Origin of the sequence: Gracilibacillus halotolerans, from assembly GCF_014206945.1 — a bacterium.
GTDB lineage: Bacteria > Bacillota > Bacilli > Bacillales > Amphibacillaceae > Gracilibacillus > Gracilibacillus halotolerans.
The window spans coordinates 1-56,399 of record NZ_JACHON010000017.1 but is presented as its reverse complement, the minus strand read 5'-3'; the positions used below and the strand labels follow the sequence as shown (position 1 = coordinate 56,399).

Annotated in this window: 68 protein-coding genes and 1 pseudogene (1 of these 69 running past the window's edge); 20 read left to right on the top strand and 49 right to left on the bottom strand. The window is 35.8% G+C overall.

The features are described 5' to 3' along the window. Positions 1-351, bottom strand: the 5' portion of a protein-coding gene (locus GGQ92_RS13180; protein WP_184249775.1) for an ABC transporter substrate-binding protein. The gene continues 939 nt to the left of window position 1, outside the view; only the first 351 of its 1,290 coding nucleotides appear in the window; its start codon is at positions 349-351; its stop codon lies beyond the left edge, outside the window. Positions 352-784: 433 nt separating this feature from the next. Between GGQ92_RS13180 and GGQ92_RS13175 the strand changes: the two genes are divergently transcribed. From GGQ92_RS13175 to GGQ92_RS13155, 5 genes are all read left to right on the top strand, one after another. Continuing rightward, positions 785-1,507, top strand: coding sequence for a GntR family transcriptional regulator (locus tag GGQ92_RS13175; protein WP_184249772.1), 723 nt, complete (start codon positions 785-787; stop codon positions 1,505-1,507). A 109-nt stretch (positions 1,508-1,616) separates the two neighbouring features. After that, the gene (murQ, locus tag GGQ92_RS13170) at positions 1,617-2,510 is read left to right on the top strand and encodes an N-acetylmuramic acid 6-phosphate etherase (protein WP_184249769.1); all 894 of its coding nucleotides are present in this window, start codon (positions 1,617-1,619) and stop codon (positions 2,508-2,510) included. A 202-nt stretch (positions 2,511-2,712) separates the two neighbouring features. Further along, positions 2,713-3,450, top strand: coding sequence for a GntR family transcriptional regulator (locus tag GGQ92_RS13165; RefSeq protein WP_184249766.1), 738 nt, complete (start codon positions 2,713-2,715; stop codon positions 3,448-3,450). Between the two features lie 144 nt (positions 3,451-3,594). Continuing rightward, the gene (locus tag GGQ92_RS13160; protein WP_184249763.1) at positions 3,595-3,912 is read left to right on the top strand and encodes a four-helix bundle copper-binding protein; all 318 of its coding nucleotides are present in this window, start codon (positions 3,595-3,597) and stop codon (positions 3,910-3,912) included. 28 nt (positions 3,913-3,940) lie between these two features. Next, the gene (locus GGQ92_RS13155) at positions 3,941-4,357 is read left to right on the top strand and encodes a DUF2188 domain-containing protein (protein WP_343068831.1); all 417 of its coding nucleotides are present in this window, start codon (positions 3,941-3,943) and stop codon (positions 4,355-4,357) included. A gap of 42 nt (positions 4,358-4,399) precedes the next feature. Here GGQ92_RS13155 and crcB (GGQ92_RS13150) read toward each other — a convergent pair whose 3' ends face one another. From crcB (GGQ92_RS13150) to GGQ92_RS13140, 3 genes are all read right to left on the bottom strand, one after another. After that, the gene (gene crcB, locus GGQ92_RS13150; RefSeq protein ID WP_184249757.1) at positions 4,400-4,747 is read right to left on the bottom strand and encodes a fluoride efflux transporter CrcB; all 348 of its coding nucleotides are present in this window, start codon (positions 4,745-4,747) and stop codon (positions 4,400-4,402) included. Between the two features lie 2 nt (positions 4,748-4,749). Continuing rightward, positions 4,750-5,130, bottom strand: coding sequence for a fluoride efflux transporter CrcB (crcB, locus tag GGQ92_RS13145; protein ID WP_184249754.1), 381 nt, complete (start codon positions 5,128-5,130; stop codon positions 4,750-4,752). A gap of 113 nt (positions 5,131-5,243) precedes the next feature. Further along, positions 5,244-5,798: a hypothetical protein gene (locus GGQ92_RS13140; protein WP_184249751.1), complete on the bottom strand. Its 555-nt coding sequence runs from the start codon at positions 5,796-5,798 to the stop codon at positions 5,244-5,246. Between the two features lie 97 nt (positions 5,799-5,895). Here GGQ92_RS13140 and GGQ92_RS13135 point away from each other — a divergent pair, with 97 nt between their 5' ends. Next, positions 5,896-7,233, top strand: a complete 1,338-nt coding sequence (locus GGQ92_RS13135) for a helix-turn-helix transcriptional regulator (RefSeq protein WP_184249748.1) — start codon at positions 5,896-5,898, stop codon at positions 7,231-7,233. Then, positions 7,214-8,029, top strand: coding sequence for a WYL domain-containing protein (locus GGQ92_RS13130; RefSeq protein ID WP_184249746.1), 816 nt, complete (start codon positions 7,214-7,216; stop codon positions 8,027-8,029). Before GGQ92_RS13135 ends, GGQ92_RS13130 begins: the two co-directional genes overlap by 20 nt. An 85-nt stretch (positions 8,030-8,114) precedes the next feature. Here GGQ92_RS13130 and GGQ92_RS13125 read toward each other — a convergent pair whose 3' ends face one another. The 12 genes from GGQ92_RS13125 to GGQ92_RS13070 all read right to left on the bottom strand — a co-directional run bounded on the left by GGQ92_RS13125 (position 8,115) and on the right by GGQ92_RS13070 (position 18,485). Continuing rightward, a complete protein-coding gene (locus tag GGQ92_RS13125; RefSeq protein WP_184249743.1) occupies positions 8,115-8,501 on the bottom strand; it encodes a hypothetical protein in 387 nt (128 codons plus the stop codon). Between the two features lie 29 nt (positions 8,502-8,530). Beyond that, entirely contained in the window at positions 8,531-8,731 is a 201-nt protein-coding gene (locus GGQ92_RS13120) for a helix-turn-helix transcriptional regulator (RefSeq protein WP_184249740.1), read from the bottom strand. Between the two features lie 138 nt (positions 8,732-8,869). Continuing rightward, a complete protein-coding gene (gene wrbA / locus GGQ92_RS13115; protein WP_184249737.1) occupies positions 8,870-9,481 on the bottom strand; it encodes an NAD(P)H:quinone oxidoreductase in 612 nt (203 codons plus the stop codon). Between the two features lie 124 nt (positions 9,482-9,605). Further along, a complete protein-coding gene (locus GGQ92_RS13110) occupies positions 9,606-10,226 on the bottom strand; it encodes an alpha/beta hydrolase (RefSeq protein ID WP_184249734.1) in 621 nt (206 codons plus the stop codon). A gap of 18 nt (positions 10,227-10,244) precedes the next feature. After that, complete coding sequence (locus GGQ92_RS13105; protein ID WP_184249731.1) at positions 10,245-11,231, bottom strand: ring-cleaving dioxygenase; 987 nt, start codon at positions 11,229-11,231, stop codon at positions 10,245-10,247. 17 nt (positions 11,232-11,248) lie between these two features. Then, positions 11,249-12,169: a VOC family protein gene (locus GGQ92_RS13100; RefSeq protein ID WP_184249728.1), complete on the bottom strand. Its 921-nt coding sequence runs from the start codon at positions 12,167-12,169 to the stop codon at positions 11,249-11,251. Positions 12,170-12,197: 28 nt separating this feature from the next. Beyond that, positions 12,198-13,136: a ring-cleaving dioxygenase gene (locus GGQ92_RS13095; protein ID WP_184249725.1), complete on the bottom strand. Its 939-nt coding sequence runs from the start codon at positions 13,134-13,136 to the stop codon at positions 12,198-12,200. A 131-nt stretch (positions 13,137-13,267) separates the two neighbouring features. Further along, positions 13,268-13,717 (bottom strand): MarR family winged helix-turn-helix transcriptional regulator, encoded by a 450-nt coding sequence (locus GGQ92_RS13090; protein WP_184249722.1) that lies wholly within the window; start codon positions 13,715-13,717, stop codon positions 13,268-13,270. A gap of 196 nt (positions 13,718-13,913) precedes the next feature. Then, positions 13,914-15,887: a tetratricopeptide repeat protein gene (locus GGQ92_RS13085; protein ID WP_184249719.1), complete on the bottom strand. Its 1,974-nt coding sequence runs from the start codon at positions 15,885-15,887 to the stop codon at positions 13,914-13,916. A gap of 39 nt (positions 15,888-15,926) precedes the next feature. Further along, positions 15,927-16,973, bottom strand: a complete 1,047-nt coding sequence (locus GGQ92_RS13080) for a PIN domain-containing protein (protein WP_184249716.1) — start codon at positions 16,971-16,973, stop codon at positions 15,927-15,929. After that, the gene (locus tag GGQ92_RS13075; protein ID WP_184249713.1) at positions 16,973-17,329 is read right to left on the bottom strand and encodes a hypothetical protein; all 357 of its coding nucleotides are present in this window, start codon (positions 17,327-17,329) and stop codon (positions 16,973-16,975) included. Before GGQ92_RS13075 ends, GGQ92_RS13080 begins: the two co-directional genes overlap by 1 nt. Position 17,330: 1 nt before the next feature. After that, complete coding sequence (locus tag GGQ92_RS13070) at positions 17,331-18,485, bottom strand: hypothetical protein (RefSeq protein WP_184249711.1); 1,155 nt, start codon at positions 18,483-18,485, stop codon at positions 17,331-17,333. A gap of 355 nt (positions 18,486-18,840) precedes the next feature. Here GGQ92_RS13070 and GGQ92_RS13065 point away from each other — a divergent pair, with 355 nt between their 5' ends. After that, positions 18,841-19,518, top strand: coding sequence for a CAP domain-containing protein (locus tag GGQ92_RS13065; RefSeq protein WP_184249708.1), 678 nt, complete (start codon positions 18,841-18,843; stop codon positions 19,516-19,518). Positions 19,519-19,575: 57 nt separating this feature from the next. Here GGQ92_RS13065 and GGQ92_RS13060 read toward each other — a convergent pair whose 3' ends face one another. From GGQ92_RS13060 to GGQ92_RS13030, 7 genes are all read right to left on the bottom strand, one after another. Further along, a complete protein-coding gene (locus tag GGQ92_RS13060) occupies positions 19,576-20,139 on the bottom strand; it encodes a hypothetical protein (protein WP_184249705.1) in 564 nt (187 codons plus the stop codon). A gap of 193 nt (positions 20,140-20,332) precedes the next feature. Continuing rightward, the gene (locus tag GGQ92_RS13055; protein ID WP_184249702.1) at positions 20,333-21,493 is read right to left on the bottom strand and encodes a Gfo/Idh/MocA family protein; all 1,161 of its coding nucleotides are present in this window, start codon (positions 21,491-21,493) and stop codon (positions 20,333-20,335) included. Positions 21,494-21,516: 23 nt separating this feature from the next. Next, on the bottom strand, positions 21,517-22,275 hold the full coding sequence (locus GGQ92_RS13050) for a sugar phosphate isomerase/epimerase family protein (RefSeq protein WP_184249699.1): 759 nt from the start codon (positions 22,273-22,275) through the stop codon (positions 21,517-21,519). Between the two features lie 107 nt (positions 22,276-22,382). Further along, positions 22,383-23,246 carry an AraC family transcriptional regulator gene (locus GGQ92_RS13045; RefSeq protein ID WP_184249696.1) on the bottom strand — a complete coding sequence of 288 codons (864 nt, stop codon included), beginning with the start codon at positions 23,244-23,246 and terminating at the stop codon, positions 22,383-22,385. 186 nt (positions 23,247-23,432) lie between these two features. Continuing rightward, the gene (locus GGQ92_RS13040) at positions 23,433-23,603 is read right to left on the bottom strand and encodes a hypothetical protein (protein ID WP_184249693.1); all 171 of its coding nucleotides are present in this window, start codon (positions 23,601-23,603) and stop codon (positions 23,433-23,435) included. Between the two features lie 162 nt (positions 23,604-23,765). Continuing rightward, on the bottom strand, positions 23,766-25,052 hold the full coding sequence (locus tag GGQ92_RS13035; protein WP_184249689.1) for a class II aldolase/adducin family protein: 1,287 nt from the start codon (positions 25,050-25,052) through the stop codon (positions 23,766-23,768). Positions 25,053-25,161: 109 nt separating this feature from the next. Further along, positions 25,162-25,965, bottom strand: coding sequence for a polysaccharide deacetylase family protein (locus tag GGQ92_RS13030; RefSeq protein WP_184249686.1), 804 nt, complete (start codon positions 25,963-25,965; stop codon positions 25,162-25,164). A 200-nt stretch (positions 25,966-26,165) separates the two neighbouring features. Between GGQ92_RS13030 and GGQ92_RS13025 the strand changes: the two genes are divergently transcribed. The 4 genes from GGQ92_RS13025 (at position 26,166) to GGQ92_RS13010 (ending at position 28,314) form a co-directional block, all read left to right on the top strand. Continuing rightward, the gene (locus GGQ92_RS13025; RefSeq protein WP_184249683.1) at positions 26,166-27,002 is read left to right on the top strand and encodes a class I SAM-dependent methyltransferase; all 837 of its coding nucleotides are present in this window, start codon (positions 26,166-26,168) and stop codon (positions 27,000-27,002) included. Between the two features lie 14 nt (positions 27,003-27,016). Beyond that, a complete protein-coding gene (locus tag GGQ92_RS13020; protein ID WP_184249680.1) occupies positions 27,017-27,406 on the top strand; it encodes a tautomerase family protein in 390 nt (129 codons plus the stop codon). A gap of 61 nt (positions 27,407-27,467) precedes the next feature. Further along, positions 27,468-27,932 carry a glycine zipper domain-containing protein gene (locus GGQ92_RS13015; RefSeq protein WP_184249677.1) on the top strand — a complete coding sequence of 155 codons (465 nt, stop codon included), beginning with the start codon at positions 27,468-27,470 and terminating at the stop codon, positions 27,930-27,932. 34 nt (positions 27,933-27,966) lie between these two features. Further along, the gene (locus tag GGQ92_RS13010) at positions 27,967-28,314 is read left to right on the top strand and encodes a DUF4260 domain-containing protein (RefSeq protein WP_184249811.1); all 348 of its coding nucleotides are present in this window, start codon (positions 27,967-27,969) and stop codon (positions 28,312-28,314) included. Here the strand turns inward: GGQ92_RS13010 and GGQ92_RS13005 are convergent. Together GGQ92_RS13005 and GGQ92_RS13000 are read right to left on the bottom strand one after the other, a co-directional pair. Beyond that, the gene (locus GGQ92_RS13005) at positions 28,311-28,736 is read right to left on the bottom strand and encodes a GNAT family N-acetyltransferase (protein WP_184249674.1); all 426 of its coding nucleotides are present in this window, start codon (positions 28,734-28,736) and stop codon (positions 28,311-28,313) included. The genes GGQ92_RS13010 and GGQ92_RS13005 overlap by 4 nt on opposite strands. 23 nt (positions 28,737-28,759) lie before the next feature. Further along, a complete protein-coding gene (locus GGQ92_RS13000) occupies positions 28,760-29,302 on the bottom strand; it encodes a hypothetical protein (protein ID WP_184249670.1) in 543 nt (180 codons plus the stop codon). Positions 29,303-29,371: 69 nt separating this feature from the next. Here GGQ92_RS13000 and GGQ92_RS12995 point away from each other — a divergent pair, with 69 nt between their 5' ends. Then, positions 29,372-30,550: a hypothetical protein gene (locus GGQ92_RS12995; protein ID WP_184249667.1), complete on the top strand. Its 1,179-nt coding sequence runs from the start codon at positions 29,372-29,374 to the stop codon at positions 30,548-30,550. A 25-nt stretch (positions 30,551-30,575) separates the two neighbouring features. On the opposite strand, the gene GGQ92_RS12990 is transcribed toward GGQ92_RS12995, so the two are convergent. The 9 genes from GGQ92_RS12990 to GGQ92_RS12950 all read right to left on the bottom strand — a co-directional run bounded on the left by GGQ92_RS12990 (position 30,576) and on the right by GGQ92_RS12950 (position 40,166). After that, a complete protein-coding gene (locus tag GGQ92_RS12990) occupies positions 30,576-31,250 on the bottom strand; it encodes an HAD family hydrolase (RefSeq protein WP_184249664.1) in 675 nt (224 codons plus the stop codon). A gap of 54 nt (positions 31,251-31,304) precedes the next feature. Continuing rightward, entirely contained in the window at positions 31,305-31,949 is a 645-nt protein-coding gene (locus GGQ92_RS12985; RefSeq protein WP_184249661.1) for a hypothetical protein, read from the bottom strand. A 111-nt stretch (positions 31,950-32,060) separates the two neighbouring features. Next, positions 32,061-33,218 (bottom strand): multiple monosaccharide ABC transporter permease, encoded by a 1,158-nt coding sequence (mmsB, locus tag GGQ92_RS12980; RefSeq protein WP_184249658.1) that lies wholly within the window; start codon positions 33,216-33,218, stop codon positions 32,061-32,063. Further along, the gene (mmsA, locus tag GGQ92_RS12975; protein WP_184249655.1) at positions 33,202-34,755 is read right to left on the bottom strand and encodes a multiple monosaccharide ABC transporter ATP-binding protein; all 1,554 of its coding nucleotides are present in this window, start codon (positions 34,753-34,755) and stop codon (positions 33,202-33,204) included. The genes mmsB and mmsA overlap by 17 nt, the downstream gene beginning before the upstream one ends. 67 nt (positions 34,756-34,822) lie before the next feature. Beyond that, on the bottom strand, positions 34,823-35,911 hold the full coding sequence (chvE, locus tag GGQ92_RS12970; protein ID WP_343068830.1) for a multiple monosaccharide ABC transporter substrate-binding protein: 1,089 nt from the start codon (positions 35,909-35,911) through the stop codon (positions 34,823-34,825). Positions 35,912-36,150: 239 nt separating this feature from the next. Next, positions 36,151-36,708, bottom strand: coding sequence for a sugar O-acetyltransferase (locus GGQ92_RS12965; RefSeq protein WP_184249652.1), 558 nt, complete (start codon positions 36,706-36,708; stop codon positions 36,151-36,153). Positions 36,709-36,725: 17 nt separating this feature from the next. Then, entirely contained in the window at positions 36,726-38,081 is a 1,356-nt protein-coding gene (locus GGQ92_RS12960; protein ID WP_184249649.1) for an MATE family efflux transporter, read from the bottom strand. Between the two features lie 4 nt (positions 38,082-38,085). Beyond that, positions 38,086-38,679, bottom strand: coding sequence for a TetR/AcrR family transcriptional regulator (locus tag GGQ92_RS12955; RefSeq protein WP_184249646.1), 594 nt, complete (start codon positions 38,677-38,679; stop codon positions 38,086-38,088). A 155-nt stretch (positions 38,680-38,834) separates the two neighbouring features. After that, positions 38,835-40,166, bottom strand: a complete 1,332-nt coding sequence (locus GGQ92_RS12950; protein ID WP_184249643.1) for a sodium/glutamate symporter — start codon at positions 40,164-40,166, stop codon at positions 38,835-38,837. A 219-nt stretch (positions 40,167-40,385) separates the two neighbouring features. Here GGQ92_RS12950 and GGQ92_RS12945 point away from each other — a divergent pair, with 219 nt between their 5' ends. After that, a complete protein-coding gene (locus tag GGQ92_RS12945) occupies positions 40,386-41,039 on the top strand; it encodes a YczE/YyaS/YitT family protein (protein WP_184249640.1) in 654 nt (217 codons plus the stop codon). Positions 41,040-41,086: 47 nt separating this feature from the next. Here GGQ92_RS12945 and GGQ92_RS12940 read toward each other — a convergent pair whose 3' ends face one another. Continuing rightward, positions 41,087-41,509 carry a pyridoxamine 5'-phosphate oxidase family protein gene (locus tag GGQ92_RS12940; protein WP_184249637.1) on the bottom strand — a complete coding sequence of 141 codons (423 nt, stop codon included), beginning with the start codon at positions 41,507-41,509 and terminating at the stop codon, positions 41,087-41,089. 83 nt (positions 41,510-41,592) lie between these two features. Continuing rightward, entirely contained in the window at positions 41,593-41,913 is a 321-nt protein-coding gene (locus GGQ92_RS12935; RefSeq protein WP_184249634.1) for a DUF378 domain-containing protein, read from the bottom strand. Between the two features lie 167 nt (positions 41,914-42,080). On the opposite strand from GGQ92_RS12935, the gene GGQ92_RS12930 reads away from it, so the two are divergent. Further along, positions 42,081-42,488: a YugN family protein gene (locus GGQ92_RS12930; protein ID WP_184249631.1), complete on the top strand. Its 408-nt coding sequence runs from the start codon at positions 42,081-42,083 to the stop codon at positions 42,486-42,488. 37 nt (positions 42,489-42,525) lie between these two features. Here GGQ92_RS12930 and GGQ92_RS12925 read toward each other — a convergent pair whose 3' ends face one another. The 5 genes from GGQ92_RS12925 to GGQ92_RS12905 form a co-directional block, all read right to left on the bottom strand. After that, a complete protein-coding gene (locus GGQ92_RS12925) occupies positions 42,526-42,927 on the bottom strand; it encodes a histidine phosphatase family protein (protein ID WP_184249628.1) in 402 nt (133 codons plus the stop codon). 171 nt (positions 42,928-43,098) lie between these two features. Then, the gene (locus GGQ92_RS12920) at positions 43,099-43,689 is read right to left on the bottom strand and encodes a lysophospholipid acyltransferase family protein (RefSeq protein ID WP_184249625.1); all 591 of its coding nucleotides are present in this window, start codon (positions 43,687-43,689) and stop codon (positions 43,099-43,101) included. A gap of 18 nt (positions 43,690-43,707) precedes the next feature. Continuing rightward, complete coding sequence (locus GGQ92_RS12915; protein WP_246384438.1) at positions 43,708-44,064, bottom strand: nuclear transport factor 2 family protein; 357 nt, start codon at positions 44,062-44,064, stop codon at positions 43,708-43,710. Positions 44,065-44,403: 339 nt separating this feature from the next. After that, positions 44,404-45,117 carry a DUF2812 domain-containing protein gene (locus GGQ92_RS12910; RefSeq protein WP_184249622.1) on the bottom strand — a complete coding sequence of 238 codons (714 nt, stop codon included), beginning with the start codon at positions 45,115-45,117 and terminating at the stop codon, positions 44,404-44,406. After that, positions 45,114-45,431, bottom strand: a complete 318-nt coding sequence (locus GGQ92_RS12905; RefSeq protein WP_184249619.1) for a PadR family transcriptional regulator — start codon at positions 45,429-45,431, stop codon at positions 45,114-45,116. Before GGQ92_RS12905 ends, GGQ92_RS12910 begins: the two co-directional genes overlap by 4 nt. Positions 45,432-46,108: 677 nt before the next feature. Here GGQ92_RS12905 and GGQ92_RS12900 point away from each other — a divergent pair. After that, the gene (locus tag GGQ92_RS12900; protein ID WP_184249616.1) at positions 46,109-46,564 is read left to right on the top strand and encodes a GNAT family N-acetyltransferase; all 456 of its coding nucleotides are present in this window, start codon (positions 46,109-46,111) and stop codon (positions 46,562-46,564) included. A 28-nt stretch (positions 46,565-46,592) separates the two neighbouring features. Here GGQ92_RS12900 and GGQ92_RS12895 read toward each other — a convergent pair whose 3' ends face one another. The 3 genes from GGQ92_RS12895 to GGQ92_RS16750 all read right to left on the bottom strand — a co-directional run bounded on the left by GGQ92_RS12895 (position 46,593) and on the right by GGQ92_RS16750 (position 48,963). After that, positions 46,593-47,048, bottom strand: coding sequence for a GNAT family N-acetyltransferase (locus GGQ92_RS12895; protein WP_184249613.1), 456 nt, complete (start codon positions 47,046-47,048; stop codon positions 46,593-46,595). A 10-nt stretch (positions 47,049-47,058) separates the two neighbouring features. Further along, complete coding sequence (locus GGQ92_RS12890) at positions 47,059-47,571, bottom strand: DNA-deoxyinosine glycosylase (protein WP_184249610.1); 513 nt, start codon at positions 47,569-47,571, stop codon at positions 47,059-47,061. 99 nt (positions 47,572-47,670) lie between these two features. Then, on the bottom strand, positions 47,671-48,963 hold the full coding sequence (locus GGQ92_RS16750) for a globin-coupled sensor protein (protein ID WP_184249607.1): 1,293 nt from the start codon (positions 48,961-48,963) through the stop codon (positions 47,671-47,673). Positions 48,964-49,243: 280 nt separating this feature from the next. Between GGQ92_RS16750 and GGQ92_RS12880 the strand changes: the two genes are divergently transcribed. From GGQ92_RS12880 to GGQ92_RS12870, 3 genes are all read left to right on the top strand, one after another. Beyond that, on the top strand, positions 49,244-49,744 hold the full coding sequence (locus GGQ92_RS12880; protein WP_184249604.1) for a hypothetical protein: 501 nt from the start codon (positions 49,244-49,246) through the stop codon (positions 49,742-49,744). A gap of 117 nt (positions 49,745-49,861) precedes the next feature. Further along, positions 49,862-49,957 (top strand): YjcZ family sporulation protein, encoded by a 96-nt coding sequence (locus GGQ92_RS12875; protein WP_184249601.1) that lies wholly within the window; start codon positions 49,862-49,864, stop codon positions 49,955-49,957. Between the two features lie 319 nt (positions 49,958-50,276). Beyond that, a complete protein-coding gene (locus GGQ92_RS12870; RefSeq protein ID WP_184249598.1) occupies positions 50,277-50,768 on the top strand; it encodes a pyridoxamine 5'-phosphate oxidase family protein in 492 nt (163 codons plus the stop codon). Between the two features lie 83 nt (positions 50,769-50,851). On the opposite strand, the gene GGQ92_RS12865 is transcribed toward GGQ92_RS12870, so the two are convergent. From GGQ92_RS12865 to GGQ92_RS12845, 5 genes are all read right to left on the bottom strand, one after another. Further along, a complete protein-coding gene (locus GGQ92_RS12865; protein WP_184249595.1) occupies positions 50,852-51,580 on the bottom strand; it encodes an ABC transporter permease in 729 nt (242 codons plus the stop codon). Further along, positions 51,581-52,291, bottom strand: coding sequence for an ABC transporter permease (locus GGQ92_RS12860; RefSeq protein ID WP_184249592.1), 711 nt, complete (start codon positions 52,289-52,291; stop codon positions 51,581-51,583). Then, positions 52,284-53,195 carry an ABC transporter ATP-binding protein gene (locus tag GGQ92_RS12855; RefSeq protein ID WP_184249590.1) on the bottom strand — a complete coding sequence of 304 codons (912 nt, stop codon included), beginning with the start codon at positions 53,193-53,195 and terminating at the stop codon, positions 52,284-52,286. The genes GGQ92_RS12860 and GGQ92_RS12855 overlap by 8 nt, the downstream gene beginning before the upstream one ends. A 115-nt stretch (positions 53,196-53,310) precedes the next feature. Continuing rightward, a complete protein-coding gene (locus tag GGQ92_RS12850; RefSeq protein ID WP_184249588.1) occupies positions 53,311-54,672 on the bottom strand; it encodes a sensor histidine kinase in 1,362 nt (453 codons plus the stop codon). Further along, the gene (locus GGQ92_RS12845) at positions 54,669-55,337 is read right to left on the bottom strand and encodes a response regulator transcription factor (protein ID WP_184249586.1); all 669 of its coding nucleotides are present in this window, start codon (positions 55,335-55,337) and stop codon (positions 54,669-54,671) included. Before GGQ92_RS12845 ends, GGQ92_RS12850 begins: the two co-directional genes overlap by 4 nt. A gap of 259 nt (positions 55,338-55,596) precedes the next feature. Between GGQ92_RS12845 and GGQ92_RS12840 the strand changes: the two are divergent. Continuing rightward, positions 55,597-55,797 (top strand): annotated as a pseudogene (locus tag GGQ92_RS12840) (serine hydrolase); the annotation flags it as partial. Positions 55,798-56,399: the final 602 nt, after the last annotated feature.

The window sequence follows — 56,399 nt, the reverse complement described above, 5'->3', positions numbered from 1 at the left end:
ATCCACTGTATTGAAATAGAACATTAGATCAGGCTCATTCCCTGAAGAGAAATCTGTATTAATTTTTGTGCGAATTGTTCCAGCATCCGCAGACTGAGAATCATTCACAATCGTAATGTGATTATTTTCCTCTTGGAAATCATCCAACACTGCTTGGAACACTTCACCCGCCGGATCAGTACCAGCCATTGTTGTAACAACTCTTAATTCTACTTCTTCTGTCTTTGTCCCTTCTTCTTTATCGTTATCGTCAGATGTGTTGTCACCAGATGAATCTGAATCCGTTCCGCCACAAGCGATTAAGACTAATGACATAACTAAAAGTGCAAGAATTAAAAAGAACTTTTTCATGTAATCAACCCCTCTGTAATTTTAACAACAATATAGTTGTCTATACCTAATTTATAACGCTTTCATTTATTTGTCAATACAATTTTATGATATTTATATAAAATGTTATTACATTTACCGAATTGTATGAATCAGAAGTACGTTTAATTTTTTTCAGCAAACATTATAGTTCTGATTGTTCACTATCAGTCATCTTATAGAGTTGCCTATCATACCATACCAATAACATATGTATATACCAGTTATTACCCCTTCAAATATAGCTGTTCTAAAAAAGATTTATCTAACATGTATTTAGGTATAGACAACATATTTATTAATTGGTATTCTAAGATTGAAGTGACTAATCTTATCAATTGATAGGTTACTATAGTAAGATCTTTAACAGGAGATAAAGTAAAATAGACAACTATTGGAGAAAGAGGTTTTATAAATGATAGACAAGCAATCACCAATTCCTATTTATCACCAATTAGAGGAACAAATTAAGAAAAAAATAGAATCAGGTGAATATTCACCAGGCGATTCTATCCCTTCAGAGAGGGAGTATGCAGAGGAGCTTGGCATTAGCCGGATGACAGTTAGACAAGCAATTACGAATCTTGTAAATGAACAATACCTACATCGCATTAAAGGAAAAGGTACTTTTATTGCTGAACAAAAGCTGGAGCAGAAACTAACAGGTTTAACGAGTTTTACTGAGGATATGCTAGCAAGAGGGATGACACCAAGTAATAAGCTTATTCATTTTGAAATTATTCCAGCAAAGGAAAGCTTAGCAAAAGAACTTGATATCCGTGAGCATTCCCCAATCTATGAAATAACAAGAGTACGATTAGCGGAAAATGTGCCTATGGCATTAGAAAAGACATATATTTCAGCCAATCTAATCAAAGGTCTTACAGAAAAGATTGTACAAGCCTCTCTTTATCAATATATTGAAGAAGAATTGGATTTAAAAATTGGCAAGGCAAGTCAAGTTATTGAGGCATCTCTCGCAAACAAAGAAGAGATTGAGCTATTAGACATAGACAAACACTCACCTATTCTCTTAATGAAAAGAATTACTCATTTAGAGGACGGAAATCCATTTGAGATTGTGAAATCCTCTTATCGTGCTGATCGATACAAATTTATGATTGATTTAGAACGTTAACTATAATAAATAATTTTGAAAAACGTTTCTGATTTCCAAAATCATACACTTAATGTAAATGGATGCTATATTATGCTTCTAAAATATATTTAGAAAGGTTGTGTAGATATTGTCTAATCCCTCAACAGAAGCGAAAAATGTACAGTCAGAAAAAATTGATGAATTATCTTCTTTGGAGATAATAAACATAATGAATCTCGAAGACAAAATTGTAATCGATGCCATCCACAAAGTACAGACCGAGATAGCCACAGCTGTAGATTTGATTATAGCAAGATGGAAGAAAGGAGGCAGAGTATTTATAGCTGGTGCAGGCACTAGCGGAAGAATCGGCATACTAGATGCAGTAGAATTAGAGCCAACATTTTCTGTAGAACCCAAACGATGGATTGGTCTGATTGCTGGTGGCAAGGAAGCAATGTGGAGAACACTTGAACAACACGAAGATAATGCAAATGAAGTAGTCGAGGAATTAAAGCAGTATAACTTTAACGAAAAGGATACTATTATTGCGATTAGTGCAAGCGGATCAACACCTTATTCCGTGTCAGCCCTTACATATGGAAAGGAAAAAAATGCAGCTACTATTTCTATTAGTTGTAATCAAAATACTATCTCCACATCTATAAGTGATATAGGCATCGAATTACTTACTGGACCTGAAATTATTAGAGGCTCTACAAGACTAAAGGCAGGAACAGCACAGAAGATGGTAATGAATATGATTTCAACAGGGGTAATGATAAGACTCGGCAAAGTTTATCATAACGAAATGGTAGATATGAAAATCATTAATAAGAAGCTTAGGAATAGAGCGAAAGTCATGCTTATGGAACTCTCTAACATAAACGAACAAAAAGCTGATTACCTTCTCAAGCTTACAGATAACCAATTAAAGCCAGCACTATTTATGGCTATTACAGATTCAACATTAAATGAAGCTAATCATTACTTAACAGCTGCTGACGGCCACTTAAAAAATGCGTTAAAACGCTATTATTAAATAATCATTTTTATTAATAGAGAAACTGAATTCATTATATAACTAATGGTTTAGTTTCTTTTTCTAATGTTTCATTTTCTTTACAATGCATGATACATTCTCTTATTAGCTTGAAAGTTGTCCATACCTATTATAAAATTTGTATTGAAATGTATGTTATTTGGTATATAACATATTGAACAATTCTATTAAGGAGCTAATAATGAAGAAAAATCAGTCGCTACACGCACACATAAAAAATGAACTTTTGTCTCGTATTAAATCGAATCAATACAAAAAAGGAGAAAAGATCCCAACCGAATTGGAGTTATGTGAACAATTTAATGTAAGTAGGACGACTGTACGAGCTGCATTGAATCAGCTTACTTTGGAAGGTTATTTGGAAAGAGTACAAGGAAGAGGTACATTCGTTGCAGATAAGAAGATAAATCAAACATTGACTCAGACAGTGAAACGATATGTTGACCAAATAGAGGTACAAGGAAAAACGGCAGAAATTATTCTTGTCAATCTCTCCGTTATTCCAGCTACTGAAATTATACAAAAACATTTAGATGTAGCATTAAATGATCCTATACAACGGATTGAGCGAATTAGAAAAGCGAACAATGCACCTACACAATATGAAATCTCCTACATTCCCTGGAAAATTGCACCTGGTATAAATCAACTACATGCAGAAACATCTCTTTATCAATCTTTAGAGAAAGATTATAATGTTTTTCTTAAAAAAACAACGGAATTTGTCGAAATTGTATTAGCAGATGAAACAACTTCAGACTACTTGGGTTGTGAACTTGGATCCCCTTGCTTTTATATTGAAACAATTGCAGAGGATAAAGACGGTGAAAAAATAGAATACTCACAATCCTATTTTCGAGGAGATCGAACAAATTTTGTTATTGAAAGATATTATCCTGGAAACTCAAATGAGAATTGATCTGTTAAACAGCGCAAATATAAATAGTATTTAAAGCTTATAATTCCAATCATTTAATTGACATGATTGGAATTATTTTTATGTTTGATTATCTACTCTCGTGGAATGTGAAAGATAAGTGAAACGAAAACACGGAGGGATACAATGAAACATCAGGAAGTTATTGAGATATTACATGAATGCATGGTTGCTTGTAATTATTGCTATGACGCTTGTTTACAAGAAGACCATACTCATCATATTGCGGAATGCATTCGTTTAGATCGAGAATGTGCAGATATGTGTAACTATTTAGAAAGCGCGATTGCTAGAAACTCACCTTTCATTCAAGAACTAGCAGCTGTTTGCGTGAAAATATGTGAGGCATGTGGGGAAGAATGCAAGCAGCATGATATGGACCACTGCCAACAATGTGCAGACGCTTGTTTTCAATGTGCCAATGCGTGTAGACAATTAGTTTAATACGGTAACATAAGAAAGGATGATATTCGTGCATTGGGATACTAATGATTATCCGAGTTCACTAAAATATTTAGATGTCGAAGTCCGCAAAAAGGCTATCGAGATTGCCAATGCGATGGTAGATGAAGGCTACGAAGAAGGTACAGCTATTCCGATTGCAACTGACCAAGCAAAAGAATGGTATGAAAATGCATCTAAAAAGGAGAAAAATCAGATTAAGAATAAAAGTGATAAAGATCTGCGCACAAGAGATAGCAATAAAACTAACAGTCGACCTGAGTTACAAGACAAAGAGGAGTTAGTTATTAAAAGAGAAGATGGCTGGGCAGTCCAAGCGGAAGATGCCAAAAGAGCTTCTGATGTATTTGATAAAAAAGAGGACGCCATTAACCGCGCCAAAGAAATTGCTGAAAACAAAGGAACAGATGTAAATGTGAAGGACTGATGAAGGCGACCTTTCCATCTTCGGTCGCCTTAACTTTTGCAATTATCTACCAAGCATCCACCCGAACCACGCGAGAAGTAGTCCACCACCATAAGTCATCACGTTGTACCATATAAAAAATCGGTGCTTTTTTTCCTTATGCAACAGTATTCCTTCCAATTTAAAGGTAGAAAAGGTCGTAAACGCACCCATAAATCCTGTGCCCGCCAACAGAAACATAGAAGAATTCAGTTCCAAACCAAATAAAAATCCAAGTAAAAATGACCCTATCATATTAACTAGCCAAGTTGCCAATGGAAAATCCGATTGATTATCTAATTGATTGCTAACAAAGTATCTAGCCATTGCACCAAAGAAGCCACCAATACCTACGAATAAAACACTTACCATTCTTAAGATTTCTCCTTTTTTTCAGCTACAAGCAAACCTAAACGACACATAGAAATTCCACCAAATAGACTAATCAAGATATAAATAAACCCTAAAAAAAAATGATGTTTCTCGAACATAGTAATTGTTTCTAAACTGACAGCTGAAAAAGTCGTAAAGGAACCAATTAAGCCTGTATTGATTGCAGTTTGATAGATAGAATGAATCGGATACTTCTTAAAGATATAAAAAGTGATAAATGGCAAACAGAAACAGCCGATTAAATTAACAAAAATAGTAGCGACTGGCAATACTGTCGGATGGAACGGAGATAAAACGAGACTTAAAGTAAACCTTAATATAGACCCAATAAATCCCGCTATACCTACCAATAGATATGTCATGATAACGCCCTCTCTTTACTTAAAACAGAAGTTCGCCTCTATGTATTATATATCTATTTGTTCTGACATCCAACTTGTCACTCACTACTCAATCTTACTGTAGGATATTAAATCTAATATTGGTCATCATAATTTGTATCATGCCATGCATCCAGGTGATCGTCATAGTCATCCTCTAGATAATCATCTACCATATCTAACGGGTCATCGACTACTCCATGATAATAAATATCCGTATTCATATCTGTCCCAACATCTCGATAAGAATCTGAAAATTGATGTATAGAGTCATCCAGCAGACTATTCAAAGGCTCTGTCGCTAAATTAGACTGTTCATCAAAATTTCGTTGTTGTTCATCAACTTGTTCTTGAAACAAACGTTGCTGTTCATCGACTTGTTCTTGAAATAGACGTTGTTGCTCGTCGTAAAGACGTTGCTCCTCCTCCATTTGCTCTCTCCATACCCGTTCTTCCTCCAAACGGATTTCATCCCCTACATGCTCTCTTATTTGATTTTCACTTCTTGGTTCATCTGCTTGATGAATAGAATTGACATGATCCGTACGTTGACTAGACTCCTGACTTGAAGAATTTCCGGTCAAATCTACTATTTGATTAAATGCAGCTCCTAACCTTAAAATACCAATTGCTAATATAATCCATTCCATTCTTATCTCTCCTATCTTCTGTATAAAATCTAAATCTAGTATAATAGAATTAGACATTTCTTCTTAGTACAGTTTGTATACAGTTGGGAGATTTACAATGAAAAATATGAAAAAACGCCAAGAATTACTTCGTTCCTTTTTTTATGATATCCATGTTCACGACAAAGATCGCTTAATGGATTGGCTAGGTATTGCTTCTTCGACTTATTATAAAACATTAAAAGAAATGGCTAATCTTATTAGTCAAGGCGAACAACCGAAAAGAAATCAATTAGCTAATTTTGTACGGGAAACGATTAAATATGAGCCTTTCCAACAGACGAATAATTTGCTCGCTGCACTTTATGAATCAAAAACGATGAGAGAATTAGCAGCTTCTAGATATACCCTTATATTAAAATTTCTTCAGCAGTACGGGAAATCCTCTCGTCAGGAATTAATAGATTATTTTAATAGCCATGTATTAGAAGAAAATCAGAAGACGGTTCAATTTTCAGAATCAGAAATAACCCGCTATCTTGGTGATCTAGAAGAAGCTAGCTTTATTACTAGAACGAAAGAAAAGGGTGCTCAACGAATGGAGAATTTCTATGAGTTGCAAGCAACCTTTTTCGAGCATTTCTCTTTAAATGAATTATTCGAACTGTATACCTTTATTTCTTTTATTATCAATACGGAGGTTCCTAGTGCATCTGGCTACCCTTTACAAAAGAAGCTATTAAGTCACTTAGAATACAAACATGATTACCCAGAGTTTTTACTAAATGATACTTTCTATCAATATCCTTATTTCGGAAAAGTGTTAGATGAATACATTGTCTATGACCTATTACATGCAATGAATAATAATGAAGCTGTGACTGTTTATTATCAATCTGTAAAAAGCAATCGTAAACAAGTGGTGAATCATCAGGAGCAGCTCCTTCAAATTAACTTTGTCCCTCTTCACATCGTCTTTGACTACCTCTTTGCTAGATGGTACGTTATCGGCGCAGAAGTCAATCAACCAAAGGAGCAACCTCTTAAACGTTTGAGAATTGATTTTATTGCAAAGATGGACACACACTCCACTTGTTCTTCAGATGATTGGTCGTTATGGGAAGCACAAGCTGAAAAGGAATTAGAGAAGCCATGGTGTATTACGTATAGAGAAACAACAGAAAAGGTAAGGGTTAAATTTACCTTTTACCCAGTGGATCAACAAGAAAACTTTATTCGTAAACGTGTCGAAGAGCAAGGACAGTGGGGCAGGATTGTAGAAGAAATAGACCGATCCTTTATTTGGGAGATTGAAGTCACTGATACAAGTGAGCTTATTCCATGGATTAGGAGTTTCGGGAGTAGTGCGACAGTTTTAGAACCGAAGCCATTACAAGAAAAGATTCATGCCTCTTGGAAGGAGACTTTACAACTATATGATCATCTCGAAATATAACTCACCTTTATTTTTAGAAAAATTACATAAGGATTATCTCTACAAACACGGAGAGCTTCTCTCCGTAGAAGCAGGACCCTACTTGCCAACACAAGCAGAGCTTTCATGGCTAAAAAGTTTTCTTACGACTGACATTGCGACATCCTTATTATCTGAAACGACGAGTCAAAAATTAGAAGTTTTGCTGAAGGATAGCCCAAAATTGGAATGGGAAAATTATCTTACAAAAAAACAGGTACCACATACAAGTATTCCAAACGTGTCGTATCTTTATTTAATAAAACAAGCGATTCGTGAAAATAATGGGATCCATCTTACTTACGAAACAAAGTCAGGGAAAATATTATCTGAAGAAGGTTGTCCGATTGAATTTGTTTATAATATCGCAAAAAAAAGATGGTATATTAAGTGGTTAAAAGAGAATGATTCCGTTATGACCACTCCATTAGATTTAATTAAAGAAGTAAATAACATGAAGCTAGAAGATAGCACTTTAATAGAAAAAGCGGAGAATTACCGGTGGAATCGTGGGAAATTCAAAAAAGCGGTAGTTGAATGGAGGCCACAGCAATCAAACATGGACATTCATCGTTTCTTACATGCATTTTCTGCATTCAAAACGTTCCTCCAAGATAGTGAACCAATCGCAATGGAAATCCATTATCAAAAAGAGGAAGAACATTTTCTTTTATCAAAAATTAGACAGTTTGGTCCTCATGTATTTATTCAATCTCCTGTTTCCTTGCAAAAAGCTATGCTAGAAACCGCAAAAAGAGCGATTAGTAATTATGAATAATCGCTCTCCGTATACGAGTTCGTGCATGATATATGTAACCATTACTATATCATGCACGCTAAAATCGGATAACTTACGGATGACATTAACCTACTTGCCTTTTCACTAGTATAAATTGAACGATAGGATTAGTTAAATAAGCAAGGCAAATCGCAATGAAGAATATATAGTTGTCTTGATTATTAAGTATCAAATAATCAATCATCCATAAAAATAATAATGCCAAGTAAAGAACACTATAGCTAATCTGGTTACTCTTCTTTATAATCTCTTTTCCCATTTCGTCCTTTCTCACATCTCCGCGCTTCCTCCAAGTCAATACCTCAGTCCATAGAACCAATAGCGCAATAACTAACAAATACTCTGTCATGCCAAACCCTTCATCTGTGACAAAGTAACTTAGTAACGTTCCGCCAAAATAAAGTGTAATACCAATGAGTACGAGCAAACCAATAATCTCTTTTGTCTTCATTTTTTCTCCCTCCCCTTATCTGTAATGTTTTATTTCTTACTACTCGGTATAAATAAATCTTCTATCGATACGTCCAGCTGCTCTGCAATATCAAAGGCCAGCTGTAAACTAGGATCATATTTGTTGTTTTCGATTGCATTAATCGTTTGTCTGCTTACACTACAGAGTTCTGCTAATTTTCCTTGTGAGAATCCCTTACTCTCCCTGTGAACTTTTATTCGGTTTTCCATTGTACCAACCACCACTCTTCACCTGTCAAAAACCTTTTACACTTATACTATAAAATAGAATGCTTAGGGTGTCCAATACTTTTGACATGCAAGGCCAAAAAAATAGAACGCTAAGTAACAGCGTCCTATCATTCCTTTTTATTGATTTCCTTTTTTAACCCATTCCGCAACCGTTACTGTACGTTTTGCTTGATGTTTAACAGCATCTTGTACATCTTCTATCATCTTGCCGTCTTGATCAACGGAAACACTTGTACCATAAGGGTTACCGCCTGCTCCAAATAATACAGGATCTGTATAACCAGGAGTCGCAATAATCGCCCCCCAGTGCATCATAGAAGTGTATAGTGATAGAATAGTTGCTTCTTGACCTCCATGTGGGTTCTGTGCAGAAGTCATCGCACTCACTACTTTATTTACTGTCTTACCACTTGCCCATAGGCCACCTTGAAGATCCAAGAATTGTTTCATTTGTGACGCCATATTACCAAAACGTGTTGGTGCACTGAAGATAATGGCATCTGCCCATTCTAAATCATCTGATGTTGCAACTGGCACATCTTTCGTAGCATCTGCTGTTGCCTTCCATGCTTCGTTACCTTGAACAACAGAATCTGGAGCTAATTCTTCAACTTTTACTAGGCGTACTTCTGCACCTGCAGCCTCTGCTCCCTCTTTTGCCCATTTGGCCATTTGATAATTAGTTCCACCCATACTATAAAATACAACTGCTAATTTAACGTTTGACATTTGTTCCATCTCCTTTTTCTTCTTAAAAAATTTATCAAAAATACCCATCTTTAATAACCTTCCTTTATTTGCGCATTTCATACCATGAAGTCTAAACTCCCAAGCATTAAGTAGCTAACTGATTTTACTTATTATTAGTTAGAATGTGTTCTTCATACCATTTTTTTGATACTTCTACTTCACTCATTGTTAGTTGATGCCCATTACTCTCCCAGTATAATTGAACATTTGCATCCGCACCTTCTAATAATTCAGAAAGGTCTTCTGACTCTTTTAATGGACAGATAGGATCATTGGTACCAGCTGCTATAAATACCGAAGTACCTTCTAAATTTGGCAGTTCGATTCCTCGTCTAGGTACCATAGGATGGTGAAGACTAGCACCTTTTAGAGAGTTTTCATAGTGGAATAGCAGGCTTGCTGCGATGTTTGCTCCGTTCGAATAACCTACAGCAACTACATTACTTCGGTCAAATTCGTATTTACCTGCTGCCTCATCAAGAAAATCGTATAGTTCCTTTGTTCGAAAAATTAAGTCCTCTTCATCAAACACACCCTCAGCTAATCTTCTGAAAAAGCGAGGCATACCATTTTCAGATACGTTTCCTCTAACACTTAATACATTCGCACCTGGATCTATTATATTTGCTAATGGTAGCAAATCATTTTCTGTTCCACCAGTTCCATGAAGCAATAGAAATGTTGGCTTTGTTTGGTCATTTCCTTTTTTAAAAATGTGTTTCATATTCTTACACTCCTTCTTTTAGTTTTCATACTCTTTTGGAAAGTCTTTCGTACTTCTAACCGTATCAATTGGACGTACGAGTTTCTCAATTTCCTCACGTTTTTCTTCAAAAAATGGAGGTAATGACAACTTTTCTCCTAACGTTTCGTAAGGTTCATCTCCCATAAATCCTGGACCGTCTGTTGCTAATTCAAATAATACTCCCGGAGCTACATTTGCGTATAAAGAACCAAAGAAATACCTTTCTACAAATCCGGAATTTGGTACTTGGAAAGATTGATATCTCTCGATCCAGTCATCAATTTCCTTACGATCTTCCACACGAAAAGCAGCATGGTGTATCGTTCCGTATCCTTGTCGTCCCCTTGGCAAGATAGTGTTATATTCAACTACTACTTGTGCTCCATTTCCTCCTTCACCTGTTTCGAATAAATAAGAGGAACCTTCTTGAGCTATTTCTCTAAACATATAGACTTGTTCTAATACGGCTTTAAAATAGTCGAAATTAGAAACACGTACAAAAACAGGTCCTAAACCAGTAATGGCATATTCTAATGGTATTGGTCCATCTTGCCATGGAGTCCCAGACACAACACCTTTGTTATTTTCATCTGAAATCAACTGATATTGTTGATCATCAAAATCCACAAAAGATAGTGTTTTCTTCCCAAAACGTTCTTCAATCCCTTTATGATTTACCTCTAAACGGTCAAATCTCTTTACCCAATACTCTAATGCACGGTCATCTGGTACTCTAAAGGAAGTTTTGTGAATCTCATCCGTACCATGTTTGCCTTTTGGAATCCCTGGAAAATCAAAGAAAGTCATATCAGTCCCTGGATTACCAGTATCATCAGCAAAAAATAAATGGTACGTTTTAATATCATCTTGGTTAACCGTCTTCTTCACTAAACGCAATCCTAATACATACGTAAAGAAATCATATATCTTTTCCGCACTACTTGTGATTGCAGTTATATGGTGTACTCCTTTTAATTCATTCATCGATATTCCTCCGTTTTTTAATAGATTGGTGGTAGGTTCTCTTCTAACTCTTTTCTTCTTCCTTCTAACCAACTCGGTAGCATGAGCTTAGTTCCTAGTTCCTGCTTCCTTTCATCTTCCGTAAATCCAGGTACATCTGTAGCCATCTCAAACATTATTTCGCCATCTTCTTTAAAATATAAAGATTGAAAGTACTTCCTATCTTTTATTTCTGTAGGCTCATAACCTTTATCTATTAATAAGGCATGCCATTCCTGTAGCTCTTTTTCATCCTTCACTCTCCAAGCAATGTGATGAACAGTCCCTGCACCAGCTAATCCTCTGACAGGATGAGAAAGCTTGACATCAATAGTATTCCCTATGGTTTCAGTGGTTGTAAATCGATAATATTCCGTTGTTATTTTTTCAAGCTTCATTCCTAACACATTTTCTAATACGGCAGCCGTCTTTAAAGGTTGGGTGGAGTATAAAACTGTCCCAGCAATGCCTTGAATAGCATTTTTGGCTTCTATTCCATCTGTTGAAGAAATAGTTAGACGAGATACGTCTCGCTCGACTAATTCAATTGGTAAACCAGCTGGATCTTCGAAACGTAAATAATCTTCATCCATTCGAGTAACCATTTGAAAAGATATATTCTTGCTCTGTAATCGACTTTCCCAATACGTTCGAGACCCTTTTGGAATCATATAGCTAGTTAATCCAAGTTGCTTCGTACCAACACGTCCCTTTATAAGTTTCGGCCAAGGAAAGAAAGTGATAATGCTTCCAGGTTCACCATCAGGATTGCTAAAGTATAGATGGTATACTTCCGGTCGTTCAAAATTAACCGTCTTTTTTACAAGTTTTAATCCTAAAATATCGCGATAAAAGTCAATCGTTATCTGTGGATCATTAACAATAGCCGTAATATGATGAATTCCTGAAGTCTTTAGCACGTCTACCTTCCTTTCGCAAGCTAGAATTTTACTTATCTAAGTCTCTTACTTCTACTGGAACTAATCTAGCTTCTATTTCTCGACGATGTTGTTCGTATTGAGATGGAAGTTTTAAATGCTGACCTAAATTCTCCACTGATTCATCTTGCATAAACCCTGGTGGGTCTGTTGCAATTTCAAAAAGAATCTCACCATGCTCACGGAAATAAATTGCATTAAAATAATTTCTGTCTCGTACCGGAGTTACTCCAAAACCTTGTTCGCTAATGTATCTTTGCCACTGCAACTGATCTTCATCGTCTCTAGCACGCCAGGCTATATGGTGTACGGTACCGACACCGAACGAGCCTCGTTCCACTGGTACTTTTTTTACATCAATCCTATTCCCTATATCTCCAGTGGATTGAAAACGAATAAAATGATCTTCCTCTGCGATTTTTTCTAATCCCATCACTTGTTGAAGAGTACGTATTGTTTTATTCGGCTGAACAGATAGCAATACTGCACCGGCGAATCCCTTAATTGCTACATCCGGTGTTACATCACCAAACGTCCAATTATTTCTCTCTCCTTCTTCTCTTTCCACCAATTCTAAATGTAAACCGTGAGGGTCCTCAAACTGTAGGTAGGCTTCACCAAAACGTTCCGTCCTCTTTGATTGGATATGAAACTTTTTTAATCTCTGTTCCCAATAGCTTAGTTTTCCTGGTGGTATCGCATAGGTTGTCACTCCTACTTGACCACCGCCTATTTTTCCTCTGTGTGCGTTAATCCACGGAAAGAAAGTAATGATTGTCCCTGGCTTACCTGTTTCATTCCCAAAATAAAAATGGTAGGTACCAGGATCATCAAAATTAATCGTCTTTTTCACTAAACGTAACCCTAAAACTCCTGCATAAAAATCTATATTCTCTTGTGGATGACCGACTATAGCAGTTATATGGTGGATTCCTGCTGTCTGTTTCATAACACCTCTCCTAGTTCTTAGTTGATGATATTTTACCCTAAGTAACAGCCTTTATGATGTGTTTTATCTCAGCTTCATTTATTATGAATTCGAGATATATAACCAAAAAATTAAATGCTTTCCGCAAAAAATTAAATGCTTTCCGCATAATATCCTAGCTTTTTCAATTGATGAATCATATTTTCCTTTTCTTCTCTCGATAAACCTAACAGGATTTCGTTTATAGCCTTTCTATGTTTTGGGAATAGAGTATCCATTAATTTCTCGCCATTATCTGTGATAGTTGCAAATGTAATCCGACGATCATTAGGACATGGATTTCTTTTAACCAATTGTTTCTTTTCTAATTTATCTACAACATACGTAATACTACTACTCGCTATCAGAACCTTTTCACCAATTTTTTGTATCGGCTGGTCTCCTTTATGATAAATCAATTCTAATACAGCAAACTCTGTAGGATTTAAACCTAGCGTTTTAATATCGTCTTCAATTTTTTTCTTGATGGAATCTAACGTTCGCGTTAATACAACAAATAGCTTCAGTGATAATTCCTCATCTTTAATATGTGAAGGTGTCATCAAATCCATTCCCTTTAATTATTTCGAATTCGAGATAATAATACAACAGTCCTTTTTCTCTGTCAACCCATTAGTTTGAAGCTGAGATATTTTTTATCATTAAATGCACAAGAAAAGCGCAAGTATTTTAGCTCTTAATATTTCAAATCTAAAAGAGCCAGTATACTTGCGCTACAGTACGTATTTAATGCTTTACTTATCTAAGCTTTCTAGTAAGCTCTTCAATAAGAGCATGAAAATCATCTCTAACCTTCTTCACATCCCGTACAGGCATTGCGCTTTTATGTAAATATTTATTACGATGCCTATCTACAAACCGCTTAATTTTATCCTTTAATTGTTTTCCCTCATTAATAAATTCAGGCTTAAGTGGAGCTTTGTTCGATTGATACTTTTCAGGTAGACGCTTTTCATTAGGATGGTAAAATTCAATGAACGTATAGTATGCTGAGAAGGACTGTTTATAAAAACTACTATCGCCCACTCGAATATCATCTAATGCTTCTAATTTCCTTTTATAATATTTATAGTACAAAGCTGGTACACCATGTGAACTAACAGACAGCTTTTTCGCTAAAAATAACTCCAACGCTTTAAAATAAGATAAGACAACGAATGTTGAATCGAAGCCAATCTCATTCTCAGAATCTTTCTCCTGCTTTTCGAATGCTGGTTTAAAGTGCATATACAGCCATTCACTCGTACTGATTAATCCAAGAACATTGCTTACCTTTGGATAAGTTTTCTTATCTTCTGAGTTAGCGATTAGCGCCTTTGCTTCTCTATCTAATTGAACAAGCTCTTCATAAGTTGCTTTATTGATTTCATTTTTTAAGAGCTTTTCCCCGTCTCGTATATCTCCATAACGCTTTTGCAATTCTTCAATATGTTCACCATAATAACGGAGTTTTTCTTCCATCACTACTTTTAACATAACGTGATCTGCTTCTAACGTTTCGACATCTGTGAAAAGCTGTTCTAAATCAAAGCCCTTGAGACGAAGTAAGTGAAGTAATTGATTGGAATTGTCCGCTTCCAATTTCTTTTCTATTTTTTCCATCCAATTGTTAACTTCTTCATCTTCTGCAAGAAAGCCATGAGCTAGTCGTAAATCTCTTTTCGCATCCTCTACTAATTCTAAATGGAAGTGACACTTAGCTAAGAGTAAGTGAATTTGCCCAAAGAGCTGTTCCAAATACACGCTTACTTTCTTTCCATGTTCCTCATCATTGTTTGCCTTTGCATCGGGGACAAGCCACTCTTCCTCCAGCTTTAAACGAAGATCCGCTCTCGTTTCAATCATTGTATATCGTAAGAACCGTTTTATGTATGCTACTGTATCCTCATACTGTTCCAGCTCATAAAGAATTGTCGCATATCGCAAGAAATTGTAATCATTTTCTTCAAAAAAATACTCATTATTAAAAGATACCATATTCTTCTTTTTAAGCTTCCATTGATCTTGTAAAAAGCGCTTAAAATGATACTTACTTTTGTCTGGATTAAATAAATATTCTTTATAATAAAGATATGCCAAACGCTTATGGGCATCTTTGTAATTATTATCCATACGTAAAGACCTTTGATAATATTTTTCTGCATTTTCCCACATGGCTAATGCTTCGTAACAACATCCCATCAAATAGTAACCATGGGCATCCATGGAGCTTCCTTTTTTCAATAATTGTAATGCTTCGTATGGTTTTTCGCCCAACATGCCTTCCGCTATTTTCAACACACTTTGCGACGTTGGTTTCGTTTCATCTGCTTTTTTATATGCAATTCCCGCCAAATCTTTGTTTCCTTGCTGTTTATGCATATCACCGATTGCTAACCATTTCTGTTCTTCCGCTAGGCCTAACATATCCAGCATTGCAGACGTTTTTACGGTTAAGTAATTAGGCTTGTGTGCGAATACAAAGAAATCCTTGTATATGAAAGGATGAAATCGATGATTTTCACCTAACATCATCATTACGTTTAAATATTCACTAGATGGTTTAGCTGGTTTGACTAAACCTTCACATTGTAGACACGGGAGCTCTTCCGGTTTAAAATCATCTGCTGTCTGCCCATTCGGAAGAGCACCCCCACCATGAAAGCTTACACATTGTTGATTCGTAATCTCTTTGTTCATTATTGGGCAGTGGTATACTGGTGCTTCACTCATTCTCGTCATCTCCCCTTCTATATCATTATATCAAAACTACTAGGAGAAAGTATCCATCTTTTCAAACGCTATAATAGGCATATGGACCTTCGCACTTGCTTGGAAGTTTAAATCACCAGACAGTACAACAATATTTTTGCCTTGTTGTTTTTCATATAGGTAGTCCGCAATAATCTCTTCGTCGGGAATACCTTTCATAAGGTTATTTTTCTTTAGGAAACTGTCCTGCCATTTTGAAACCGTAAATTCAAAATGAGGGAGCTCTACTAAACGCCGTATAGCTCTTCGCGCACGATAACCTTTTTGTTTATCCTCACTAGTCTTATTCTTATCCCATTCCTGTTGAACTCGTTTACTAATAAGGATAGGGAACTTCTTAATCTCCTCTATGATATAGTCATCGGCCATCATGAGAATGTTTGCATCTAGTGCGAGAATCGTGTCAGAATCTAGCTCAGAAAATTTCTCCATATTGTAGGCAAGTGCACGAAGTCGTCCATTCAGTTGTTTTTTTCGTTCATCAATGCTCCACTGCATATCTTCTTTCCTTTCTAGTAATTTCTCATACGGCCTCTCCCATTTCATATAGATGTTCTCTACCCATCTAGCTCTCTTTTTTAAATGAAGAATGCTGTTTTGGAGTCGTTCTAGCTCCTTTTTTCTTTTTTTCAATTGTTGGTGGTTTTCTTTCAAAGCATTAATAAGAGGTTTGCTTTGATAAATGTATTTAATAGCGAAATACTGACGCAAGCTAAAAAATAGGACAAATAAAATGATAGCAACAAGCAACACGCCGCCGTTTTCAAGATGACCTCTAAAATACACGAAGTTCGTCAAGGTAAAGAAAGTAATAGAAAAAATAATTACTCCATAAAAGTCTTTCCTCGCCATGCTTGTATCTTGACCATACAGGATTGAAGCACTTTTAATTGGAGAGCCAATTGATAGGGCAACCCAACCAGCAATTGACTCTTGGTAAGGATATGCGGATTGTATCTCCATTTGTCTTGAGTACCATAGGACCATAAACGTACTAATTCCGAAACTAAACATTACAAATGTGATATTAGCTATTATATCTACCATTACACTCTCTCCTTTTTCCACTTTTTGTATTGTTTCATCGCTTCTTCCTCGGTTAATTCAAATGAATTCCAACGGTTTAATTCACTTTCTAAACCAGGCAAAGTTTCTTGTATTTCCGCTATTTGCTGTCGATATTCTTTTGCCGCTTGGATTTTTTCTTTCATTAGCATCTTTTGTTCTTGAATTACCTCTTTTAGGCGCAGAATCTCTTCTTCTCTAGCTTCATGTTCTTGTTGATCTATCTCTAGCTTTCTTTTCAGATATTCCTGATCACTCTCGTTTTCTTGGAGCATCGTAAACAGATAAAAAAGCACACTTAACATTGTTAGTAACACAACAATTATCCACGTTAGCATCTTATTCCTCCTCAGGTTTATAAAAAATGAGTGCTGTCCAACTTCCTAAATGAGTTGAATCATAGTCGATCGTTTTTAGTAGTTGATAGTTGCTTGAATCCGTGTGTAGCAGAGCTGACGCAAGAGGACTTAGCTTCGATTCCATCACCCAACAGCCATAACCTCCTTGTCTTAATGTTGATGAGCACTCTGGTATTAACCGAAAGATATTATCGATGTTTAACTCTGCTATGACAGTGTCTGCTCTGTCTTTGCTTTCCCATCGCTCCTTTACCGTTAGACGCGTATCGCCTAATATAAGCTGAAAAACTTTCGCTTGTAACAGGTGGTGATTACTCTCCTCTATAGCTGTTAATTCCGTGATTGACGGGACGGCTGAACTATAGAGCAACTTCGATGCAAAAATAGAGGATAAATCCATCACATGACCCTTTAACATATCGTCTTCTTTCATTTCATCCAATATTTCTTCCACCCAGTATGACGGGGAAACCGATAGATTAAATTCCTCCTTTAATGAGGGCATCGACAGCGCTAAATAAGATTTAGCAAGCTGATAGGACTGTAATGGTAATACGGATAGATGAGCGACTAAATTTCGTACTATCTCATCATTTAAGTAGGGTAAGAATGAAATTTGCGGAATATCTAACTCTCTCATCGCTTGCATAACTAATAGAGGAAATTGTTCTGGACGTTCCTTTAATTCCTGCCATCTGTCAGCTTCCTTTTGTTGGTATAAATAAATGCGTGTTAATAGCCCCGCATTTACGAGTTCTCTTAATATCTGAGGTTTCATTCCTTTTAAACTCGTGAACAATTCAATGAAAACCATATTTATATCTGCCTCTCGCTTCAATGTTTGATTAGGAGATGTTAATCTAGGTAACACTTCGATAGGTGTACCGTTCCATGTGGTCCATTGCCACTTATTGTTATATTCTCCTATCAAAGCTGGCTGTGATAGTCTAAGTTTTTCTTTTAACTCTCGACGATCTTGTGCCGATAACGTGGAATCTACTACCGCTGCATAAGGCTGCGCTACTTGATCTTCGTTGATGATATAACCTAGTAAAATATGAATTAATTTGCCGTTCAATATTGCTTGTATTTTTCTCGCCCATACGCAACCAATTTCAGATAATATATTTTTCATCTTCATTCCTCCGTTTTTTTGTTTGTAAGAATACTATAAAAGAATAACGAGAATTGAAGTAGAGCAAATGGTGTACAGTTAGAGTTGAAGCCAATACTATCAGGCGTTTGCGACGTTACAATTCTATTTCTATACGTTACAAACTTGTAAATATTTGTCATATAACAACTCGTTTCAAGACTTGTCAAGGGCTTTTCCCTACCACATATAACCCACAGATACATTTTTATCCAAACGAAATCTAATAAACTAGCGGTGAGGAGGACGTGTGATTCTAATGGTAAAAAAATACTCTAATGTTACAAAAAAAGGCATGATATGATAGAGTCACATCATAGATAAAGGAGAGGATACTATGTGGAAGAAAGCTAGTATAACGCTACTTTTAGTAAGTGCATTAATCTTTGGTTCCGGGTTTTCCCATGCAAATTCCGACTCGAACGTGACAAGTGTTCCTAAAGTTTATTACACTACAGACTGGAAAAATGTCGATTTCCAGGAGTTATTCGACAGAATTCTCCAGCAATATAAAGATGGTCAAAAGGATGGCATAACGAAACAACCTGGAACGCCAGTTGAGGCAAGTCCAGCACAACCAGACTCTAATCAGCAAGATGTAGAAGAACAACGTACAGAACAAACAAATGACTCTACTCTTAGTGAATTTGAACAGCAAGTTGTAGATTCAACAAACGCGGAAAGAGAAAAACACGGACTAGCTCCATTCCAAATAGACGAAACGTTGAGCAAGGTTGCACGTATGAAATCACAGGATATGGCGGATAATAATTATTTCAGCCACGAGAGTCCGACGTATGGTTCTCCATTTGAGATGATGCAACAGTTTGGGGTAACTTACCGAGCAGCAGGCGAGAATATTGCCAAAGGACAGAGATCACCTGAACAAGTAGTAAATGCGTGGATGAATAGTGAAGGACACCGTGCTAACATTCTGAATGCTAACTTTACGCATATTGGTGTAGGCCATGTAGCTAATGGTAACTACTGGACACAACAATTTATCGGAAAATAAAGATTTGTAAACAAAACAGGTTCCAAACACTACGAAAGTGTTTTGGAACCTGTTTCTTTACTCTACATATTGATTCAGAGTTTTCGTTAAATTCTGTTTTACTGATGTATCCGTTACGATTAAACTAGCTGGTAAAGCAATAAACTTCGTCTTTAATTTTAATTCATATCCATTATTCACTTCTTCTCCAAATCCATAAAAACGATGGTTCGTATTAATAGGATACCACTCATACGATTTTATGAATTTCCACCGAATAAACCTCCCACCGCACAGCATACCGTCTTGTACAACTGCAAACATATTAAACACAGTATGCATTTGAAGATAGGGAACGATAGCTAGCAACAATAACGGCCAGGAAATTGTTTCGAAATAAAACCAAAGTACGAGCACGACCGTAAAATAAATAATCGTACATGCATATAATAGTACCCCACCTTTTTGGTAAGATGGTCGTGGCGGCCGTATCTTTTTTTGTGGATAGACGTGTGTTGATGACCACTCTTGATCCGTTGTAGGATAGAGAATAGGTTGCCTCATTTTAGTTAATAAAACGATAAATCGATAAATAATATAGATAACAAAAAGAATGATTATAATGAATAATGCTGTCTCCATATCCTTCACAACCCCCTTTTTATAACAACACTTTTCCTTTTCACAATGCTCTGAGTGCTCAGTCAATTCATTTATATATCATTATACCATACATAAAATGGAATAATATACCGATTCATACTTATTTTATTAGCTGTTTGGATATAAAAAAAGCAGGTAAACACTCACCTGCTTTTTTTGCTTTACATCATTATTAAAATGATTGGCTAATATCTAATGACTGATTCACTGCAGATTTTTTCTGTTGTGATTGAGCGATTCTTTCGGTAAGTTTTTCGAAAAACAAATCTTCATTAATTGGCAATTCCACGGTTTCATCTAACCATGAGGACAAATAAATAGCATTGGAAATCTCTAATCCTTTGATCCCTTCCTCACCTGGTGCGAGTAATTCTTCTCCTGTCCGAATCGCATCTACCCAGTTCTGCATAATTCCTACATGTTCCGTAGCTTCTCCTTTTATCGGAACTTCAATTTCCCAGCATTCGGGTCTTCCAAAACCAGTTTGGTCCGTTGCATTAAACTCTCTTTCAGATTGTGTTAGTCGATGGAACATTAGCTTGTTGTTTTCTACGACTATTTTTCCTCGATCTCCTACAATCTCGTATCGATTTGTTCCAGGTGCCTCACCTGTTGATGTGATAAACACTCCAGTTGCTCCATTCTCATATTCAACATAAGCTGTTACGTCATCTTCTACTTCAATATCATGGTATTTACCGTAATTCATATAACCGCGCACTTTTTTAGGCATAAGCCCTGTTGTCCATTGCCATAGGTCTAGCTGGTGTGGAGACTGATTTAACAACACGCCTCCCCCTTCACCCTTCCATGTGGCGCGCCATTCACTAGAATCATAATAGCTTTGCGATCGGTACCAGTCGGTTATAATCCAATTGGTACGCTTTATTTCTCCTAGCTCACCAGATTGAATAAGGTTCCTTACCTTTTGAAAGAGTGGATTCGTCCGCTGATTATACATCATGCTGAATACCAAACCTGATTGCTCTGCCATTTGATTCATTTCTCTAACATTTTTCGTATAAACTCCTGCTGGTTTTTCGAGTAACACATGTAACTTTTGTTGGAAAGCCTTCATAGCACATTTCGGATGATGATAATGCGGAGTCGCTATGATGAGTGCATCAACCTCCGCTTTCTTGAAAAATTGATCCTCATCCTGAAACAGCTGTACGTCGGATCCAAGATTTTCTTCCACCCATTTTAGTTTTTCTTTCATTAAGTCACATACTGCAGTTAACTTAGCACCTTTTACCTCTCCGTTATACAACTTGCTCGCATGGGAGCGTCCCATATTGCCAACGCCCATCACACCTACTTTTACTTGAGTCATCAAAGACACCTCTTTAGTTTTTATTAAAGCTGTTTTATCATTGCTTTTAAATTGTGTAGACTCGTTTCTAAACAGTCAAAGGGATTTCTTTCGCAAACGTCTTGTTCTACGGCGTACCACTCAATGCCATTTGCTTCTCCCCATTGTAAAATCGAAATAAAATCAATCGTACCTTCCCCTACCTCTGCAAAAGTTTGCCTTTCATCTTTTGTCATATCTTTCAAGTGAATAATGGGCATCCGATTGGAATAGTTAGCTATAAATGGAACAGGGTCACGTCCAGCTTTTGCCACCCAATAGACATCTATTTCAGCTAAAATCTTGTTATCATTTGCAGGGTTTAACATAAAACTTAGTGCATCCTGACCATCAACCTGTGTATCGAATTCAAAATCATGATTGTGATAGCTAATTCGATATTCTGGAACTTGTTCGGCTACTCTATTTAATGTTTCTTTTACCTTTCGATATCCTGCCTCATCTCTTAAATCCTCTGATAAAAATGGACAAATAATATCTCTCGTACCATACAGGTCAGCCTCGTTAATGACATTTTCTAAATCTTCTTCCAATCGTTGTAACGATATATGCATTCCCGCAGTCTGTAGCTTGTTTTCTTTTAGTGCATCTGCCACTTCCTTTTTGTCATATCCGGGTGGTAGCGCTGAGATTTGTACAGCTTGCCAGCCCATTTCCTTTAATTTTTTAAATACTGAACGAATACCTTCATTCTTTAATTCTTCACGGACGGTATATAGCTGCGCTGCAAATTTCTTTTCCATTTGATTACTCTCTCCTTTTTGGTAAGCGCTATCAATATTCTTAATGACATTATATTTTCAACTCATATGTAAATCATTAGATGAAGTTACTTAATTTTAAGCAAAAATTATCTGAGAGTGCTTTTTTCTATCGCATAAAAATTAAGCCGTCTATTTCGGTATTCCTTTGGTGTAACGCCGACCTTTTCTTTAAAGTATCTACTAAAATGGGAAACACTTTCAAACCCACACTCATTAGATACATCCTTAAGTGCTTTGTCTGGTTCCATTTCCAATAAATACTTTACTTGTATTAACCGACATGTCATTACATATTCCATGACGGTATAACCTGTCATTTCCTTAAAGATATGTGATATATAAGATTTACTAAGGTTAAGATTTTCTGATAGATAATCTAATGTTATTTTTTCATTATAATTTTCGCGAATAAAGATAGCAATTCGTTGGGAGTGGTGGAATTTTTCTGTTTTTTCATAAGGAACTTTAATGGCATTAGATTCACATAGTTGGTGAATTCTAACTAATAGTTGCGTAAGTAAAACCTTTAATTCTGCTTCCCACATCGCATCAACTTTCGCTTTTTTTCGTTCGACTAATTGGTATATAAGTGCGTCTATGTATTCCTTCTCTTTTTCATCATCCGTTCGAATTAGGCAGTGCTGTAAATCTTTAAATAAATCTAAAACATTTGCAATTCCTAATTCCTTAAGTACACCTTCTATCCATTGCGGGGAAAAGTGAATCACGCTTCTAATATATTCCCTGTCTCGGTTTATATTTGGCTTATGTAATGTGGAACCGTCCATTAATAAGATATCTCCAGGCTCTAAGTCTAAAATTTGATTATGAATGATATACCGGCATGATCCGGAATGAAAAAGGTAAATCTCATACTGTTCCGGGTGGGAATGATAATCAAATGCATCCATTGTATCTGAACGATAACCAATACGAAGAGATTCAATCATGTACATCATCCTTTTCACTAAGTATGTACTAGTATAACTCGTTTCCCTCGCGATATCATCTCCTTATAATTATCTAAGATTGCTGTCCATCCAAGCTTTCGAACAACTATGAAAGTTAGTAACTCATGTTAAGAGTGCATAATAAAAGACCTCGGTAAAAACGAGGCCAACTATTAGTATATATGTTTATTTTAATTTCTCAGGGTTCTTAACTTTTATTGATGCGACTTCTCCACAATCCAAACAAACGGTATAAACCTTCTCTGAACCAATAGCCATTTTTTTATCTAAGGGTCGTAGATTTATATAATCCGTTGCTTGGATAAATGAATTTCCTTCACAACTCTTACAATTCATTTGTATTCACCTCTTATAACAAGTTTTGTAAAATGAAAGCATTTAAGACAGAATCTTGCCAACATTGTATCTCAAAATAACAATTTTTTTATATGTATTTGACTTACTTTTTGCTCTAAAAACCGGAAGTTATAGATTACTCTAACTCCCGGTTGCCTTCGCTTATTTTGGTAGGTTAAACGCTCGTTCTAACTCGCTTATACTATTGCTATCAATTGGGACGACATCCCCGAGTACATAAGATGATATCAGCGCACGTGCGCTAAACTCGGCTACTTCTAATCGATCAAACGTGTTTAATAGATCAGACCCTGTCACAATCACGCACTCATTTTCTACAATAGCAATTGGAGTTGAAGGTGTGAACACCTCTGCAACTTTCTCTGGTTCTGTATGTGGTGATATGGCAGGAAGCTTTGGAATATCTCGCATAAGAATGTAGCTTTCAGGAATTGTCTTTGAGTCCAATTTCATTTCCGTTACTGCAAATGCCATAACATGCGGTGGGTGCGCTAATATAATCGATTCCACATGCGGATGCTGGTCATAAATATACTGATGTAATCGTGCGGAACGACTAGGTACTTTTCCACGTTCTCTCTTTCCATTTTCGATTCTAACAATATCACTTGGCTCTAAATAATGGCGATCAACAGCATATGGAGTAATAAGAAACGAATGATCGTTCAAACGCAGAGAAAAAGTTCCTTGTGTACTTGTGAAAAGGTTTTGTTTATAAGCTCGATGGATAAGCTTACACATATCTGCTCTTAATTCACGCTCTTTAATACCATAAAATTCTGGTATAAATTCCTCCATTTCCGTTTGCTGGCGATGATTATCAATTGTTTTATCATCTAATGATATTGGTTTCGCCAAGCGACTTGCTTCTATTTCAATTCTCGCCGTAAATTCTAATGTTTCGAAAACTTTAAAAGCATCAAATAGGTTGTCATGACCAACAACTACCCCATGATTTTCTAACATAACAGAGTTAAAGCCTTTCGCAAATTCCGCAGCAATCTTTTCACCTAAACCTTGACTACCAGGGAGTCCATATTTCGCGATAGCTACTTCCCCACATGTTTCATAAACATTTGCCATTAGTCTTGTTTCTGGTGCTTTACGAACAATACTAAATGCAACCAATGCTGGTGGATGTGCATGCACAACCGCTTTCAAATCTGGCCGAGCTTGATAAATTTGTTGATGAAAAGGTAATTCACTAGATGGACGATGAATCCCTTCCACGTCGCCGTTCTTTTTCACGCAAATCATATCATCTCTCGTTAAATTCCCTTTATCGACACTTCCTGGCGTTATCCATACATCTCCATTCTCATCTCTAATAGATATATTCCCTCCTGAAGTTGTCGTTAGGCCACTTTGATAAATTCTTTCCATAAACATCATTAATTGGTCAGCTGGATGTAGCATATCTAAATTCATATGAAACTTCCCCTCTCTTAGGTGTGTTACCGCTTCCTATCTCTATCATACTACCAAACTGTGCATAGACACAAAGGACAATTTTGTGAATATTTTCACGAAGTTTAAACTAAGTTGATAAATCTACTTTTTTTCCACCTGGAACTTTAATAGTTAGCCCATCAACATGAAGCCAAACAGCTTGTACAGAAGGATTATAGACAAATTCACTCCCTGCCGCAAACTGTAATCGTTGAAATGCTTCGATATAATCGATGATTTCGATATTTGTGGCATACCATATATCATCACGATTTCCAATCGACTCACAAAATTGTTCGATTATCTCCCAATTGTTATCATTGTCAAATTCATAACTATGCCCCCAAACGTACATCATGTATAAATATTGTTGTTTATACAAATTCTTAAACTCTTCTGCTAGCTGTAATACGTTCTCATTATGATGACATGTAGGGTTCCACTCAAGAAAATCATCCGGTATATGGAAATTTCCAGTACTATGTACCGTTCTGGCATATTGAATGCCTAGTACAGGGAGCATCGTTTTGATTTCTCGGTTATAAGATCCATTTGGGTATGACATTCCTCTTACTGTAGTACCCGATATGCTCTCTAGATTTTTTCTGTCTTCTATAACCTCTTCTATGAGCTGTTCTTTTGGTGATCGTGCAATAGTCGGATGTGTTACTGTATGTGCCGATATTTCATGACCTTTATATAAGCGAGCAACTTCATCTCTAGAAATCCGATCTTCTTTTCCTAATAATCCTGAATTCAGGTGAAAGGAACCCTTTATTCCATACCGATTCATAATTGAAACTAATCGTCGATCTGCCTCCTTACCATCATCATAGCTAAGCGTTAGTACTTTATGTTTACCTTCTGGAAATGTCATCGTTACCTGTGGCATTATTCTTCCTCCTCCATAAATAACAGCGCTTACATTATTATATAGTAAGGTGTGGTTGATTTCTATACTGATAAATTATAGACAATGTTTTGAAAACGTTATTGCAATACACTTCTAATGATTATATACTGTAGTAAATTAATGGAAATGGGAGTGGTTCTTAAGCTTGTTTCATTTTATACAAAGGCAGGTGTAAGAGGATGCAAACATACCAATTTGACAACTTTCCTAATCATCAAAGAAACTCAGAGATTGAGAGACTTACTACGAATGTTGATAGTCATTCGAAAACATTGGTAGATTTACTTTTAACGAACGGATTATATGGTTCTAATGAAGTACTAGATGTAGGTTGTGGAACAGGGGCTATGCTTCAATTATTAGCTTCACTTCTGGAAAAGACAAAATTCCACGGTGTTGACAACAGTACTAAAATATTAGAAACAGCAAAGAATACAATAGGACAGACGAATGAAAAGATTCAGTTAACACATGGAGATGCATGCAATTTACCATATCCTGATAATACATTTGATTTTGTATTTACTCGTCTCGTATTAATGCACAATTCTAATCCCGAACAAGTTATTGATGAGATGGTCCGTGTCTGTAAACCCGGTGGGACGATTTGTGCAATCGAAATCGATGACGGAACACAACTATTCCATCCACACGGGGAAGAATTAAATAAAATCGTTCAAGCGCATATTCAATTCTCTAAACTTCACGGTACAGACCGAACAATGGGAAGAAAGCTATATTCCCTTTTCTCCAAGCATTCTCACACTGAAGAAACAATGGTAATCATCCAGACTTCCGACTACTCCAAAGATTTTATCCAAAACAATGAACTTCCTACTCTATTGAAATTCGCTTTAGGTAATGATGATGGAAGAAGATTAGTAGAAGCTAATCTATTAACAGAAGAAGACCGCTCAGAGCTTGTCTCAACTTTTATCCCAAGATTTTTAGCTAGTCCTCATCGGTTTGAATCTTGTTCCTTTATGTATGCATTTGGGAAAAAAGTAGCTACCTGAAAGGAGGGGTCACTGTGGCGCAAATTAAAGTTTTTGGATTAGAGGAAAGGCTACAACCAATGCAAGAAGAATTATCCAATGTAATTCACTCTTGCTTAATAGATGCACTAGTCATTCCCACGGATAAGAAATTCCATCGCTTTTTCCCTATGAAGAAGGATAATTATTATTTTCCTAATTCACGAACAGATGCATATACAATTATCGAAATAAGTATGTTTGAAGGTCGTACAATCGAAACAAAAAAATATTTACTTCAACTATTATTCGAGCGTATAAATAGCAAATTGAATCTATCAGTCCAAGATATTGAGATTACCATTATTGAAACCCCACAATACAATTGGGGAATACGAGGAGTTTCCGGTGATGAATTGTCGCTATCATATAAAGTAGATGTATGACAGTGTTATACGTCCAGCATAAAATGTTGGTGTAGAATAAAAAATATCAAGAGGTGATGACATGGATAATGAGTCCGTAAGTAAGCTAAAAAACAGATTAAAAGAACTTAAAAAATCTGTAGATAAAAAAACAGCCGCAAAGTTGGAACTAGATACGTGGGATAGTATTATAAATAAAATAAATTCATTCGCCCCCGAATGTGAAGAATGCTCTCGTCACATCCGCGAACTTGATGATTATTTAGCAGGTTTACTATCTAAGATTGATGGTCCAGAAATGGTAGATTACAAGCAACATAAAGGAAAGACGGATAGCTTAAGAACGCATTTATCCAAGCAACACGAGATTAAAACAAATGGTTATTACTTAAGCATTTTTATGTGTATTGGTATGGCGGTAGGCTTGTTGTTTGGTATGGCCGCATTTGATAATGCAGCACTAGGCTTGGCCTTTGGAGTTGGGATCGGTGTGGCAGTAGGTGCAGGATTGGATGAAGACGCTAGGAAAAAAGGAAGAGCATTGTAAAGGAACACTAAAAAATGATAAACGGGGGATTCATTTGAATAAAATTATCTTGCAGGTAGAAAGTCTTGTTGTTTTATTAGCCTGTCTTTACTTCTATTCTTTTTTAGAATTTAATTGGGTTTTATTTTTCGTTCTATTACTAGCCCCTGACGTTTTTATGGTAGGCTATTTGATCAATAAAAAGGCCGGTGCTCTTCTATATAATGTCGTTCACACATATAGTTTATCGATTATCATTACGGTTTTAGGAGTCATACTCTCTAATCCCGTAATCTTGTCGATAGGATTGATATGGACCGCACATATTGGTATGGATCGATGCTTTGGTATTGGGTTAAAGTACCAAACAGGTTTTAAAGACACTCATTTCAATCGCGTCTAACCCAACTCCTTTTTAAATACAAAACTAACTTTTTCGTAATCCATTTTTTCCGTATAGAATCGATGAGCATCTACCCTTTGCAAACCAGATGAAAGTGCAACCCTCTCATATTGATGCTCTTGTGCCCATCGGTGTATAAAGGAAAGTAGCTGTTCTCCATAGCCCTTTGACCGGAGCGTTGCATCTGTTACAAGGTCACAAACCCAGACAAATCTTCCATAGTATAAAGTAATCATTGGCTTAAACCCGATTACAGCTACAATTCTATCTTTTTCAATCAGGGCAAACAGTTTATAGCGATCCTGTTCCTGTGCTTCTTTTACCAACTCTAAATATGTCTTCTTGTCCAAATGTGTACGCAGTTGACTCATTACTGGATAAGCCTGAGCAATTTCCTCCATTAAGATGAGTTCCTTAATCATTACTCTTATTCTCCTTTTGGGTATCAATTATTGTCCTCAGGATAAAACTCATAGCGGAACCATCGGAATATCGCATTACCAAAATCAGAATGGATTTTTTTCATTTCTCCTGACTCTAACGATACCTGGAATACTTGATCCTTTATCATCTTCTCATCTTCATCAAAAGTAGCGATTCGTACTTTACCATAAAAGTCCCATTCATCATGAAAGTTTTTCACATATACCTCTGCTTTCGATGTACCATCCTTTTGTATTGGTTGGACTAATGCGACTAATTCTTTATTTGTTGCACGCTCTTTATTTTCTTCAAAAACTTCTAGCAATCTCTCGTCAATATCGATTTCATTCATCGGTTGGACCTGTGGCTCTGCCGTCACATCGAAATAGAGAAAAAACGAGACAAATAAAAAGTTAATAATGAATGCACTTATACTTGCACGGATGGTTGTTTTTAAAGGATATCTCCCTATCACCATGGCAAAAATAGCCACTAACGTGAAAATAACCGTTATTAACTGCCACTGTGAGAAGATAATTTGTTTAAATATATCCAATGTATTCACAACTTTCTATCTTTTGCTATACTTATTGTAACAGAAAAAATTCCCATAAACTATCAGTGAGGAGGAATTATGAAGCCTAATAATGCTCTATATTACTATCAAGAAAAGAAAATGGAACCATTCGGATGGATACTAGTCTTTTACATTATTACTCTCTTTTTCTTTCTGAGTATTTTCATGATTATTGGTCCCATAAAAGTATTCATTGATTACATAAATGTCTGGAGTGCTCTACTACTACCCTTTGTACCTTTAGGTGTATGGCTTTCAATAAAAACATTTCGCTATGCTAGAGGAGCTATATGGCATAACAACCACAACACGATCTATCATTTTTACCGCAATCATATTGAATTGATTCAATGGAAAGAAACGTATAACCCAGAGCCAGAGAAAAATAGAATTGATGTAAATACAATTGAGAAGATTATCGTTTCACAATATATTGCGAATGAATACAGAACAAAACACGGCGGGAAACATATAGACAGGAATTACATTTTATACATCATTCATGCGACGAAAGGTGACAAGGAGTTGTTTTTACTACCTTTACCTAATAAAGACGAGCAAATGAATACTTGGCTGACTTACTTCAAGGAATTAGGATTACCAGTTTATTTCTATAACTCTATCCTTTACAATGTTGAACGGAAATACTTTCTCAATGATGAACAAAGACTTGAGATATTAGATAAGGAAGATGACTTAGTTCCGCTCGAATATAACGGGGATTGGAAACAACTTAAAAAAGAACTGCGTAACAATTGGAATTACTACAGTAAGATCGATCCATTGGAAGAAAAAGTGCCAGAGCTAGAAGCAGATATGGAGCTTCCCCACACAGGTGAAGTTTCTAAAAAGAAGGCAAGAGTGTCTTTTAGAATATGGGCAAATACTACTTTGTTTATCTACGCTGTTATGATTGGATTTACGTTTAGTTTAGTAGAACTAACAAGAGAAGGCTACATCGCACCAGATAATTTAGTTATCGTTATAATTATATTCTTATTGGGGTCTTTTCTTTACTTTTTCTTTCTTAGGAATTATCTTCGATGGTATTTAATGCTCGTATTAGCTGTGAAGGTATTCATCTTTGGCTTCATGGCGGCTATAGGCTTTGAGGATGATGCCATCGGGGTACAGGTTGGAGAAAATATACTCGGAGTCGCCATGTTATTTCCTATCATTGTTTGGCTCCCATACGTAGCCGTAAAATTAATTCATAGAGTAAATAAGAAGGAGTGAGATATCCCCTTCTTATTTACTTATATCACCTTATATTTCGCTCATTTAATCGTTTGATAATGGGGAATAATTCCATTAAATCATCGATGATATAATCAGACTCTACTTCCTCCCATTGCATTGTCCTCTTCCAGACTCCTATCATTCCAACATCTTTAGCCGCCTTTATATCATTGATTGGATGATCCCCAACAAAAATACATTCATCTGCAGATAGATTAAGAGACGTCAAAGCTCTATTAAAGATTTCTGGATTAGGCTTTTTGATGCCCTCTAATTCAGAAACTAGAATTACCTCGAAAAACTCCTCTATCTCCAATGCCTTTATATTATTCATCTGAAAGGTTCCTTTACCATTCGTAATCATTCCTAATTGGATGGATTGCTCCTTTAATTGCTCAAGCATTTGCCTAAGGTCGGAAAAAGGAATACAGTGGTGCTGAAATTCCTCCATGTAATCAGAAAGTAATTCTTCCCAAGTTGCATTAATCCGAAATTCATCAATCAGTTGCCGATAAACTTTATCCTTCCACACATATCCATGACAATCTAGTTCGAGAAAACGTGCAATGTACGTTTCCTTAGGAATATGACTCAGCACTTCTAGCCATCTTTCATATTGATGATCAATATAGCTCCTCAATGATGCATCCCTGTTGAGTAGAGTCCCGTCTAGGTCAAATATAACAGCACGAATCATTCTACCTCACCACCTCTCTTAAACTATATTTTCTCCTTTTAAACTCAATACCTTTTAAGCCTTCTTTTTTTCTGGAAATATCGTATACGACCACGAATAGATAAAATCTACTGCGAAAACAATAGCCCAAACGATAGATATTTGATAAAAAGTTTCATTTGCATACGGAGTTTCTTCAATATTCTCTGTACCCATCCATGATAAATCGAATAAATATTCGAGCATAAGGCTGATGTCTTTTGTGCCTTGCCACCAGAAAAGAGCCTGAACACCGAAAAAGACAACCAAGTGAATCATGGAACTGTTTCGATTTTTTCTTGCAATATACTCGGGATTTTTCTGTTTATCCATAATAGCGCGATCTTTATCTGTTAATAAGTTTACCTTTCGGAAATTACCTATTTTCAGTCGCATCCAACGGTCTAATTTCTTAAAATCTGCAATACCGAATGTACAAGCGTAAAGAACAAAGATAGTAATGACGATTTGGAACGTGGATATTTCGCCTGTTTCTTGATAAATAATGATTGCTAAAATTGCTTCTACAACTAATAACACAATAAAAAGCAAAAGGAATTGTAAACTAAGCTTCTGTTTTCCGAGGAGATAACGTGTAATTCCAAATACTAGCAAACTAAGAAAAGAGATGATTTCGATAGCAATAAAGAACTCCCATTGAAATTCAACGATAGCATTCATATTTTTTCCTCTATTCCCAATATAAATTAGTTTATTATAAGTATAACGATAGAGACTATTTTATTCTATATAAAAAAGCATGCCTCCCTTAAAGAAACATGCTTCCAAACTTTATCGCTTGTTTTTTGTATATACATCAAAGGCAACTGCTGCTAATAATACAAAGCCTTTAATTGTTTGTTGCCAGTCAATACCTATACCAATCAACGACATACCATTGTTCATTACACCCATTACAAGTCCACCAACAATAGCACCAATAACCGTACCTACACCACCAGCCATGGATGCTCCACCAATAAATACAGCTGCAATGGCATCTAGTTCTAACATATTTCCAGCCGCAGGTGTCGCAGAATTCAATCGTGCGGCAAACATTAATCCTGCTAGTGCCGCTAAAAGTCCATTGTTAACGAACACCCAAAATACGACGCGTTTCGTCTTGATACCAGATAAATCTGCAGCCTTTCTATTTCCACCTGTAGCATATACATGCCTACCCATTACTGTGTTGTTCATTATAAATGTATAAATAATAATCAATCCAATGACAATAACTAATACTGTTGGCAGCCCTTTGTTGAGAGCCAATTGATACATAAAGTAATTAATAACACTAATAAGAATCGCAAGTTTTAGTAATGAAACCCATAGAGGCAATACGTCTAATTGATGTTGAAGCTGCTGGGAACGTTTGCGGAATTCAATCCAGACTAAAGCTAAAGATAGAATTATAGCTAATCCTATCGTTAATAAATGAATGTCTCCACCACCGATATTAGGAATAAAACCACCACTAATTTTTTGAAATGAATCTGGAAAAGGTGCTAGTGATTTTCCATCTAATAGCCATAAAGTGAGCCCTCTAAAAATTAACATTCCTCCAAGGGTAACTATAAAGGAAGGAACCCCTACATATGCCACCCAAAATCCCTGCCATACTCCAATCAAGGCACCAGCTAATAGAGATAAAATTACCGCTATCCAAACTGGGACACCCATATTAATAATTAATACACCTGCTATTGCTCCTATAACAGCAACAACGGATCCAACCGACAGATCAATATTCCCTGTTATAATGACAAGCACCATACCAACTGCTAAGACAAGAATAAAACCATTTTGCAATATTAAGTTCGTAAGATTCAACGGAGTAAAATTAATTCCATCTGTTAAAATCCAAAACAAACCTGTAATCAATACAAGAGCAATAATCATCCCATATTGTCTAATATTATCTCTGAATAAATTATAAATTGTTTGCATTCTCACCCATCCCTTTAGCCGTCATATATTTCATTAAGGTCTCTTGAGTTGCATTCTCCTTCGTTACTTCCTGCGTAATTTTACCTTCACTCATTGTATAAATACGATCGGATAACCCTATGACCTCAGGTAGTTCAGAGGAGATAACAATAACTGCTAATCCTTGCTCTGCTAACTTATTAATTTGCGTATAGATTTCAAACTTAGCACCAACATCTATTCCTCTTGTAGGCTCATCCAATATTAATACATCAGGATCTGTAAAAATCCATTTACTTAAAACAACCTTCTGTTGATTTCCACCACTTAAATTTCCTACCAGTTGATCAATAGACGGTGTTTTAATATTAAATTCTTTTCTCGATTTATCCGCTGCTGTTATTTCTTTATTTTTACTAATGACGTTCCTAGAAGTAATCCTTTTTAGATTAGCGAGGGTAATATTGTGCTTTACGTCATCAATCAGGTTCAGTCCATATGTTTTTCTATCCTCCGTGGCATAAACTACTCCTGCTTGAATCGCATCACTTACGGTGTTAAATTCAACTCTCTGTCCATCTTTCCACAATTCGCCTGTTATTTTTTTACCGTAAGATTTTCCAAATATACTCATCGCTAGCTCTGTCCGGCCCGCTCCCATTAGACCTGCTATTCCAACAATTTCTCCCTTTCTAACGAATAGCGAAGCATTATCTATCATCTTGCGATCTGACTGTTGCGGGTGGTAAACATTCCAGTTCTTTACTTCGAAGACGATATCACCAATTTTGGGGTTTCTATCTGGAAAACGACTCGTTAATTCTCTTCCTACCATTCCTTTAATAATACGGTCTTCTGAAATCTCCGTTTCGGATGTATTCAACGTTTCAATCGTCTGGCCATCTCTTAAAATTGTGATTGAGTCCGATACCTGAGTCACTTCATTTAGTTTATGTGAGATAAGAATCGAGGAAATCCCCTGTTTCTTCAATTCTAGTAGCAAGTTCAATAAATTCTCGCTATCATTCTCGTTTAATGCTGCCGTAGGCTCATCTAAAATTAATAGTTTTACATCTTTTGATAAAGCCTTAGCTATTTCGACAAGTTGCTGTTTACCTACCCCTATCTCTGAAACGATCGTTTCTGGTGAATCGGTAAGTCCAACTCGTTTTAACAGTTTCTCTGCTTCTTGATAGGTTTGACGCCATTTGATTATGTTTTTAGACTGTCGTTCATTTCCAAGAAAAATATTCTCCGCAATCGAAAGATACGGACTTAATGCTAATTCTTGGTGAATAATAACAATACCTAATTCCTCACTTTGCTTAATATCCTTGAATTCGGACACTTTCCCATTAAATAAAATTTGACCATCATAGGTCCCATACGGATAAACCCCACTTAATACTTTCATTAAGGTAGATTTACCAGCTCCATTCTCACCGACTAGCGAATGAATGTCTCCTTTTTTCACTTTAAAATTAACATGATCCAATGCCTTAACACCTGGGAATTCTTTTGTAATGTTTTGCATTTCCAGAATATAATTCTCCGACATTACTTCACCACCTTATTATCAATCATTCACATATAGGGTTAGCAGCAAATGCTACTAACCCATAGAACTATTGCAGCTCTTCTTCTGTATAATAACCACTATCGAGAATTTTCTCTTCATAGTTTTCTAAGTCTACTACCACTGGCTCCACTAAATAAGATGGGACAACCTTCTCCCCGTTATCATATGTTTCTGTATCATTCACTTCTGCCTCTTCGTCATTTAATAAAGCTTCTGTCATATCTACTGCCACTGCTGCTAAATCACGTGTATCTTTAAAAACAGTCATGGATTGTTCTTCTGCAATAATTGCCTTCATAGATGCTAATTCTGCATCTTGTCCTGTAATTACAGGTAATGGTTGGTCACCAGAACCATATCCGACTCCTTTTAAAGCTTGGATAATCCCTCGTGCTAATCCATCATTAGGTGCGAGAACAGCATCGACTACTTCACCTGTTCCATATGCCTCGCTAAGTATGTTTTCCATTCGTGTCTTTGCGGCATTCCCATCCCACTTCATAGTTGCTGCTTGCTGAAACTCTGTCTGACCACTCTGGATAACAAGCTTCCCTTCATCGATGTAAGGCTGAAGAATACTCATCGCTCCGTCCCAGAAGAAATTCGCGTTATTATCATCAGGCGACCCACCAAATACTTCCATATTAAATGGCCCTGCTTCTGATTCTAGGTTTAATGAATCTACGATATACCCAGCCTGAAGTTCACCAACTCTGAAGTTATCGAATGTGGCGTAATAATCGATTACAGGAGTTCCCATTATCAAACGATCATATGCAATAATTTTTACCCCTTGTTCTTCTGCTTGGGCAAGTACATTTGTTAGTGCTGTACCGTCAATGGCTGCTACAACTAAAACATCCGCACCTTTTACAATCATGTTTTCAATTTGCTCTACTTGCTTGTCTACATCGTTTTCTGCATATTGAATATCTGTCTCATAGCCTAGCTCTTCAAATTTTTCTACCATATTGTTTCCATCATCAACCCAACGTTGTAACGTTTTTTCCGGCATCGAAATACCGATTAACGTATCACTGTTATCACTATTATTAGAAGATCCGTCAGCTCCACCACAAGCAGTTAATACAAGCAAAACAACAATAAAAACACCTAATGACATGATTTTTCGCACTTTTTATCCCTCCTGATTTTTTCCCTAATACCGATAATAATTTAGAAAAACCAATTCAATCACTATAGTAAGAGCCACCTATTAGATGAGGTATTGGTATACTTGTCCCTATGAAAAAATATATGCTCGCAAATGAGGTTATAGAAGAGGAATATAAGAACTTTTTACTTATGTAAGAAATGATACGTTCGTGGCTAAAAACAAAAAAACGCCAACCTATTTAGCTGACGTTTTATCGTTTATTTAATTTCTTTAAGTATTCTCGCTGGGTTACCACCCACTACAACGTTATCTGGTACATCCTTCGTTACAACAGCCCCCGATGCTACAACAACGTTATCACCTATCGTAACACCAGGGTTAATAATGGATCGGCCACCAAGCCAAACATTATCACCTATCGTTACCGGATTTGCATATTCCCTACCTGAGTTCCGTTCAACAGGATCAATCGGGTGAGTTGCTGTATAGATGTGAACCCCAGGCGCCATCATACAATTATCACCTATACGCACTTCACTAACATCTAATATCGTGCAATCAAAGTTAGCAAAGAAGTTCTCTCCCACATACGTGTTACAACCATAGTCGAAACGAATATTAGGTTCCATAAAGATTGTTTCACCCGTAGAACCAAGCAAAGCTTTTAATATCTCCGTTCTTTTCTCAATTTCGGTTTCAGTTGTTTGATTGAATAGACGAACCAATTTTCTTGCTTCTTCTCTTTCCTTAAGTAAAACAGGATCTTCCGGATTGTACATTTCTCCGTTTAACATTTTTTCTTTTTCTGTTCTCATTATTTTCCTTCTCTCTATCATTCATTTTTAATTTTACTAGATTGAAACAAAGTTGTTTTCTTTCGAATATAGACAATGATGGTAATCATTACTACAAGCTCCGCTAACGGGACTGATAACCATACACTATGAATCCCAAAGATTAGTGGCAGTACCAAAATAAAGATCATCATAAAAATAATTTCTCTTGAAGCAGTAATCCAAGTAGCCATTCTTATTTGGGCAATAGATTGGAAATAGCTCATCATGACAAAATTGACACCCATGAAAATATACGCAATAAAAAACAAACGGATACCTATTAAAGCTATATCTACTACCTCTTGTGGGAAGTCACCAAAAATACTTACAATTTGTCTTGTTGCTATCTGACCAACTAAAAATGCCAATATTCCCGATCCTGTTGCAACTATGAGAGCAAGTTTCATTGTTTGCTTAATACGATCTTGAGATTTAGCACCAAAATAATAGCTAACTAGCGGTTGAACAGCTGCTCCCATCCCTAAAAATATCATTAGCATTACACTATGAATATAATTCAAAATAGAAAAGGCTGCTACACCAGCCGTTCCTAGTAACCTCGCTAGAGTAACATTATAAGCGACTGTAAAAACAGATATCCCGAGTTCGGATAAGAAGCTTGGAAATCCAATTCCCATTGTTTGTTTAAAGATTGTTCGGGAAAAACGTATTTTCAGAAAGCGCAACGTATTCTTTTTCGTAAAAAAATGAGTAGCTAAAACTAGTACCCCTAATGCAGCGGAAAGAATCGTTCCAAAAGCAACTTCTGCTACTCCGAGCTCTAAGACGTATAATATATAATAGTTAATTAATATATTTGCTACCGCAGTTACAACTAGCGACATCATAGCTAAATTTGGATTTTGATCATTTCGGATGAACGTACTTAAAGCATTCTCTACCGTTAAAATAAACCCAAACAAAAGCATAATCCTTAAATAATCATTCGCATAAGGAAACGTCTCATCATTAGCGCCTAACCAATACGTAAGCGGATCTTTTAATATAAACGCGAGTAGACTAATCACAAGCGTAAATAATCCAATTAGAATAATCGAATGCGTAAAAATATACTGCGCATGTTTTGTATCACCTGCTCCTCTAGCTTGAGAATATAAAGTGGCACCACCTATTCCTATCCATAATGACATAGCCACAAGAATCGTATAGACAGGAGAGGCGATACCAACTCCCGCCAACGCTACCTCACCTAGTCGATTGCCGACCATTATTCCATCGACCACTATATTTAATGCCATAATCATCATACCTACTAACGATGGTATGAGATACCTCATAAATACACGACCAACGGATTCTCTATCTAATAGATTGTTCTGATTCGTTGTCATCTCGCTACTCTTCTCCTTTAGAGGCTATAGAAATTCCATCTAAAAAAATTTCCATGGACGGTGTAGCTACTTGTTGAGCACGCTTTTCCCCCCCATAAACTAGCTCCATCATAATGGCATTCATTAATGCTATAAATGCAATGACGAGCTGTTCTGGCTCTCTTTTCTTCAGTTTGTTTTCATGGATTGCCTTACGAAATATCGGTTCCAATAAAGATAGTTGTTCATCTTCATAAAAATATACAGCCTTATTTACTTCCTCTAATAAATGCATCGGAGGATAGAAGGACATCCGTAGCCAGAATTTCATGTTCTTATCATTCGAAAATCTATCTATAATATCTTGGATCAAAAGATGTAACGTTTCATTGAATGATTGTGTATCTTCTTTCATTAACACATCATGCAGATGTGATAACTCTTGTTGTAATGCATCATTCAATACTTGTATAAATAGATCATCCTTCCCATCAAAATGAGAATAGATGGATTGTTTTTTTATCCCTACTTTACTTGCAATATGAGCTAATGACGTTCCCTCATATCCGTAGTTTGCAAATAAGGACATGGCGGCTATTTTTATTTTATTCGCTGACATAATCATCCTCCTTAACGGACTAACGACCGTTCGTAAGGTGATTGTACCACCCCAATTATCAGGAGTCAATTTACTAGTATAATTTCCTACGCGAAATAGACACCTTCCAATTACATTGGCAAGATGTCTTTCTATTCTTACTTATAGAGTTATAATCATTTCAGCCGTAGCCAACCGTTTTTTAGTGCCATTCCTATAATAACTATAGAGGTAGCTAACGTTAATAAAATAAACGACCAACCATGTTGATTTAGAACAAATAGTGGAGCAAAGGTTACTAATAAAATTTCCACTGGCGCAATCGGTATATAGGCAAGCGCATAATCATCTAACGTTTTGCTCTCAGATTTTGAGTCCACAATTCTTAATAAAGCAATACCCATAGCAACAGTTCCTGTTGTCCAACCCCACGTAAATATGCCTCTTTCAAACCAATATTGTGGAAAGAACTTTCTAGATAACACGCTAAAGAAAAGATAAGCGTAAATCAAACCGAAAACGAACAGCATGATTAATGGTAATGCATAGTCGATAACAGCTGAAATACTAATTGAGCCAATTCCAAAAGCGACAAGAACATCTGTAGCACTACCACTTATTCGATCGACTACATCTTTGCTTACATATTTAGCTGTGTTCGTAATGTTTAACAATTGCTTCACTAATAAACCTGCAAGGAAAGCTAACGAGAACACTGGAATAACAACTGACGGAATTAATACAGTACCTAATTTACTTAAGTAATAGCCACACATCGCGATAATGGTTACTAGCGCAAAGTGAAAAATATAGGGATCTATCGAGATAGATGAAACGGTATCTGTTTCCGACTTTGTCCTCGACTCTGGAGGGATTAATCCTGTTCTCAATTCATCTGGCAACTCTTGAAAAGAAGCAAGAAGCGACGTTTGTCCTTTAGCTGATCCTCTTTTTATCAAAAGTATTCCGATTAAAATAGAACTAATAATCCCTATCGTAGCAGAAGTCATCGCCAATGAAGTAGCTTCCGGCCATCCATTTTGTTCAAATGTAGCGCCTATTGCAGCAGCTGTTCCATGTCCACCAATAAATCCTGACGCCAATAATAAACCAAAGCCGTTATGTATATCCGTCCAGAACGGATTAATAAATAGAAAAGCAAATAATAGTCCCATCCCCCACATTAACACCATAACAAGTTGTGAATATGACCACATACTACCTACTCTCGTCTTAATCGCATGCCAATCTACCTTTGGTGATACAAGTGGTAAGCTGCCAAAAATAATCGCAATTAATATACTAGGATATGTCCCCATTTGGTCAGAAAATGGAATGAGTCCTATACCATTTGGTCCTGCCATTAGAGCTAGTATCCCAGCGATAATACTTGCAGGAAGAAACATACTTTGGACAAATCGAACTTTTGCTCGAATAATTGTCCCTACAATTAATAGGACTGATATCCAACCGATATCATTAAACAACAACCACGGCGAAAACTCCATACATATCCTCCTAAGCATTATGAGAATATTAAGTAATTCCCATTTCTTAGATGATTCTCCTCATATAGCTTGCTCAAGATTGGGCGTATGATTCTTAACTATTACTATTTTATTTTTGAATGGTAAGCTCTCAGTCATGAACAGCGAGAACAAATTCTCGGTTAAATTGATGGTGTTCATGATAAAATAGGGGTTGTGCATCATTGAGGAGAGAATAGTATGAAACATCATCGGAGTATCATTAAAAGAATAACATTATATCTTGTTGGTTTATTTTTCCTTTCATTGGGTGTAAGTATTTCTATCCTAGCAGATCTCGGTGTGTCTCCTGTATCATCTTTAGCCTATGCAATGGCACTTACCTCAGGCTTATCCGTTGGTATGATGACAATCGTGGCAAACTTGCTATTTATTGTAGTACAAGTCATCTTGAATAAACGATTTAACTTACGAGAGTCAGTAATACAATTAATTATAGCCATCCTATTTGGCTCTTTTGTAGATATGACCTTGTTTTTGGTGCGTTTTTTACCGCCTGCAGACACTTTAGTAATACAGTGGTTATATTTAATAATTAGTTTATTTGTTATTTCAATTGGGTTACTCGGTTATTTTAGTGCGAAATTAACACTGATGCCGTACGACGAGTTAACGCATGTAATTGGTGAAAAGTTTAACATTGTACTTAGTAAAGCCAAAATTACGAGCGACTTATTAAGTGTTATCATCGCAGCTTTAATATGTATTATCTTTCTTCAGTCATTTGGAGCAGTTGGAATTGGTACCTTGCTAGCTGCTTACTTTGTAGGAAGAATACTCGGTTGGCTAATTAGACGTTATCAAAAGCACCTTATCCATTGGCTTACCGAATAAAATATTTTATCTAAGCCGTCTTCGTCGTGGTGAAGACAGCTTATCTATTAAATTTCTAACTCTTTAGGTGGTTCGCCCTTTTTGTTCATTAAACGAATATTTATTGGATGTATTTCGAGCAGTGTATAGTTAGGGTCTGTTGGCCCTTCAAAATATATTTTCATATCATCATTCCAAAGCTTCTTTTTCAGTTCTTCAGAATGATTGAAACGGACTTTACCCTCGTATTCAATATATTCATCACCAAACCCATCGCCCTCATAACCAATTATGATGTGGGTATATGGATTTCCTTCTATCTCTTCAATTTTGTCCGTATCCTTAGCTGTCGGTGTAAACAATGTTAATTCTCTGTTAAAGAAAGTCATATAGCGAGAGTGAGGCTTATTGCTTTTCACTGTGGCCATTGTCCCGATGTGACTTCCTTCAAGAATTTTCTCGATATTTGCTCTAATCTCAGATTGGTTCACATCCAACACCTCCTTCTTTAGAAAAGTATAATAAATCCCCCGCCTATATTTTTAGGCTAGGGGAATATTTTTAAAACTTAAGGTTATTCCTTACGGTCTGAATCACGATTCGATAGCTCAAAATCATCATCGATATCTTCCCCGAACTCAACACCATAATTCACGTTATCTGAACGAATCCTTTGATTCGTCGTCGCTTCATCGGATTCACCTAATCGGTCAAACAGTATTGGAATACATATTAAACTGCTTAGTCCAACAAGGCTATAGATGATACGTGCTAAACCGGAATCCTGACCACCAAAAATGGAAGCAACTAGATCAAACTGAAAAAGACCTATTAGTCCCCAGTTGATACCTCCAATTATTAACAAGACTAGCGCAATACGCTTTATCGTACCCACTATGCTTACACCTCCTTATAAGATTTGCTATATTTTCTGTCGAAATACGTAAACTTATGTATGGAAATAGTTGTTTCACGTAAAAATAGTGTTATAAAGAGAAATATGGAAAGTAGGTATTTTCCGCAGAAAAAAAGTACATACTAACCAACGAGGAGTTGATATGTATGTTAAAATTGCAGACAGCGATTGAAGGAAAAAGAGCTAATTTTGGTGATGCATGGAGACTATTTAAATCTCACGGATTTTTCTTTTGCCATAATTTTGATTATGATCAGGGTAAATTCGATAGCCTTTTGCATCGTGATGGCCCTGAATCCATATACATAAGAGTTCCATTTTTTGTCGTACAAGGGGAGCTTGATCAGCGAAGTGCCTATATTGAATTTGGGCAACCGTATGTCATTAAACATATTGTGAACTTTGGATTAGATTGGGATGAAAATTCATTACTAACCGCAACAGGTCTAAATCAATTTCAAAAACCTCTTGATAAAGATGCAAACATCGTGGATAAGAGTAGATGGGCAGAAGCTGGAGAGCAACAAGTTGAACGGGTCGCACAATTACTTTAGGGATATTTATCAGTCAAAGGCAATGCATCTATTAACTCTATCCCCCATACGAGGAAAGATGGTTTACTTGGTTAAAGTTTATAATAGCCCATGCCTGTTGCCTAAATTCAATATTGCTTATACAAGCATTGATCAGGCTTGTTTTTCCCGACCCAACCTCACCATCAGATAACTCATATAATATAGCATTAATAACAGCACCATGAGCGACCAACAACACTTTTTTATCATGGAATCGTATGTTTATTTCTTTTAAACCTTCTACGACCCTTTTCGTTAAAGATAATCTATCCTCTTGATTTGGATAAACCCCATCGGGAAATAATGTGAGACGCTCCTTTGGTGTTAAGCCTTCTGCATCGCCATAACCTCTCTCTTGAAATTCTGGCATTTCTATAATTGGAACCTTAATATGGTTTACCTCATTCGAAAAATTCATACCAACTGGATTAACTTGGTTAGGTATCGTATTCGTTATTTTAATTGCGACTCGAATTATTCGAATGCTATAAAGCAGAGCAGCAGTTAAAATCTAGAAAATAAAATTGTCTACATGAACCCATTACCTAGTGTATTGGGTTCTATTTATGGATAATTGAAAACTCACCGACTATTTATCTATTTCCATTTCTAAATCATGAAATCTATCTTGAATCGTTTGCAAGACATAGTTTGCATCCTTCATTTGGTAATTTTCTAAATCTACAGGATGACCAAAATTGACAATGATTTTCTCCCTTTTAAAGATTCCCTTTAAGGAAGTCGGACCTCGATAGACTGCTGGTATAATAGGCACACCTGAACGTTTCGCAATCACAAACGCACCTTTTTTCAATCCCGTTTCTTCACTTGATCTTGTACCACTCGGAAAGATCCCGACAACTTTTCCTTCTTTCAATAACTTATGAGGAATCTTCAATGCACTAGGACCTGGATTCTCGCGATCTACTGGAAAAGCATTCAAAGATGTAAAAAACCTCTTCGTCACATGTGATTTAAAAAGTTCCTTCTTTGCCATATAGTATAAAGGAGTAGGTTTCATGGCTATCCCTAATGCGAGTACATCTATCCAAGTACGGTGAGTACATACAACAACATAACCCGTGAGATTGGATGGAATTCGATTCCGATTTACTGCACGAACACCTCCACCAAAAATACTGAGAAATATATGGATGACGGACCTTCCAAATTTATACATAGTGCGCTTCTCCTTTTTTTATTTTTTTATCGTTCCTTGATGAAAAAACATTTGCCATCTTCCGTCAATATATTTCCAAATGCTGCTTCTTAAAGTTGATTGTTGTCTTGTTGTATCCTCCACTCGATATGTCGTAAGCACAACATCAGGAGAAAGAGGGTGAACATTAAAATCATATAAAGACATTTGTCTAACTTCGACTCCCTCGTCAACTATACAATCAGCTTTCCAATAAATAGTACCCGAGCTCCCAAACTCAAAAAAATTATCCGCTAATAATCTATCTAATTCTAAACTCGAACTCCGTACTTCTGGCGTTAAGTGACTTTCCTCCAACTTTTTTAAAGTAAGCATTAGCTTATCTATCTCTTCCAATAATATCTCCCCACTTTCCTCCAAAATGTAAATCCATTTTACCATAAAAACGATTATATTATTTCGCTTTGGATGTTATAATATGGTAATAGTTTTAGTTATTACAAATAACTAACTCGGTGGGAGTGTGTTTAAATTGAAGAGAAATATTCTAGTTTTCTTAGCTGTTCTAATTTTTTTAGCTGGCTTATTCTTTTATTTTATAGTAACCTCCATTTATCATTTATTTACCTGAATATCCTTAAATGTTCACCTTTGTAAGTAAAAATGAACGACTATAAATTAACTTTTGCACATTCAAAAGAAAGGAGAAGAACGCTTCGTCCCTCTCCTTGTTACTTAGGCTTTTACTTTATAATAAACAGATGTAATCAACCATATAGCCAATGGTAATCCAACTCCTCCAATGAGGGCGGATGTAATAATTTTAACCGTGAGATTTGACCCAAAAATCGATAGTAATGCGATGACACCAGCAAGTATGAAGAGATATGGTACTAATCTAGTTAAAGTAACCAATCCTCTTTTCCCCTCTACCTTCCATTTATTACGATAAGCTGCCAAGAGTGTAAAAGCTGCTGGAACTGCAATGATCGTTAAAACAATGGCAATTACTTCAAGCGTAGTGTGTAAAGCTGCCGTACTTAACGCTGAACCAATCCAAGCAACTATCGTCAGTAAAATGAGGGGGAGACTTGATTTATTTAATAGATTGCTTGAGTTTTCATACTTTTCAATGGTTGTATCATTGTCGGTATATATAGGTCGTGTTCCAGGCTTCGCCCGAAATAAATGTACATCGCCTTCTGATGCTACATGAAACCAACCTGAAGTGGTAAATACATTGAAATATTCTTCCTTTTCATTCTCTTCAAGTAAGCGATAATCAATGTTGTAAATATAATCTTTACTTTCATCCTTTTCCAAGAGATATCCCATAAATTTGAATTCTCGTACATGCCAACCTTTCAATGAATATTTTCGTAATTTCTCCATATCTTTATTTTCAGAGAAAGCTAACCCGCCTGACATAATATATTTCATACGACTCATTTTCCACTCTCCTTTAATCCTTTCATTGCTAGATCGATCATTTTGTTTCTTATTTTCAAATCCTGTTCTAAAACTTCCTTTCCCTTACCAGTGAGCAAATAGGTTTTCCGTCTCGAATCCGACCCGTCATACAAATAGATCCATTCTTGTTTTAGTAATTTTTTAATGATTGTATACATAGAAGCAGGACCAATCTTAATTACTCCTTCAGAGGTTTCTTCTATAAGGTTCATTATTGCGTATCCATGTCTCGGCTCTGTTAAAGCAGCCATAATATAAAACATGCTATCCGTTAATTGTTCCGTCTTAGTCAAATTCTCACCATCTTTCTTCATTACATATGTCATAAAGTGATATATATCTAAAAGCAATATATCATCTTATGATATATCAGTCAATAGGTATATCATAAAATGATACAATAAAAAAGATTGGATTATTAGAACCCAATCTTATATACAGCAAATTTATAAATTATTACTTAACTTCCTATATATTTCTGTTATACTTAAAACATAAAAATTACATATTTTACCTAATTAAATGATGGTTAAGTCGTACGTTAGATATACTGAGAAATATTAAATGGAGAGGAGAATTAAATGATTCTATTCGTTATATTAGTGGTCTTGACTTTTGTTCTTATTGAAGTAATTTTATTGCGATTTTTTAGAAAAAAGAAGAAGGTCGATAAAGGATTTAATTTAATCTATTACAAATTATCTTATAGGAGAAGGATGATTAGGAGCTTCACTACCCTCCCTGTCGCAATTGTCGCTGTCATTATAATATATTTATATACGGAATGGAGTACAATCACATACGTTTTTTTAGGGTTATTATTTTTACTCTTATTTTCCATTGAAGTGCTTTATAACTACATCAAATGGCAACAAAATGAAAAAAATAGCACTTATTGAATTTTAATGAGAGGTACTTTTATTAACAGACAAGTGATAATTTATAAATCTAAACTTTGGAGGTAGAATAAATGAAAATTGAAATAAGAGTGGCTACTGAGAAGGATTTAGATAGCATTGTCGCCATGCTGGCAGATGATGTGTTAGGAAGTAAACGTGAACGCTATGAACAACCTCTACCTAACAGTTATAAAAAGGCTTTTCATGCTATTTCATCTGACCCGAATAATGAATTAATCGTTGCATGCAACGGTGATGAAGTGATTGGTGTGCAACAAATAACGTTTACCCCTTATATCACGTATCAAGGCGGATGGAGAGCGACCATCGAGGGAGTTCGAACCTCTTCCTCAATACGGGGGAAAGGAATAGGCACAGAACTCATCCAATGGGCGATTCAGCGTGCAAGAGAACGTGGTTGTCACTTAATTCAATTAACTACAGACAAAGCAAGAGATGATGCATTACGTTTTTATAAACGACTAGGCTTTAGTGCTACCCATGAAGGCTTGAAAATGAAACTTTAATGGCTAACTCTAATAATTTACAAACCTATTAATCTAAATCTTGGTATAACCTAATCATATCTCTACACCAGATACCGTTTTCTATAATCGTATCTTCATAATGTCTTACAAAGAAATCATGATCAATACCAGAAATTCTAAAACCACATTTTTGGTATAAAGCTAACTGTCCAACACTTGAATTCCCTGTTCCAATATCTATTGTTTTATAACCCATCTTTTTCGATTGATTGATGGCATCTAAAATTAATTGTTTTCCTATCCCTTTTCCTTGCTCGTGCTCAGACACAGCAATATTGACGATTTCAATCGTGTTTGGCCGTGTAGGAAGTAATACATAGACTCCTACGATCTCGCCACTAACCTCCGCTACAAAATTTTCACCTCTCTGCACATACTCATTTACTAACTTTAGAGAGGGATCAGCCAATAGTAAGAGTTCTGTAGGTGGCTTTTCTTGATTCTTTAATTTTCTAATTTGCATATATAACTCCTTAATCATTGAGATAGGTTTTTATAAGACTCCAATCACGTAATTTTTCCTCATACGATTTTACATTTCTCCCCGGCGTTGGACTAGTGGATGGGAGTTTTACTACTTCTATCTCAGGATTCACCTTGTTAGCAGCGTATTTTTTGAATACACTATAAGCCTTCGTACCATTAAGAACGATTAATTTAATAGTTGGATGTTTAGAAAGGAGATTTTCAAAATCATTAGGTATCTCATTTTTTATTTTCGAATCGAGACTCCCAACTCTTTCACACTCTTTTATAACATCCCATAGCGCAATTTTATGTTTCTTTACAATAGCTTTTCGAGTTTCATAATCATCTGTGTATTGTTCATTAAGTATGGTGAAGATTATTTTCCAAAAGTGGTTCCTTCTATTATGATAATATTGTTGTGTTCGGAGAGATACTTCACCCGGCATAGAACCTAATATTAATACTTTTGCATCTGCGCCTATAATAGGAGCTAGGGAATATTTTTTCTCTTTACTCATCGACCTTCCTCCTCTTTAGCAAACGCGTTATATAAAAGTTAGCTGATCGAATCCTTAGAATCCTGACTATATTACATTATTCCCTGTCCCGATTACTTCTTAATCCATTTCTTGAATAATCTCTGTCAGATTATCGGCTAACAACGTTACTTCCTTAAAGGACTTTCCTAGCTCCTCTATAACAGTATTAAATGCTTCCATTTCTTTTTCTATTTTATCATTTTGTTGCATTGTCTCAGAAAGTTTGTTTAAAATTTCTTCAAATCCTTGTTCAGTGTTTTCCATACTTTCATTTTCTTTTTTCACATCTTCGCGTACCTGACTGAGTGATTCCGTCAATAATTCCACTTTATTTTGTGAATTTTGGATGAGTGAGGAAACGTTATAAACAGATTCCTTTGTTTGTTCGGAAAGCTTTCTTACTTCACTGGCTACCACACTAAATCCCTGACCATACTCTCCAGCTCTTGCTGCTTCAATCGCCGCATTCAACGATAATAGATTCGTTTGATCTGCTATGCCCGTAACTATTTCTACTATATCTTGCATCTGACTTGTTATCTTAAGTAGTCCTTGTACATCAGATAATATATTTTCCATCGATGCATCAATCATCGTCATATGTTTTGTTTGTCTATTTATTTGTTCTTTACCTTGTTGTGCTAGCTCACCTGCGTTAAGTGATAATTTTGTGCCACTTTTTGACGTAGTCACTATTTCTTTTGACTGTACGATTAAATGCTGAAAAGTGCCATTTGTTTCTTCGGAAATAGAAGCTAAATTTTCTGCTTCACTATTCACTTTAGCTTGAACAGATCTCTTCTTTTCTTCTCCTTGCAATTTTATTCTTTCTGACTCTTTGTCATATGCCTCTAATACTAACTGTTGTTCTAAATTTAAAATTTTAGATACAGCTTGAATTGCAACCAAGCAATCCTCTTTAGAAGTGAGATTTTGTTGTATAATATCGATCATAGCTAAAAGTAAATCTTGGAATGCACACATATACCATTTCGTTTCAAGACCTATTTTCACATGAATATGTGCAATTTTGCTTCTTCTATCTATGAAGTCGTTGTCAATTACTCCACTAAACATCTCCACTATATGAACTTCCAGTGTGTTTTTTAACCGATCGATTGAACTATTTTGGTTAATAATATGTACTAAAGAAGATTCCGTCTCTAAATTTTTATAAAACCTTCCAACAATATAATCAATCCGCTCTAAAATTAATGGCTGAATGCTATTAATTACTTTTAAATCTTCCTCCGTGAGACTAATCATTTGAATTTGTTTCTCTATGTTACTACCACGATCTATATTTATTTTTCCTACACCGTTATATATATTGAATGTATCGTTTTTTTCTTTCGTTTTTACAAATAGCATATAACAGTCCTCCTATTCAGCCTCTATATCTTGCTACATGTTAAAAGTCCTAGGTATCCTAACATGTTATACATAAAGTTTATGGTAAATTTCCCATTTAATCAATACAAATAGGAAAATTTATCAAAATTGATTATAAAAAGTAATTTATCTAAAAAACTTGATAGTTCCTATGACTTACTAATCGGTTTGAATTAAATTTTAAATTATGCGGAACCAAATTCCTTACATTTGCCTATTATTATAATGAAGTTATTTTTTGAGCATAGGAGGTTCGTTCGTGACAAATTTTCTTTCCTTTTCTGGGGTAGTTACCGAGATTCATGATATGTATTTAGGTGAAAATGAGGATGAAGGTTGTAATCAATTATTTACAGTAGTAAATCGTCATGGGGAGGTTGTGAATTTTTCAGTTTCTCCTTCGACATATTTGATCGATCAAGTATCAATAGGAGACATGGTAACAGGCTATTATGATGGTGATTTACCTGTCATCCTGATTTACCCACCACAGTACCAAGCAATTGTTTTGGTGAAAGAAGTACAAGATCAACATGTGAAAGTAGATTATTTTAATAATCAATTAATTAGTAGCGACCAACAACTTCAACTAAATATTTCCCCTAATACTACCATTGAGTTAACTAATGGGCTTCCATTCAATAGAAGTCCTGCAAATCGCGATCTCGTAGTGATTTATGGGCCTACTACACACAGTATCCCTGCACAGACTTCTCCTTATAAAATAATTGTCTTATGTAGACAAACGACATATCGTTAAAATTTCAAAAATAAGCTGTTTTATAAAATCATACTCTTGCCCTAATGTAACAGCCTTAATCACTATAATTGTTCCAGCATATGATAGTAGTAATAAAAACAGAGGAGGTGTCACCTTATGTCTGACTATTGTGGAAGCAACAATGGTAGCTTCGCGCTTATTGTTGTATTGTTTATTCTATTAATTATTGTAGGCGCGTCTTATTTATCTTAATAATCTAATAAGTTACTTTTTAGCTGTTGGAATTGGTTCTCTCCTCTCTTAAGCTCAGTGTGATAGCATGAGCCGTTTTTGCCCTTTTCTTCCTTTTATGCTTTTACTGCCTCACTGTATAAAGCCTAATTATCTCCTCTACTTTTAATTAAAAGTAATGAACGGTATATCGACTCTCTCTGTAATCCAGAGGGAGTCATTTTTGCGTTCAATGTATAGCACTCCATCACTCTTTTCAATCTAGTTTTGTAGAGGGACAATGATTAAATTCTTTAATAAAGGGTAGTATACTTCCATAACAACAAAAGAGGTGATAGAAATGGCTAACACAATTAAACAAGAAGAGATAGACACTTTAAGAAAGTTAATTAAAGATGTCGATACCGCTATGTTGACTACAGCTACAGATGAAGGGCTCATTTCACGCCCAATGAAAACACAAGAAGTTGAGTTCGATGGTGATTTATGGTTTTTCACAAAGAGAGAGACGAATAAGTATAGAGAGATTTTACATGATAAAGATGTGAATGTTGCATATGCTGGAAAATCCTATGTTTCTGTTAGAGGGAGAGCAGAGATTGTAGAAGATATAAATAAGAAAAAAGAGTTATGGAGTAAAGCATACGAAAAAGTCATGGATACAACTTATGATGATCCAACCCTTATCCTGATAAAAGTAAAAGCCGAGGCCGCAGAATATTGGGAGACTGGTAATTTCACTAAGAAAGTTGCATTCATGTACAAGCGAATGACTGGTCAAGAAACAGATTCCACAGATATCAATGAAACAGTGGAATTGGATAGAAATTAACTATAAAGGATTGTCCGTTTTGGGACAATCCTTTATTATGATTCAGTATATAGGTAGTTTCATAATTGACTCACGATAGGTCTTTAAATTGGTTTTCTATAGAAATACTGTAAGGAACCAAAGAAAAAGATAATAAAGCTACCCCCTACAACTATTAATAATTGATCCCAAGGTACAAAAAACACATTATCTGTACCTCCACCGATATTCATCATAGAAAAAGGTTGGGCCCATGGATAATATGGTCCAAAATGTTCTGAATTTACTACTAATATTGTTGGCAAGGTAAATACTACGTTAACTGCAAACGGAGCAGCAAAGCTCTTAAAAAATATAGATAATCCCAATTGAAGGGCAACTAATGGAAGTGTTGCTATCCATCCGCCAAGTATGCTCTTCCATACGATATTAATTGGAAATGGATCAGTAAATCCCTTTATCATTCCTACTCCATAAATGGAACTTAGATATAATAGTTGCATAATCAACACAAGGAATATCAATACCATGTACTTCGCTGTAAATACTCTCCATCTGGTTACAGGTAATGATAATAATTGCTTCCAACCACCTGCCTGGTGCTCATATCGACAAATCACACTTGCCAATACACCTGTAATTAATGGTAAGAAGAGTAAAGCATACGTCAAATTTATACCTAGAACTAACATATACCACTGATTAATCTCTATCTCGTTTGGAAAGCTTGGTAGCAAACCAATTATTAACCCTACAAGCGGTCCCGCTGTAATTATAAATATAATGCCGGATTTTCGTAATTTAAACCATTCAGATGAAAGTATGGATAGCATCTATTTAACATCCCTTCTAACAAAATCAAACATTCCGATAATATACAGTAAACTACCTACTCCAACACCTAACAATACATTAATAAGTGGCTCATCCCATTCATTTATTAAGGAAGGCCATTTCCAAATCATCCAATCCGGCAATAAATAAGCGGAATAGGTAAGAATCACTCCTAATACACCTACTGCTATGGGAACTCCTTGATTCTTGCTTACTATCGCAATCCATAGTTGTAATGCAAGTACTGGTGTTACTGCGAAGTATGGATAGAAACTATGTTTTAATAATTTTCCATATGGAATTTGTCCTTGCAATTCTAGTATCATACCAAATCCAAGGGTGAACAACATCAATAGAAATGAAGATATAAATAACAGTAATGCAAGCACGGTTAACTTTGATAAATATACACTTATTTTTGTAACTGGAAAGGCAATTAATTGTTTCCACGCATTGGTTTCATTTTCTACGCTAGTCATAAATGAAGTTAAAATTACAACTCCCAACACAAGCGCAAGTGGGGTAAAAGTACTGACGTTCAGTATGTAATATCCCCACTCATCATTACTTTGCTGAAGCAAATAATCCTTCCGCACCCCATAATTAACCATTTGAAGTGCAACCACACCAAAAGGTCCGAGAAAAGTCAAAAACCAGAAGCCTTTTCGCTTAATTTTTAGAAAATCAGCACATAATAGATTTTTAATCATCCTCTTCCTCCCTCGTCATTTGAAGAAAGATTTCTTCCAGTGATCTTTTCTCCTCTTCCACACGGTATATAGAGACGCCTGATTCAACGAGGATTCGAATAGCTTCTGCTATCTCCATATCAGCCAGCTCAGGCAGTAAAATTCTACCGTTTTCATAATTTGTTTTTATTCCATTGGAAAACAGCATATTCCTAGCCTTTTCGCTATCATTCACCTTAATGGAGATACTTTGCTGTGCGTATCTCCGCATGACATCAATAGAATCCTGAAAAATCAATTTTCCTTTATTGATAATGCCAACAGTTGTTGCTAATTGGTCAACCTCAGACAGCAAATGACTGGAAATGAGGATTGTGATTCCGGCCTCATTAGCTAAACGATTAATCAAATTTCGGATTTCTATAATACCTGATGGATCTAGCCCATTTGTTGGCTCATCCAAAATCAGTAATTCCGGGTTGTTCATTAGTGAATTTGCAATTCCTAAACGTTGCTTCATTCCAAGAGAAAAACCCTTCACTTTTTTATTGGTCACATCAGATAAACCTACAATATTTAAGACTTCTTGAATCCTTGCTTTCGGTACCTCTAAAATTTTTCTGGATGCTTCCAAATTTTCATATGCTGTTAAATGTGGATAATAGGAAGGATTTTCTACAAGTGAACCAACCCTTTTCAAGATGCTGATTCGTTCTGTATCCAAGTTTTCTTGAAAAATTCGAATAGAACCTGACGTCGGTTTCATCAATCCTAACAAAATCCGTATTGTGGTTGTCTTACCTGCACCATTTGGACCTAAGAAACCATATATTTCTCCTTTTTTAATTTTCATGTCTAATTTACTAACTGCCTCTTCCTTACCAAAACGCTTTGTTAACTCTTTTGTCTCTAAGATATACTCCATTCTTTTCACCTCTCTATTTATTTTAGAAGGAGAAGGTTAAAATGAAGTATGTGAGAAGTTTAAACTTTGTTTAAAAAACGTGTATCTGAAAGAAATGGAAACCTTCAGATACACGTTACTTGAATTTCTTTATTTTAATGGTTGTTCCATTTTTACCTGAATCTATCTCCCAAACCAAATCCATCTCTTGCACCATCATATCAACAATGGATAGGCCAACTCCTGCTCCTTTTTTACTAGATTTATATTGCATCCCTTTTCCCCGGTCCATAATGACAATTGCATCATATTGACTTGTTGACTCTGTTTTTACAGCAACATATTTTCCAGACCTAGCGTGGCGAAGTATATTTTGTAATAAATTGTCGATGATTCGGCTTAACCAAAATGGGTCAATCCTCCACTGATTACTACTAAATGACTTTAAATAAATCTCTATTTCAAAGCCTTCTCTTTCAAAAGCAGGATACCAGGAAGCCAAACATTCACGAATATAACGAACCACATCTATTTCTTTAAGCTCATATTTATACTTACTAGCCATTAATAACGTGTAAGACATCAAGTTTTCTATCAGTCTGTCCATATCGACTACTGAGTTTTCTATAGATTTTAAGCTCTGTTTCCCCCCTGTGGTTAACACTTCTCTTCCTAATGAATACGTTTGAGATCGTATTTTAGTTAAAGGGGTACGTAAATCATGTGAAAGATTAGCGATTAACTCTTTACGCAGCTGCTCCTCCTCTTGTTCTCTATGCTTACTCTCCCTTAGTTCCTTTACCATTTCATTAAATGTTTGCTCTAGTTGACCAATTTCATCATTTTTTTTGACCTTTATTTGAGTTGGCATTCCAACTACATCTCTAGTTGTCATCGCATCTTGTAAGGATAGTAATCGTTTTCTAATCTGCCAGAAGAATAAGAAAGAAACGATAATGAATAGTGATATGATTAAAAGTATACCTATTGATAGGAGATTTCCATAACGATCATACAGCTTTTGTATTGGCGGTTGGAAAACTTCTCTAGGGAGTTCCAAGACAATAAAACCATCTTTTTCTTCATTACCTACAAATGCTATTACAGTAAAAGGTTCTCCTCCGTAACGATCCTTAATAAATTTCGCTGTAAAAGCAGAAGTCCATTCAGTAGGAATTTCCTCCGTAACATCTAATGCCTCAGTTAAAATACCACTTTCATTTACCCAAAACATGGATGCTTCTGAATATTCATGTTTCCATTTTTCAAAATGCTGCTTAATTTGGTCTATTGAAGCATCCTCTATCTGTGCAGCTTCAGTATGCCATTTTTCCTCTATTACACCATAGTCTCTACTATTATCTTTTGAATCTTCTATATTTTCAGCTAATCCTAAGACAAACAGACCAATAACTAGAAACGAAATTTGAATAAGAAATAGAGCCATAAATATGATGAGCATATACTTAGCCAGTAACGATTGAAAAAATTTCTTCATACCTTCACCCGATATCCGATTCCGCGGATAGTTTCAATAATTGAAGGTTTCGATGGGTTTTCTTCTAGTTTCTCTCGTAAATACCGTATATGTACCATTAATGTCTTATCACCTTCCATATAGGTTTCTCCCCAAACTCCTTCGTAAAGCTGTTCCTTTGTTAAGATTTGATTTAAGTGACGGATGAAGTATTGAAATAAATAGTATTGCTTACCCGTTAACAAAATTTCTTCATTTGTATTTTTATCAATTATTCTTAAATCTTTCATGTGTACTTTCAAATGCTTAAGCTCTAATATTTTGTCATTCTTTTGAAACCTTCTTAATAGCACTTCTATACGTGCTGCAAGTTCTTCTGGGTGAAATGGCTTTGTTAAGTAATCATCAGCAAACCCAAGTCCTTCAAGCTTATCTTCTACTGCAGTTCGTGCTGTAAGCATTAAAATTGGTATATCGGTAATTTCCTTTTTTATTCGTTTTCCGATAGAAAAACCGTCCAATCCAGGTAGCATAACATCTAAAATAGCTATATCGATATTTGTTGTATATCTTTCAAGATGCTCACCATCTTTTAGCCATGTTACATCATATCCCCTTTTCCTTAAATCATTTGTCACCCAGCTTCCAATATCCTCTTCATCTTCTATATATAATATATTAATCATTGTATTCCTCCATAGACAGGTAAAATTTTTCCATATTATTGTTATTACTCGGATATGCTTTCATTTAATGTTCGCAAGGTTTCCATCAATATCAGCTAAGAGTAATTGCTCAGCTATTTTGTGATCTTCCTGACAAGTTAATGTACTCCCAGTATTTTGATAATATCACATTTCTCCAGCTCTATGTCTAACACAAATAATAGTCCTTAGGGTCATCTATGAAGAACTTTTCGAGGATAAACGTGAATTGTTCAACGATTGGCTACAAGGTAATGCTACAGGAGATACGCTAATTCGTGCGGGTGCACCTAAAAACTGGATCGTTGGTGATAAAAATGGAGCTGCAAGTTACGGAACAAGAAATGATGTTGCAGTTGTTTGGCCGCCGAATAGAGAACCGATTATTCTTGCAATAATGTCGCGCTACGATAAAGAGGATCCGAGTATGATGATGCGCTGATTGAAGAAGTTGCAGAGATTACACTTAACGCTCTACAGTGAATTTATTAGACGATAATTGATTAATGATGAATATTTGCTTTCTTGATTTCTGAGAAGAATGCCTTTACAAGTTTATTCTTCATTAAACTAAGTGAAATGGCCTTAACAGCATCTTTCTGCTTCATATTACCCACCTGACCTAAAATTAAATATTACGCCATTATATTCCATTTACATAGAATGTTCAATACCTAATCCCTATCTGCTGTTATTTTGCTAAAGATGCGGAAGAGTTGTCAAGAAATAATGAAGTACAAATTGATATGTTTAAACGTCCAGACTTTAGCAAGAAATTGATTATCCAAGCTGGAAATTCCAAGTCCTGGTATGACCATCTTGGTTAAACGCCACAAAAAGAAAGACATAAATTAGAAATAAGACGGAATTTAGATATATGATGTATAATTAATAAACAATCTATTTTTTAAAAACAAGAAATGAATAAACGTGATGAATTGCTAACTAGTGGATCTACGTCAATATTTTGGACACATGAAAGTTAATTTTTCAGATAGTGCTTTGAAGCTGATTTGAATATATATGTGAAGGCTTGACATGGAG

What these genes read in the sequence shown, in the direction of transcription:
- GGQ92_RS13175 (WP_184249772.1), top strand. Translation starts at nt 785, where the DNA reads ATGATAGACAAGCAATCACCAATTCCTATTTATCACCAATTAGAGGAA.
- GGQ92_RS13165 (WP_184249766.1), top strand. Translation starts at nt 2,713, where the DNA reads ATGAAGAAAAATCAGTCGCTACACGCACACATAAAAAATGAACTTTTG.
- GGQ92_RS13160 (WP_184249763.1), top strand. Translation starts at nt 3,595, where the DNA reads ATGAAACATCAGGAAGTTATTGAGATATTACATGAATGCATGGTTGCT.
- crcB (WP_184249757.1), bottom strand. Translation starts at nt 4,747, where the DNA reads ATGGTAAGTGTTTTATTCGTAGGTATTGGTGGCTTCTTTGGTGCAATG.
- crcB (WP_184249754.1), bottom strand. Translation starts at nt 5,130, where the DNA reads ATGACATATCTATTGGTAGGTATAGCGGGATTTATTGGGTCTATATTA.
- GGQ92_RS13140 (WP_184249751.1), bottom strand. Translation starts at nt 5,798, where the DNA reads ATGGAATGGATTATATTAGCAATTGGTATTTTAAGGTTAGGAGCTGCA.
- GGQ92_RS13135 (WP_184249748.1), top strand. Translation starts at nt 5,896, where the DNA reads ATGAAAAATATGAAAAAACGCCAAGAATTACTTCGTTCCTTTTTTTAT.
- GGQ92_RS13130 (WP_184249746.1), top strand. Translation starts at nt 7,214, where the DNA reads ATGATCATCTCGAAATATAACTCACCTTTATTTTTAGAAAAATTACAT.
- GGQ92_RS13125 (WP_184249743.1), bottom strand. Translation starts at nt 8,501, where the DNA reads ATGAAGACAAAAGAGATTATTGGTTTGCTCGTACTCATTGGTATTACA.
- GGQ92_RS13120 (WP_184249740.1), bottom strand. Translation starts at nt 8,731, where the DNA reads ATGGAAAACCGAATAAAAGTTCACAGGGAGAGTAAGGGATTCTCACAA.
- wrbA (WP_184249737.1), bottom strand. Translation starts at nt 9,481, where the DNA reads ATGTCAAACGTTAAATTAGCAGTTGTATTTTATAGTATGGGTGGAACT.
- GGQ92_RS13110 (WP_184249734.1), bottom strand. Translation starts at nt 10,226, where the DNA reads ATGAAACACATTTTTAAAAAAGGAAATGACCAAACAAAGCCAACATTT.
- GGQ92_RS13105 (WP_184249731.1), bottom strand. Translation starts at nt 11,231, where the DNA reads ATGAATGAATTAAAAGGAGTACACCATATAACTGCAATCACAAGTAGT.
- GGQ92_RS13095 (WP_184249725.1), bottom strand. Translation starts at nt 13,136, where the DNA reads ATGAAACAGACAGCAGGAATCCACCATATAACTGCTATAGTCGGTCAT.
- GGQ92_RS13090 (WP_184249722.1), bottom strand. Translation starts at nt 13,717, where the DNA reads ATGACACCTTCACATATTAAAGATGAGGAATTATCACTGAAGCTATTT.
- GGQ92_RS13085 (WP_184249719.1), bottom strand. Translation starts at nt 15,887, where the DNA reads ATGAGTGAAGCACCAGTATACCACTGCCCAATAATGAACAAAGAGATT.
- GGQ92_RS13080 (WP_184249716.1), bottom strand. Translation starts at nt 16,973, where the DNA reads ATGGTAGATATAATAGCTAATATCACATTTGTAATGTTTAGTTTCGGA.
- GGQ92_RS13075 (WP_184249713.1), bottom strand. Translation starts at nt 17,329, where the DNA reads ATGCTAACGTGGATAATTGTTGTGTTACTAACAATGTTAAGTGTGCTT.
- GGQ92_RS13070 (WP_184249711.1), bottom strand. Translation starts at nt 18,485, where the DNA reads ATGAAAAATATATTATCTGAAATTGGTTGCGTATGGGCGAGAAAAATA.
- GGQ92_RS13065 (WP_184249708.1), top strand. Translation starts at nt 18,841, where the DNA reads ATGTGGAAGAAAGCTAGTATAACGCTACTTTTAGTAAGTGCATTAATC.
- GGQ92_RS13060 (WP_184249705.1), bottom strand. Translation starts at nt 20,139, where the DNA reads ATGGAGACAGCATTATTCATTATAATCATTCTTTTTGTTATCTATATT.
- GGQ92_RS13055 (WP_184249702.1), bottom strand. Translation starts at nt 21,493, where the DNA reads ATGACTCAAGTAAAAGTAGGTGTGATGGGCGTTGGCAATATGGGACGC.
- GGQ92_RS13050 (WP_184249699.1), bottom strand. Translation starts at nt 22,275, where the DNA reads ATGGAAAAGAAATTTGCAGCGCAGCTATATACCGTCCGTGAAGAATTA.
- GGQ92_RS13045 (WP_184249696.1), bottom strand. Translation starts at nt 23,246, where the DNA reads ATGATTGAATCTCTTCGTATTGGTTATCGTTCAGATACAATGGATGCA.
- GGQ92_RS13040 (WP_184249693.1), bottom strand. Translation starts at nt 23,603, where the DNA reads ATGAATTGTAAGAGTTGTGAAGGAAATTCATTTATCCAAGCAACGGAT.
- GGQ92_RS13035 (WP_184249689.1), bottom strand. Translation starts at nt 25,052, where the DNA reads ATGAATTTAGATATGCTACATCCAGCTGACCAATTAATGATGTTTATG.
- GGQ92_RS13030 (WP_184249686.1), bottom strand. Translation starts at nt 25,965, where the DNA reads ATGCCACAGGTAACGATGACATTTCCAGAAGGTAAACATAAAGTACTA.
- GGQ92_RS13025 (WP_184249683.1), top strand. Translation starts at nt 26,166, where the DNA reads ATGCAAACATACCAATTTGACAACTTTCCTAATCATCAAAGAAACTCA.
- GGQ92_RS13015 (WP_184249677.1), top strand. Translation starts at nt 27,468, where the DNA reads ATGGATAATGAGTCCGTAAGTAAGCTAAAAAACAGATTAAAAGAACTT.
- GGQ92_RS13005 (WP_184249674.1), bottom strand. Translation starts at nt 28,736, where the DNA reads ATGATTAAGGAACTCATCTTAATGGAGGAAATTGCTCAGGCTTATCCA.
- GGQ92_RS12995 (WP_184249667.1), top strand. Translation starts at nt 29,372, where the DNA reads ATGAAGCCTAATAATGCTCTATATTACTATCAAGAAAAGAAAATGGAA.
- GGQ92_RS12990 (WP_184249664.1), bottom strand. Translation starts at nt 31,250, where the DNA reads ATGATTCGTGCTGTTATATTTGACCTAGACGGGACTCTACTCAACAGG.
- GGQ92_RS12985 (WP_184249661.1), bottom strand. Translation starts at nt 31,949, where the DNA reads ATGAATGCTATCGTTGAATTTCAATGGGAGTTCTTTATTGCTATCGAA.
- mmsB (WP_184249658.1), bottom strand. Translation starts at nt 33,218, where the DNA reads ATGCAAACAATTTATAATTTATTCAGAGATAATATTAGACAATATGGG.
- mmsA (WP_184249655.1), bottom strand. Translation starts at nt 34,755, where the DNA reads ATGTCGGAGAATTATATTCTGGAAATGCAAAACATTACAAAAGAATTC.
- GGQ92_RS12965 (WP_184249652.1), bottom strand. Translation starts at nt 36,708, where the DNA reads ATGAGAACAGAAAAAGAAAAAATGTTAAACGGAGAAATGTACAATCCG.
- GGQ92_RS12960 (WP_184249649.1), bottom strand. Translation starts at nt 38,081, where the DNA reads ATGACAACGAATCAGAACAATCTATTAGATAGAGAATCCGTTGGTCGT.
- GGQ92_RS12955 (WP_184249646.1), bottom strand. Translation starts at nt 38,679, where the DNA reads ATGTCAGCGAATAAAATAAAAATAGCCGCCATGTCCTTATTTGCAAAC.
- GGQ92_RS12950 (WP_184249643.1), bottom strand. Translation starts at nt 40,166, where the DNA reads ATGGAGTTTTCGCCGTGGTTGTTGTTTAATGATATCGGTTGGATATCA.
- GGQ92_RS12945 (WP_184249640.1), top strand. Translation starts at nt 40,386, where the DNA reads ATGAAACATCATCGGAGTATCATTAAAAGAATAACATTATATCTTGTT.
- GGQ92_RS12930 (WP_184249631.1), top strand. Translation starts at nt 42,081, where the DNA reads ATGTTAAAATTGCAGACAGCGATTGAAGGAAAAAGAGCTAATTTTGGT.
- GGQ92_RS12925 (WP_184249628.1), bottom strand. Translation starts at nt 42,927, where the DNA reads ATGAATTTTTCGAATGAGGTAAACCATATTAAGGTTCCAATTATAGAA.
- GGQ92_RS12920 (WP_184249625.1), bottom strand. Translation starts at nt 43,689, where the DNA reads ATGTATAAATTTGGAAGGTCCGTCATCCATATATTTCTCAGTATTTTT.
- GGQ92_RS12910 (WP_184249622.1), bottom strand. Translation starts at nt 45,117, where the DNA reads ATGAGTCGTATGAAATATATTATGTCAGGCGGGTTAGCTTTCTCTGAA.
- GGQ92_RS12900 (WP_184249616.1), top strand. Translation starts at nt 46,109, where the DNA reads ATGAAAATTGAAATAAGAGTGGCTACTGAGAAGGATTTAGATAGCATT.
- GGQ92_RS12895 (WP_184249613.1), bottom strand. Translation starts at nt 47,048, where the DNA reads ATGCAAATTAGAAAATTAAAGAATCAAGAAAAGCCACCTACAGAACTC.
- GGQ92_RS12890 (WP_184249610.1), bottom strand. Translation starts at nt 47,571, where the DNA reads ATGAGTAAAGAGAAAAAATATTCCCTAGCTCCTATTATAGGCGCAGAT.
- GGQ92_RS16750 (WP_184249607.1), bottom strand. Translation starts at nt 48,963, where the DNA reads ATGCTATTTGTAAAAACGAAAGAAAAAAACGATACATTCAATATATAT.
- GGQ92_RS12875 (WP_184249601.1), top strand. Translation starts at nt 49,862, where the DNA reads ATGTCTGACTATTGTGGAAGCAACAATGGTAGCTTCGCGCTTATTGTT.
- GGQ92_RS12870 (WP_184249598.1), top strand. Translation starts at nt 50,277, where the DNA reads ATGGCTAACACAATTAAACAAGAAGAGATAGACACTTTAAGAAAGTTA.
- GGQ92_RS12865 (WP_184249595.1), bottom strand. Translation starts at nt 51,580, where the DNA reads ATGCTATCCATACTTTCATCTGAATGGTTTAAATTACGAAAATCCGGC.
- GGQ92_RS12860 (WP_184249592.1), bottom strand. Translation starts at nt 52,291, where the DNA reads ATGATTAAAAATCTATTATGTGCTGATTTTCTAAAAATTAAGCGAAAA.
- GGQ92_RS12855 (WP_184249590.1), bottom strand. Translation starts at nt 53,195, where the DNA reads ATGGAGTATATCTTAGAGACAAAAGAGTTAACAAAGCGTTTTGGTAAG.
- GGQ92_RS12850 (WP_184249588.1), bottom strand. Translation starts at nt 54,672, where the DNA reads ATGAAGAAATTTTTTCAATCGTTACTGGCTAAGTATATGCTCATCATA.
- GGQ92_RS12845 (WP_184249586.1), bottom strand. Translation starts at nt 55,337, where the DNA reads ATGATTAATATATTATATATAGAAGATGAAGAGGATATTGGAAGCTGG.